General features: G+C 61.0%; 46 protein-coding genes (1 of these 46 running past the window's edge). 29 read left to right on the top strand and 17 right to left on the bottom strand.

Going from position 1 to position 57671, the window contains the following annotated elements; all coding sequences use genetic code 11:
• A protein-coding gene (locus ACILSE_RS18360) for a DUF1549 domain-containing protein (protein WP_395718884.1) crosses the window boundary here: on the bottom strand, nt 1-1078 show its 5' end (the start). The gene continues 1100 nt to the left of window position 1, outside the view; 1078 of the gene's 2178 nt are visible here — the first part of the coding sequence; its start codon is at nt 1076-1078; its stop codon lies off the left edge, out of view.
• A gap of 112 nt (nt 1079-1190) precedes the next feature.
• Here ACILSE_RS18360 and ACILSE_RS18355 point away from each other — a divergent pair, with 112 nt between their 5' ends.
• Both ACILSE_RS18355 and ACILSE_RS18350 read left to right on the top strand, forming a co-directional pair.
• A complete protein-coding gene (locus ACILSE_RS18355; RefSeq protein WP_395718883.1) occupies nt 1191-3926 on the top strand; it encodes a zinc-dependent metalloprotease in 2736 nt (911 codons plus the stop codon).
• Between the two features lie 74 nt (nt 3927-4000).
• On the top strand, nt 4001-4264 hold the full coding sequence (locus tag ACILSE_RS18350) for a hypothetical protein (RefSeq protein WP_395718882.1): 264 nt from the start codon (nt 4001-4003) through the stop codon (nt 4262-4264).
• A 676-nt stretch (nt 4265-4940) separates the two neighbouring features.
• Here the strand turns inward: ACILSE_RS18350 and ACILSE_RS18345 are convergent.
• Nucleotides 4941-5765, bottom strand: coding sequence for a serine/threonine-protein kinase (locus tag ACILSE_RS18345; RefSeq protein WP_395718881.1), 825 nt, complete (start codon nt 5763-5765; stop codon nt 4941-4943).
• 85 nt (nt 5766-5850) lie between these two features.
• Here ACILSE_RS18345 and ACILSE_RS18340 point away from each other — a divergent pair, with 85 nt between their 5' ends.
• Together ACILSE_RS18340 and ACILSE_RS18335 are read left to right on the top strand one after the other, a co-directional pair.
• Entirely contained in the window at nt 5851-6639 is a 789-nt protein-coding gene (locus tag ACILSE_RS18340) for an ABC transporter ATP-binding protein (RefSeq protein ID WP_395718880.1), read from the top strand.
• A 172-nt stretch (nt 6640-6811) separates the two neighbouring features.
• Nucleotides 6812-8014 carry an FtsW/RodA/SpoVE family cell cycle protein gene (locus ACILSE_RS18335; RefSeq protein WP_395718879.1) on the top strand — a complete coding sequence of 401 codons (1203 nt, stop codon included), beginning with the start codon at nt 6812-6814 and terminating at the stop codon, nt 8012-8014.
• A gap of 54 nt (nt 8015-8068) precedes the next feature.
• On the opposite strand, the gene ACILSE_RS18330 is transcribed toward ACILSE_RS18335, so the two are convergent.
• Complete coding sequence (locus ACILSE_RS18330) at nt 8069-9388, bottom strand: Gfo/Idh/MocA family protein (RefSeq protein WP_395718878.1); 1320 nt, start codon at nt 9386-9388, stop codon at nt 8069-8071.
• A 72-nt stretch (nt 9389-9460) separates the two neighbouring features.
• On the opposite strand from ACILSE_RS18330, the gene ACILSE_RS18325 reads away from it, so the two are divergent.
• Genes ACILSE_RS18325 through ACILSE_RS18315 form a run of 3 tightly spaced genes read left to right on the top strand, consistent with a single transcriptional unit; the run spans nt 9461 to nt 11356 of the window.
• A complete protein-coding gene (locus tag ACILSE_RS18325; RefSeq protein WP_395718877.1) occupies nt 9461-10162 on the top strand; it encodes a YggS family pyridoxal phosphate-dependent enzyme in 702 nt (233 codons plus the stop codon).
• Nucleotides 10163-10195: 33 nt separating this feature from the next.
• Nucleotides 10196-10939, top strand: a complete 744-nt coding sequence (locus ACILSE_RS18320) for a hypothetical protein (protein WP_395718876.1) — start codon at nt 10196-10198, stop codon at nt 10937-10939.
• A gap of 9 nt (nt 10940-10948) precedes the next feature.
• Nucleotides 10949-11356: an RNA-binding S4 domain-containing protein gene (locus tag ACILSE_RS18315; RefSeq protein ID WP_395718875.1), complete on the top strand. Its 408-nt coding sequence runs from the start codon at nt 10949-10951 to the stop codon at nt 11354-11356.
• 15 nt (nt 11357-11371) lie between these two features.
• On the opposite strand, the gene ACILSE_RS18310 is transcribed toward ACILSE_RS18315, so the two are convergent.
• The gene (locus tag ACILSE_RS18310) at nt 11372-13003 is read right to left on the bottom strand and encodes a sulfatase (RefSeq protein WP_395718874.1); all 1632 of its coding nucleotides are present in this window, start codon (nt 13001-13003) and stop codon (nt 11372-11374) included.
• Between the two features lie 96 nt (nt 13004-13099).
• Between ACILSE_RS18310 and ACILSE_RS18305 the strand changes: the two genes are divergently transcribed.
• The 7 genes from ACILSE_RS18305 (at nt 13100) to ACILSE_RS18275 (ending at nt 19299) form a co-directional block, all read left to right on the top strand.
• A complete protein-coding gene (locus ACILSE_RS18305; RefSeq protein ID WP_395718873.1) occupies nt 13100-13402 on the top strand; it encodes a hypothetical protein in 303 nt (100 codons plus the stop codon).
• Nucleotides 13403-13453: 51 nt separating this feature from the next.
• Nucleotides 13454-14194 carry a TetR/AcrR family transcriptional regulator gene (locus ACILSE_RS18300; RefSeq protein ID WP_395718872.1) on the top strand — a complete coding sequence of 247 codons (741 nt, stop codon included), beginning with the start codon at nt 13454-13456 and terminating at the stop codon, nt 14192-14194.
• A 280-nt stretch (nt 14195-14474) separates the two neighbouring features.
• Nucleotides 14475-15107, top strand: a complete 633-nt coding sequence (locus ACILSE_RS18295; RefSeq protein WP_395718871.1) for a hypothetical protein — start codon at nt 14475-14477, stop codon at nt 15105-15107.
• Nucleotides 15108-15120: 13 nt separating this feature from the next.
• Nucleotides 15121-16257, top strand: coding sequence for an FtsX-like permease family protein (locus ACILSE_RS18290; protein WP_395718870.1), 1137 nt, complete (start codon nt 15121-15123; stop codon nt 16255-16257).
• Nucleotides 16258-16259: 2 nt separating this feature from the next.
• Nucleotides 16260-16961 carry an ABC transporter ATP-binding protein gene (locus tag ACILSE_RS18285; RefSeq protein WP_395718869.1) on the top strand — a complete coding sequence of 234 codons (702 nt, stop codon included), beginning with the start codon at nt 16260-16262 and terminating at the stop codon, nt 16959-16961.
• The gene (locus ACILSE_RS18280) at nt 16958-17899 is read left to right on the top strand and encodes an efflux RND transporter periplasmic adaptor subunit (protein WP_395718868.1); all 942 of its coding nucleotides are present in this window, start codon (nt 16958-16960) and stop codon (nt 17897-17899) included. Before ACILSE_RS18285 ends, ACILSE_RS18280 begins: the two co-directional genes overlap by 4 nt.
• Nucleotides 17896-19299, top strand: coding sequence for an efflux transporter outer membrane subunit (locus ACILSE_RS18275; RefSeq protein WP_395718867.1), 1404 nt, complete (start codon nt 17896-17898; stop codon nt 19297-19299). Before ACILSE_RS18280 ends, ACILSE_RS18275 begins: the two co-directional genes overlap by 4 nt.
• An 81-nt stretch (nt 19300-19380) precedes the next feature.
• On the opposite strand, the gene ACILSE_RS18270 is transcribed toward ACILSE_RS18275, so the two are convergent.
• Entirely contained in the window at nt 19381-21969 is a 2589-nt protein-coding gene (locus ACILSE_RS18270; RefSeq protein ID WP_395718866.1) for a hypothetical protein, read from the bottom strand.
• Nucleotides 21970-22035: 66 nt separating this feature from the next.
• Here ACILSE_RS18270 and ACILSE_RS18265 point away from each other — a divergent pair, with 66 nt between their 5' ends.
• Nucleotides 22036-24117: an FAD-dependent oxidoreductase gene (locus tag ACILSE_RS18265; protein WP_395718865.1), complete on the top strand. Its 2082-nt coding sequence runs from the start codon at nt 22036-22038 to the stop codon at nt 24115-24117.
• Between the two features lie 97 nt (nt 24118-24214).
• Nucleotides 24215-26668: a PPC domain-containing protein gene (locus ACILSE_RS18260; protein WP_395718864.1), complete on the top strand. Its 2454-nt coding sequence runs from the start codon at nt 24215-24217 to the stop codon at nt 26666-26668.
• A gap of 57 nt (nt 26669-26725) precedes the next feature.
• Here ACILSE_RS18260 and ACILSE_RS18255 read toward each other — a convergent pair whose 3' ends face one another.
• From ACILSE_RS18255 to ACILSE_RS18245, 3 genes are all read right to left on the bottom strand, one after another.
• A complete protein-coding gene (locus ACILSE_RS18255; protein ID WP_395718863.1) occupies nt 26726-27580 on the bottom strand; it encodes a hypothetical protein in 855 nt (284 codons plus the stop codon).
• A 19-nt stretch (nt 27581-27599) separates the two neighbouring features.
• Nucleotides 27600-28391 (bottom strand): dienelactone hydrolase family protein, encoded by a 792-nt coding sequence (locus tag ACILSE_RS18250; RefSeq protein WP_395718862.1) that lies wholly within the window; start codon nt 28389-28391, stop codon nt 27600-27602.
• Nucleotides 28392-28460: 69 nt separating this feature from the next.
• A complete protein-coding gene (locus tag ACILSE_RS18245) occupies nt 28461-29138 on the bottom strand; it encodes a DUF1080 domain-containing protein (protein ID WP_395718861.1) in 678 nt (225 codons plus the stop codon).
• 143 nt (nt 29139-29281) lie between these two features.
• Between ACILSE_RS18245 and ACILSE_RS18240 the strand changes: the two genes are divergently transcribed.
• The 4 genes from ACILSE_RS18240 to ACILSE_RS18225 all read left to right on the top strand — a co-directional run bounded on the left by ACILSE_RS18240 (nt 29282) and on the right by ACILSE_RS18225 (nt 34365).
• Nucleotides 29282-30961, top strand: coding sequence for a ribulokinase (locus ACILSE_RS18240; RefSeq protein WP_395718860.1), 1680 nt, complete (start codon nt 29282-29284; stop codon nt 30959-30961).
• Between the two features lie 130 nt (nt 30962-31091).
• On the top strand, nt 31092-32390 hold the full coding sequence (locus ACILSE_RS18235; RefSeq protein ID WP_395718859.1) for a PQQ-binding-like beta-propeller repeat protein: 1299 nt from the start codon (nt 31092-31094) through the stop codon (nt 32388-32390).
• Between the two features lie 23 nt (nt 32391-32413).
• Nucleotides 32414-33397 (top strand): SMP-30/gluconolactonase/LRE family protein, encoded by a 984-nt coding sequence (locus ACILSE_RS18230; RefSeq protein WP_395718858.1) that lies wholly within the window; start codon nt 32414-32416, stop codon nt 33395-33397.
• Between the two features lie 62 nt (nt 33398-33459).
• Entirely contained in the window at nt 33460-34365 is a 906-nt protein-coding gene (locus ACILSE_RS18225) for a DUF4159 domain-containing protein (protein ID WP_395718857.1), read from the top strand.
• 49 nt (nt 34366-34414) lie between these two features.
• On the opposite strand, the gene typA is transcribed toward ACILSE_RS18225, so the two are convergent.
• The 3 genes from typA to ACILSE_RS18210 form a co-directional block, all read right to left on the bottom strand.
• Nucleotides 34415-36256 (bottom strand): translational GTPase TypA, encoded by a 1842-nt coding sequence (typA, locus tag ACILSE_RS18220; protein WP_395718856.1) that lies wholly within the window; start codon nt 36254-36256, stop codon nt 34415-34417.
• A gap of 94 nt (nt 36257-36350) precedes the next feature.
• Complete coding sequence (locus ACILSE_RS18215; protein WP_395718855.1) at nt 36351-37613, bottom strand: glutamate racemase; 1263 nt, start codon at nt 37611-37613, stop codon at nt 36351-36353.
• On the bottom strand, nt 37610-39037 hold the full coding sequence (locus tag ACILSE_RS18210) for a nucleoside recognition domain-containing protein (RefSeq protein WP_395718854.1): 1428 nt from the start codon (nt 39035-39037) through the stop codon (nt 37610-37612). The genes ACILSE_RS18215 and ACILSE_RS18210 overlap by 4 nt, the downstream gene beginning before the upstream one ends.
• Before the next feature lie 100 nt (nt 39038-39137).
• Between ACILSE_RS18210 and ACILSE_RS18205 the strand changes: the two genes are divergently transcribed.
• From ACILSE_RS18205 to ACILSE_RS18195, 3 genes are read left to right on the top strand one after another with little or no spacing between them, the layout of a single operon-like run.
• The gene (locus tag ACILSE_RS18205) at nt 39138-40049 is read left to right on the top strand and encodes a cobalamin-dependent protein (protein WP_395718853.1); all 912 of its coding nucleotides are present in this window, start codon (nt 39138-39140) and stop codon (nt 40047-40049) included.
• 41 nt (nt 40050-40090) lie between these two features.
• A complete protein-coding gene (locus ACILSE_RS18200; RefSeq protein ID WP_395718852.1) occupies nt 40091-40918 on the top strand; it encodes a fumarylacetoacetate hydrolase family protein in 828 nt (275 codons plus the stop codon).
• A gap of 23 nt (nt 40919-40941) precedes the next feature.
• Complete coding sequence (locus ACILSE_RS18195) at nt 40942-42525, top strand: aldehyde dehydrogenase (NADP(+)) (RefSeq protein WP_395718851.1); 1584 nt, start codon at nt 40942-40944, stop codon at nt 42523-42525.
• 64 nt (nt 42526-42589) lie between these two features.
• Here ACILSE_RS18195 and ACILSE_RS18190 read toward each other — a convergent pair whose 3' ends face one another.
• Nucleotides 42590-44026 carry an AAA family ATPase gene (locus ACILSE_RS18190; protein ID WP_395718850.1) on the bottom strand — a complete coding sequence of 479 codons (1437 nt, stop codon included), beginning with the start codon at nt 44024-44026 and terminating at the stop codon, nt 42590-42592.
• Between the two features lie 129 nt (nt 44027-44155).
• On the bottom strand, nt 44156-46408 hold the full coding sequence (locus ACILSE_RS18185) for a DEAD/DEAH box helicase (RefSeq protein WP_395718849.1): 2253 nt from the start codon (nt 46406-46408) through the stop codon (nt 44156-44158).
• Nucleotides 46409-46593: 185 nt separating this feature from the next.
• Here ACILSE_RS18185 and ACILSE_RS18180 point away from each other — a divergent pair, with 185 nt between their 5' ends.
• From ACILSE_RS18180 to ACILSE_RS18170, 3 genes are all read left to right on the top strand, one after another.
• Nucleotides 46594-48387 (top strand): 2-oxoacid:acceptor oxidoreductase subunit alpha, encoded by a 1794-nt coding sequence (locus tag ACILSE_RS18180; protein ID WP_395718848.1) that lies wholly within the window; start codon nt 46594-46596, stop codon nt 48385-48387.
• A gap of 54 nt (nt 48388-48441) precedes the next feature.
• Nucleotides 48442-49380: a thiamine pyrophosphate-dependent enzyme gene (locus ACILSE_RS18175; RefSeq protein WP_395718847.1), complete on the top strand. Its 939-nt coding sequence runs from the start codon at nt 48442-48444 to the stop codon at nt 49378-49380.
• Nucleotides 49381-49474: 94 nt separating this feature from the next.
• Nucleotides 49475-50362 carry an MBL fold metallo-hydrolase gene (locus tag ACILSE_RS18170; protein ID WP_395718846.1) on the top strand — a complete coding sequence of 296 codons (888 nt, stop codon included), beginning with the start codon at nt 49475-49477 and terminating at the stop codon, nt 50360-50362.
• On the opposite strand, the gene ACILSE_RS18165 is transcribed toward ACILSE_RS18170, so the two are convergent.
• Nucleotides 50310-51005, bottom strand: coding sequence for a hypothetical protein (locus ACILSE_RS18165; protein WP_395718845.1), 696 nt, complete (start codon nt 51003-51005; stop codon nt 50310-50312). The genes ACILSE_RS18170 and ACILSE_RS18165 overlap by 53 nt on opposite strands.
• Nucleotides 51002-51484, bottom strand: coding sequence for a hypothetical protein (locus ACILSE_RS18160; RefSeq protein ID WP_395718844.1), 483 nt, complete (start codon nt 51482-51484; stop codon nt 51002-51004). Before ACILSE_RS18160 ends, ACILSE_RS18165 begins: the two co-directional genes overlap by 4 nt.
• Before the next feature lie 162 nt (nt 51485-51646).
• On the opposite strand from ACILSE_RS18160, the gene ACILSE_RS18155 reads away from it, so the two are divergent.
• Together ACILSE_RS18155 and ACILSE_RS18150 are read left to right on the top strand one after the other, a co-directional pair.
• Entirely contained in the window at nt 51647-52966 is a 1320-nt protein-coding gene (locus tag ACILSE_RS18155) for a nucleotide sugar dehydrogenase (protein ID WP_395718843.1), read from the top strand.
• 60 nt (nt 52967-53026) lie between these two features.
• Complete coding sequence (locus ACILSE_RS18150; protein WP_395718842.1) at nt 53027-54151, top strand: Ldh family oxidoreductase; 1125 nt, start codon at nt 53027-53029, stop codon at nt 54149-54151.
• 146 nt (nt 54152-54297) lie between these two features.
• Here ACILSE_RS18150 and ACILSE_RS18145 read toward each other — a convergent pair whose 3' ends face one another.
• Nucleotides 54298-55545: a hypothetical protein gene (locus tag ACILSE_RS18145; RefSeq protein ID WP_395718841.1), complete on the bottom strand. Its 1248-nt coding sequence runs from the start codon at nt 55543-55545 to the stop codon at nt 54298-54300.
• A 6-nt stretch (nt 55546-55551) separates the two neighbouring features.
• A complete protein-coding gene (locus ACILSE_RS18140; RefSeq protein WP_395718840.1) occupies nt 55552-56535 on the bottom strand; it encodes a permease in 984 nt (327 codons plus the stop codon).
• Between the two features lie 187 nt (nt 56536-56722).
• Here ACILSE_RS18140 and ACILSE_RS18135 point away from each other — a divergent pair, with 187 nt between their 5' ends.
• Nucleotides 56723-57379, top strand: a complete 657-nt coding sequence (locus ACILSE_RS18135; RefSeq protein ID WP_395718839.1) for a hypothetical protein — start codon at nt 56723-56725, stop codon at nt 57377-57379.
• Nucleotides 57380-57671: the final 292 nt, after the last annotated feature.

Raw genomic sequence — 57671 nt, 5'->3', positions numbered from 1 at the left:
AGGCCTTTTTCCACATGCGGTTGGCGATCACCGTGGTGAAGCGCGGATTCTGCGAATCGGTCATCCAGTCGGCAAATGCCTGAATGGTGGTCTGGCCGGGCTTCAACTCAGCCTCATGGCCAAACATGACCTTGGCGGTGACCTTCTCGCCCGGCTTGCCGTCCTTATATTGATAGTCGTGCGGCAGTGTGGGCAGCTTGCCCTCCTCCCAGTTCGCGCTGGTGTAACGCAGCGGCTTCATCACGTCCTGCATGGCCTGTTTCACCTGCTTCATGTCCTCACGGCTCACCGCGGCTTCCTCAGTCTTCGCGGCGGACTTTTGCTCCGCCTGCATCTTCTTGATGTACTCGCGGCGTTGCTTCGGGTCCATGGTGGCGAGCAGTTTTTTGTCGAACTGCTGCTTCGCCTTCTCGGGCTTGGCCTCAAAGCCGCGGCTCTTCGTGTCCATGCCGCTGGTGAAGGCGGCCATGTGGTAGTAGTCCATCTGGGTCCATTTATCGAAGGGATGGTTGTGGCACTGCGCACAGACGATGCTGGTGCCGAGGAAGACCTGCACGGTGTAGGCCAGGTGGTCGAGCTTGTTCTCGTCCCGCTGCCAGAAGCCGATGCTGCCGCTGTCCCAGACGCCGCCGTCGGTGGTGAGGAGGTTGCGCACCAGTTGGTCGTAGGGCGTGTTGTTTTTGATCTGCTTTTTGAGCCACTCCTCGTAGGCCTCGGCGGTGAGACGGCCTTTGACGTTGTCGGACAGGCGCAGGATGTCGGCCCAGTAGTTGAACATGTGGCTGGTGTGGCCGTCGGAGGCCAGCAGCGTGTCGATGAGCTTCGCACGCTTCCCCGGATCGCTCGACTTCACATATGCCTGAACCTCCTCCAGCGTCGGGATGCGGCCCGCGATGTCGAGATAGAGGCGACGGACGAGCACCTCGTCGCTGGCGGGCGGATTCGGCTTCACACCGGCCTTTTCCCAGCCTTGGGCGAGGAGTTCGTCGATTTTGCGGCTTTCCGGCAACGGCGCGGCCTGAAGGGCGGCGAAACCGAGGGAGAAGACCAGCGCGGAGCTGAATCGGAGCGTGTTCATAGTCGAGAGGGCTTTCAGCCGCGGAAACGCAAGGGATGGTTAATTCTTACCATCAAATGCATGCACATGGCTCCGGTGCCGTTATGCTGATCGGCAACATCCTGCCGCCGCCATGCTTCCACGCCTTGTTCTGCTCAGCCTTTTCGCCATCTCCACCCTCCAGGCCGCCAACGAGCCGCCGAAGCCTGATCCGGCCAAACCCGAGCCCAAACCCAATCCCACCAAGCCCGAGCCGAAGCCTGAGCCCGCAAAACCGGAGCCAAAACCCGAGCCAAAACCGGAACCGAAGCCGAATCCCGGCCAGCCACAGCCCTCCCCGGCCCCGGCTCCGTCGAATCCTCCCGCACAGCCTGCCGCGCCAGCACCTCAAGTGTCCGTCCAGGCTCCCGCCGCGCAACAGAGCACCGCGAAGCCGGCCGAGGACAACAAGCCAAAGCGCAAATCGGTGGCCGACTTCACCAAAGGCTTCCAGCGCGTCGAAGGCCTGTTCCGCATGTATCTGGATGCGGAAAAAGGCGTGCCGTGGCTCTTCATCGCCAAAAATCAAATCGGCCCCGAGTTCATTTACTTCAATCACAGCGTGGACGGCCCGGTGGGCGCCGGACACAACCGTGGCCGCTACGGCGAAGAGACGATCTTCGCCCTGCGCAAGGTCTTCGACCGGGTCGAGTTCGTCGGAAAGAACACCTCGCTCCACTTTGATCCGCAAAATCCCCTCTCCAAGGCCCGCAACGCCAACATCAGCCAGGCCATCCTCGCCAGTGAAAGCATCGTGGCCGAGGACGCGGACGGCGTGCTCATCCCCGCCACGAATCTCTTCCTCCGCGAGACGCTGACGATGGTGAAGTTCGGCGGCGGCGAGCGCTCGCTGCTCGGCCGCCTCTCCGAGCCGAAGACCAAGATCATGCGCATCAACGGCTACCCGAAGAACACCGCCGTGATCGCCGAGTATGTCTTTGAAAATCCCACGCCCTCCGGCAGGCACGACAAAGACATCACCGACGCGCGCTACATCACCGTGCAGGTTCAGCACACGCTCATCGCCATGCCGGAGAACGATTTCAAGCCGCGCATGGACGACCCGCGCGTCGGTTACTTCACGCATCAGATCACCGACATGACCAGCCTCGACGCCGCGCCCTACCGCGATGTGATTCACCGCTGGAATCTCGTGAAGCAAAAGCCCGGCACACCGCTGAGCGAACCGGTGGAGCCCATCGTCTTCTGGATCGAAAACACCACGCCCATCGAGTTCCGCGACACCATCCGCGCCGCCGTCCTGAAATGGAACGAGGCGTTTGAAACCGCCGGCTTCAAGGACGCCGTCGTCGTCAAGCAGCAGCCCGATGACGCGAAGTGGGACGCGGGCGACATCGAGCACAACGTGCTGCGCTGGACCAGCAGCGTGAACCCGCCCTTCGGTGGCTACGGCCCCAGCTTTGCCAATCCGCGCACCGGCCAGATCCTCGGTGCTGACATCATGCTGGAATACAGCTACATCACGAAGCGCCTGCTCACGAAAAAGCTCTTCGACGACCTCGGCCTCGCCACGGAGCAAGCCGAGGGCGCCACCGCGTCGAACCCGCACGCCTGCATCGCCTGCAACTGCGCCCGCCAGGGCATCCAGTTCGGCCAGACGATGCTGCGCCTGCAAAAGAGCGACCGCATCGAGGTGGACCGCCTCGTCAAAGAATCGCTCTACTATCTCTGCCTCCACGAGGTCGGCCACACGCTCGGCCTGAACCACAATTTCCGCTCCAGTCACCTCCACAGCCCGGAAAACATCCACAACGCCGAGATCACGGAGAAAACCGGCCTCACCGGCTCTGTCATGGATTACCCGCCGGTGAACATCGCGCCCAAAGGCGTGAAGCAGGGCCAGTATTTCACCACGAAGCCCGGCCCCTACGACCACTGGGCCATCAACTACGGCTATAGCGAAGCTCTGGAAGATCCTATCGAGGAACAGAAGCGCCTCGAAGCCATAGCCGGCCAGTCGCACAAGCCCGAGCTCGCCTTCGCGAACGACGCCGACGACATGCGCGCCACCGGAAAGGCCATCGACCCGCGCGCCATGCTCTTCGACATGAGCAGTGATCCCATCGCCTACGGCGAGCAGCGCTGCGAGATGGTGAAGGCCGAGCTCAAGAACGTGCTCAAGGACGTCGCCGATCCCGGCAAGAGCTGGCAGGAGGTCGGGCAGGCCTACATGACGCTCACCAAGGACGCGGGCAACGCCCTCACTGCGATCTCGCGTTATGTCGGCGGCGTGTATGTCGAGCGCGCCGTGCAGGGCCAGGCGGCGGACACCCTGCCCTTCAAGCCCGTCGAGGCCGACAAGCAGCGCCGTGCCTTGCTCGCTCTGGCGAAATACGCCTTCGCGCCTGACACCCTCGCCGCTCCACCGGAGCTCTACGCCCACCTCCAGCAGCAGCGCCGCGGCTTCGACCATGGCGACGAGACCGAGGATCCAAAGCTCCACGACATGACCTTCCGCATGCAGACCTCGCTCCTCTCGCATGTCCTGCATCCGCTCACGCTCCAGCGCCTACAGGACAGCGCTCTCTACGGCAACGAAGTCTCCGTCGATGAAGTGCTCAGCACCCTGACCACCGCCATCTGCACCGGCGACGATCCCGCGAAGCCCGTCAGCACCATGCGGCAGAACTTGCAACTCGATTACATCACCCGCCTGCTGAACATCGCCCACACCGGCAGCTACTACCACGCCACGCAGAGCAGCGCGCTGCTGCAGATCGAGCGCATCCGCAACCTCACCTTTGCCAACACCCCCGCGCACCAGCTCGCCATCAAATACCGCATCCGCCGGGCCTTGGACGAGAAGTAATTCTTGCCACGGCCGGGGAGGAGCGCGGCTTAAAGGCCCCGCGTGAATCTGGCCTCGGTGCGGCGGATGCAGGCATGACAGCCCCAGGCTGCTGCGCTGAAAACGAGTGCCACGGGCAGCATGCCCGCCAGGAGCGCGGCCAGCGCCGCCAGAAAATTGCCAGCGCCCAGCACCCACAGCGGCGTGAGGCCCGGGAAACGGGGCGCAGTGAAGCCCCGGCCGAAGCGGCGGACCACGCGGTGATGCCAGGAGCGGCGGCGGTTGCCATTCACACCGCCCATCCCTCCTTCCCGACCTTCATGTCCCCCACGGGCTGGCCTGCGCGCACACCCCAGTGAATGCCAGCACGTCCCGGCCCTTTCAGCAGGCGTAAATGGAAATGTAATCGGTCAGAATTCGGCATTGATAGTCGGCACGGTTAGCAATGCTGTTCATTTAAACAGTTATTAAGGTTTTTCAAGCAACTTCCCTTTGGCTTTTTTGGCCGGGTGGTTTCGGAACGTTCGGGCTAGGTATTGATGCGACCCCGGCTGCTTGTGCATGTGACGGCTTGATGGCATGAATCGCGCGACATCATGAGGTGGGTCGCATGCCTAAAAGTTGTTTCCGAAACTCGCCCGGCACTCGCTTTGGTTGGTGACTCGGAAGAGTGATCAGGGAGAAGCGCAGTGGTGGTGGCCGTTCCGCTGGCACGTTCATTTCGAAGTAGGGTCGCTTTTTCCGTCAAATGCGTTGAGCGGGCATGAGTGAGGGGCCGCTATAAGTGTGAAAACGTTGGCTGCCAGATCGCATGCTGAAGCATCGCCAAGGTAGGTTCGGAACTGAGGAGCTATTCTGATTTTACCTTTTTCAAAATAGGCTGGCATGTCCCTCACTATTGGTTGGCGCGTGGTTTCATATCCTGTCACGCAAGGCTGTTTACATGCTCCGGTTCAGTTCGTTGAACATCGCCCCTTTCAACTTCAGTTCCTCCTCAGACCTTGTCAGGAATCATTCCATTTGCGAAAACAACGCCTAACTCAAAACACCGTTTTCATAGACCTTCAGCGCCTCTGCCACCGATGACGGACGTTCCGCCGGATGCCGGCTGGTCAGCCACTCGATCCAGCGGACGGTATGCGCGGGCAGATCGGGGCGTAGCTTGCCGAGAGGGTTCACACGATGATACAAATGCGCCACCATCACCTGCGGCTTCGTGTCACCATCAAAGGGATGAAGGTGGGTCAGCGCATAATAAAAGAGGCAGCCCAGCGCATAGATGTCAGTTCGCTCATCCACATCCGCTCGTTCAAACTGCTCCGGGGCCATGAAATGGATCGATCCATGCAAAGAGTTCCGCTTGATGTCCGCCTCGCCATCGGGCGGTGCAACGGGGCGGGCCAGGCCGAAATCGAGAATCTTCACATGGATGCCGCCACCAAGCCGCGGTGTGAGCATGATGTTTTCCGGCTTCAAATCGAGATGAATGATGCCTGCCGCGTGCGCGGCGCTCATGCCTGCAAGCACCTGCCGCACCAGTTGATCGAACTCATCGCCGCTCAAAGGAGCACGACCGAGCCGGTCCTCCAGCGTCTCGCCCTGGACCAGTTCCATGACAAGGTACCCTCCTTCTTCATCCACACCGGCTTCGAGCACCGCCACGATGTTCGGATGCTGGATCGCCGACTGCTGCCGCGCGTCGCGGATCAGCGCCTCCACCGCCGAGCCGACGTTCTGCGCCTTGTCCGCCCGGATGCGCTTCACGGCCACCTCACGGCCGAGTTGCCTGTCCCGCGCCCGGAAGACGGTGCCCAGCCCGCCCTCGGCGATCGGGGCCAGCAGTTCGTAGCGGTCGTTCATTGGGGGCGGATGCTGGCACTTTCAGGCTTTGCCGCAATGAAACTTTCGCTCGTGACGCCGGGTGTGCTAAATTCAACTCCTCCTCATGCCACTTCTCAGCGTTCAAGACCTCAAGATTCACTTTCCCGTGCGCGGGGGCTGGCTGGGCCGTGCCACCGATGTCATCAAGGCCGTGGACAAGGTCAGCTTTGAGGTCGAGGAGGGCAGCACCGTCGGTCTCGTCGGCGAAAGCGGCAGCGGGAAGTCCACCGTGGCCCGTGCCTTGCTGAAGCTCATTCCCGCGACCGAAGGAACCGTCACTTACGCGGGTCGTGACATTCTCGCGATGAGCGAGAAGGAGTTCCGTCCGCTGCGCAAAGAGATGCAGATGGTCTTCCAGGACCCCATCGGCTCGCTCAATCCGCGCATGACCGTCGAGTCCATCCTCGCCGAGCCGCAGGAGATTCACTTCAAGGAGAAAACGCGTGAGGAACGCCGCGACGTCTCCGTCGCGCTTCTGAAAAAAGTCGGCCTGCCGGAGGATGCGCTGCAACGCTACCCGCATGAGTTCAGCGGCGGTCAGCGCCAGCGCATCGGCATCGCCCGCGCCCTCGCCGTGCGGCCGAAATTTCTCATCTGTGACGAGCCCGTCAGCGCGCTCGACGTGAGCGTGCAGGCGCAGATCCTGAATCTGCTCAAGGACATCCAGCAGGAATTCAATCTCACGCTGCTCTTCATCGCGCATGATCTCGCTGTTGTCCGCCACATGAGCGACCGCATTGTTGTCATGCATCATGGCAAAATCGTCGAGCAGGGACCCGCTGACCAGGTCTGCGAGCATCCGCGCCACGACTACACTCAGAGGCTGCTCGATGCGGTGCCGGTGCTCATGTAGCGGCGCGAAGCGTGCTGCGGCACTGGCAAATGACGAATTTCAAAGAACGAATGACGAATCAAATCCCAAATCCGAACTCCAAATCCCGAATGCTCCTCATTCGTCATTCCGCATTCTGATTTCGTCATTCGGACGCTCTCATATACCGCTCTGACTCCCTTCCGCTGCCTCCATGACACCGCTTTTCAAAAAATTCCTCGGCATGAACTGGTTCATCGTGCTGAACATCGCCGGGCTCGTCGTCTTCGGCGTTTATGCCATCTTCAATGCCTCCGCGCACAAGGAGGAGGCCGAGTTCGCCCTCAAATGGCGCGACCAGATCCGCTGGGTCATGCTCGGCCTGCCGTTCTTCTTCGCCGCATCGCTCATCGACTACAAATGGGTGCGCTGGGCCTGCCTGCCCATGTATCTCGGCGGCATCGGCGGCCTGGTGGCCGTGCTGCTCATCGGCGTCGAGATTGGCGGGAACAAGGCATGGATTCGCGTCGGCGGCCAGATGGTTCAGCCTTCGCAGTTCGCCATCATGTCCGGCATCTTGATCCTCGCCGTCATCTTTGGCGAGCTGCCGCGTCTGCATCCCATGTTCCGCCGTCCGTGGCTTCGCATCATGCTCGCCGGCATGCTCGCCGGTGTGCCCGCCATCATGGTCATCAAGGAGGACTTGGGCTCCGGCCTCGTGTGGGGGCCGGTCTTCCTCTCCATGATGCTCGTCGGCAGCATTCCGTTCCGCTATTTGATCACGCTGTTGCTCGGCGTCATCAGCGTCGTGCCGCTGGTGTATGTCTTCGCCCTCAAGCCCTACCAGCAGGCCCGCATAAACTCCACTTGGTACATGGTCACCAACCAGATGGACAAGGTGGACCTGCAAAACGAGGGCTGGGTGGCCAAGCACCTCCAGATCGCCGTCTCCACCGGCGGATTGGAAGGGAAGGGGCCCGAATCGAAGAAGGTGCCCGACCAGGCGTCCATCCACCGCACCTTCTTCCCGCACGAGTCCATCAATGACTTCATCTTCGGCGTCATCGCCGAGGAGTTCGGCTTCCGCGGCTCCGTCCTCGTGCTCTCCGGCATGCTGCTGCTGCTCCTGCAGAGCGTCTTCGTCGCCTTCTGCGCGCGAGACCAGCTCGGGCGGCTCATCGTCGTCGGCGTCATCGCCATGTTCTTCGTCCACACCTTTCAGAATGCCGGCATGAACCTCGTCATGCTCCCCGTCATCGGCCTGCCCATGCCCTTTGTGAGTTACGGCGGCACCTTCGTCATCGTCACCCTCTTCCTCATGGGCATGGTCCAGAGCGTCTGGGTCCACCGCAACATCTCCGCCGTGAAGAAAAAGCGCCCGGTGAACTCCGTGCGGGATGACGACGATGACGAATAGAAAAGGAGCAGGCCGTCACGCCTGCTCCTTCGAGCTTGTTTGAAATCGTTTCCTTCAAACGATCTCCCAGCCCTTGCGGTAGTCGCGGCGCACGAATTTGTCGGCGGCGGCGCTGTTCGGGATCTTCAGCGCGGGGGCGTCCCACTGCAGCGTCTCGTTCGGGAAGGCGCTGGCCAGGCAGCCGAGCAGCACGGCCTCGGTGAGCGGGCCGGCGTAGTCGAAGTTCGCGCTGGGCTTTTTGTCGCCCTTGAGGCAGCAGTCGATGAAGTCGGCCCAGTGGTTGCGGGGTTCGAGCTTGGGATACTTGAAGCCGGTGAACTTGTCGCGCGGGTAAAGCATGGGCGTGGAGCCGTGCGGATGGAGCAGGACGCCTTCGGTGCCGAGGTAGATGGTGCCCTGGCCGGGGAATTTCTTCACGTCATCGCCGGTGAGCGCCATGACCTCGGCGGGCGGGCGTGCGTCGCCGTCGGTCCAGGTGACCTTGATGCTGTCGCCGTAGGTGAACTTGGTGCCGAGGAAGGTGTATTCGACGACGGCGTTGATGGCCCAGTTGTCCTTGTTCGGCGCGGGGCCGCGGGAGGTGACGGAGATGGGCGCGGCGAGGTCGAGCGAGCGGAACCAGCCGCTGAACATGTGGCAGCCCATGTCACCGAGCGTGCCGGTGCCGAAGTCGCGGCGTTTGCGCCAGTTTCCGGGATGATCGTAGCCCTGGATGTAGCTGCGCTCCTGCGCCACGCCGAGCCACTTGTCCCAGTCGAAGCCCTCGGGGATGGGGTCGCTCTTGGCCGGACGCGGCTCCATGTCGCCCCATTTCTTGTTCGAGAAGGTGTGGGCCTCCTTCACCTTGCCGATGGCGCCCATCTGGATGAGCTCGACGGCGAGGCGCTCGGAGAAGTCGGAGGAAACTTGGATGCCCATCTGCGTCATGACGCCGCGCTCACGGGCGCGCTCGACCATCTGGCGGCATTCCCACAGGTTGTGGGCGAGGGGCTTCTGGCCATAGACATGCTTGCCCTTCGCGATCGCCGCGATGCCGATGCTGCCGTGCATGTGGTCGGGCGTGGAGACGTTCACGCTGTCGATGTTGTCGGCCTCCTTCACCAGCAGCTCGCGCCAGTCCTGATAGACCTTGATGTCCGGCCAGCGCTCCTGCGCCTTTTTGAAATTGCGCGTGTCCACATCGCAGACGGCCACCAGCTCCCACATCGGATGATTGGACATGCTGCTCATGTCCGCCCAGCTCATGCCGCTGGCGCCGAAGGCCGCGTGGCGCAGCTTCCCGTTCGGAGAGGCGGCGCGCATGCCGGTGGTGACCCACGGGGCGGCGAACAGGGTGGCGGCGGACTGGCGGATGAAATGGCGGCGTGATTGCATGGGCGGAGGTGGGATGGAGCGCGAAAATACGTTGCGCATGCGGCGCATCTTCCGTTTCTCTGCATTCATCGCATGAACGACATCCACGACCGCCTGCAATCCATCCGCGAACGCATCGCCGCCGCAGCAGCACGCGGCGGGCGAGATCCGGCCTCGGTCGAGCTGCTCGCCGTGTCGAAGACCTTTCCTGTCGAGACGATCCGCGAGGCGGTGGAGGCCGGACAGCTTCTCTTTGGTGAAAACAAGGTGCAGGAGATCCTGGCCAAGGCGCCGCAACTGCCCGCGAAGCTGCAATGGCACCTCATCGGCCATCTCCAGTCGAACAAGGTCCGCAAAATCCTCCCGGCGGTGAAATGCATCCACAGCATCGACTCGCTCGATCTCGCGCGCGATGTGGACCGCATCGCTGGAGAGCTGGGGTTGTATCCCAAGGTTTATCTGGAGGTGAATCTCGCCGCCGAGGGCAGCAAGCACGGCTTCAGCACTGAAAAGCTGCGCTCCAGCCTCGAAGACCTCTACGCCCTGCGCCGGCTCGAAATCCAAGGCCTGATGTGCATCCCGCCTTTCGATCCGGACGCCGCGAAAAGCCGCCCGTATTTCGTGCAACTGCGCGAACTGCGGGATGAACTCGAAAAACAAGGCGGCAGCCCGCTTCCGCTCCTCAGCATGGGCATGAGCCACGACTTTGAAATCGCCATCGAGGAGGGCGCGACCATCGTGCGCGTCGGCAGCGCGATCTTCGGCGATCGAAAGCCCAAAGGCATCGCTGCTTGACCGATGAACCAGTCGTTGACACTCCTAACCACCATGAACTGCCGCCTGCTTCCGATCCTGCTCGCCACCACCGCCTCTTTCGCCGCTGACCTGCCGAAAGTTCCCTCGAAACCCATCGCGGTGAAGAAGGAGGAACTGTTTTCCGATGATTTTCAAGGTGCCGAGCCCGCCAAGGTCTGGCACAAGGTCGTCCCCACTTTTACGGTGGAGAATGGAGCGCTCAAGGGCACGCAGACACGCGATGTGACGATCCCTGCGGCTGACGGAAAGCCCGAGATTCGCGCGCACGCCGCGGTTCACGGGCTGGAAATCCCCACGAAAGACAGCGTCGTCGAATGCCGGATCAAATTCGAAGGTGCCTCGATGATCGATGTCGAGTTCGACGACCGCAAATACACCGGCTGCCATTACGGCCACATCTGCCGCGCCCAGGTCCGGCTCAACGGCGTGACCATCATCGACGAGAAGGACGGCAACATGCGCAATGACATCTATGCGATGAAGAAAGACCCGGCGAAAAAGGCCGAGGTCGCCAAACTGCTCGTCGGGCGCCAGGTGACCTATCCAATGAAACTGGAGGCAGGCAAATGGTACACCCTCGTCGTCGAAACCGTCGGTGATGAGATGCGCGTGACCATCGACGGCAAACCTGCGGCTTATCTGAAATCCTCCGGCATCGCTCATGCGACGAAGTCGAAGATTGAGCTCGGTGTCGCGGGCAAGGACGGCTACTTCGACGACCTCAAGCTCTGGAACGCCGAGGCTGCGAAGCGCTGATCGCTGATCATGCCCGATCCCGTCCTCACCCAGCGCGCCGACAAGTGGCTGCATCATGTGCGCGCCTTCAAAACGCGTTCCCTGGCCACGCAGGCCTGCGCGAAGGGCAATGTCATGCTAGGCGGCCAGGTGTTGAAGGCCTCGCGTGATTTGAAGGTGAACGACGTGCTGGAAATCACGCGTGGTGATCTGCGCCTCCGTTTGAAGGTCGTCGGTTTCCCGCCGCAGCGCCTCGGACCTCCCCGCGTGGCCGAATTCTGCGAGAACCTGACGCCGGAGGAGTGGTATCAAAAAGCGAGCGAGTTGCGCAAGGAGCGCGCGCTCATCACGCCGCATGCGCACGAGATGATCGCCAAGCCTGACAAGAAGCAGCTCCGCGAACTGCGGAAGTTCTGGGAAGAGCAGGACGATGCATGAGGTGATGCGGACGGCTTACTCCGCCTTCGCTTTGCCTTTGCCCTTCTTTTTGCCTTGCTGGCCGGTTTTGGTGTCCTGTGTGAAAGGCGGCAGCTCAAATGGCACCGGGTCCTGCGTCACGCGCGGATCGCCGGCGGCTTTGAGCTTCGCCATGAGCTCGGCGGCCATTTCGGCTTTCTTGGCGGCGAATGCGGGCTCGGCGGCGATGTTGATGGTGGCATCGGGGTCCTTGCTGAGGTCGTAGAGCTCCTCCTGCGGCCGTTTGGCAAACGCGTAGTCGAAGTACCACTTGTATTGCGAGTCGTTGCGATGCGCGATGAGCCAGGCTTTGGCCGGTGAGGCATCCATGTCCGGGAAGGCGACATAGGTTTCGTTCTCCATGTCTTTCATCGGCGGCGTGTTCGTGTCCGTGAGCAGTTTGTAGTCGCCCATCGGCATGCGCTCCGGCTTGAAGTTGTGAATGTAGAGCCAGCCGTCCTTGCGCAGCGCCCGCTGCGGATACGGCAGGTTTCCTTCACGGGCGATGCTCACATGACGCTCGCGCCCGGTGATGACGTAATCACGCTCCGGCTCCACCTTGCCGCTTTTGCCGCTCTTCATGAGCGAAACGATGCTTTTGCCGTTCACGCCAGGCGGAATGGCCGCGCCGCCGATTTCCATGAAGGTGGGCGCGAGGTCCATGAGGTTTACAAAGTCCTCGATGTAGCGACCGCCCGGCTGTCCGGGCCAGCGGATGGCGAGCGTCACATTCACGCCGAAGTCGTAGAGATTGCATTTGCCGCCGGGGAAGCCCGGAGCGCCGTGATCGCCGCTGATGACGATGATCGTGTTTTCCAGCTCGCCTTCTTCTTCGAGCCTTTTGACCAACACACCGACCTGCGCATCGAAAGCCTGGATCTCGCCGAGGTAACTTCCAAAATCTTCGCGGAACTCCGGCACGTCCGGCAGATGCTTTGGCAGCTTGCCCTTCAAGTCGTCCGGTTTGATGCCCCACAGCGCCTCGCCGCTGCCTTTGACCCATTTGCGATGCACATTCGTCGGTCCATGCCAGAAAAGGAACGGCGCACCCTTCGGCCGCGCTTTGAGGAAATCGTCAAAATTGCCCCGCACCTCGGCATAGAGCTCGTTTTTCGCCTCTTCGAGCGGTTTGCCCGCCGCGACCATCTTTGTCACCTCTTCGGAGAAGTTGTTGAAGCGTCCGCCTGCCTTCTGATACGCGTGTGCCTGACCACCGAACGGCGCATCGCCCGGTTCGCCGGGGCTCCACACTTTGAAGGCCTTGCCGATGTGAAAGCCCTTGTCTTTCAGCGTGAGCGCAAAACTCGGAATCGCCGGATCCCACACTGCGCCGTTCAAGATCGCGGCGCGACCGCAGTTGAAAAAATAGCGGCCGGAATTCAGCGCGCTGCGACACGGCGTGCATGATGGCGCATTCACATACGCCCGGCTGAAAAGCGCCCCCTCGCGGGCGATGCGGTCGATGTTCGGAGTTTTGACCACCTGATTCGGCGACGGGAACTTTTCATGCTTCGCATACTCGCTCGCATAACGTCCCCAATCGTCCGCGAAGCAGAAAAGGATGTTCAACGGCTTTTCCGCCGCAGTGGCGAGCGAAGCAAAAAAGAGGAGGCTGGTCAGGAATCGCATGGCCGCCCTTCAACGTCCGACTAGCGGCCAAACCTTCTCCAAAATCGGCACGAAGAATCATCTCGCCAGATACCAGGACGTCTTCATCATTCGCGGATGCTCCACGCCCTGCTCGATGCCACGCAAGTCCTCGGCACTGTCGAAATCGACGGTGTCACCCACGAAGTCTGCGCGGAAGCGGTCGCGAATCACGACCGTCGCACGAACCAGCTCACGGTGAACCTTCGTGCCTTCCTGCGCAGCGAGCAGCAGGAGCACATCGGCGAGCAAAGCCTGCCCGCATGGCTTCCCGCGCCAGAAACAACCACCGAGCATGTCGAGGCCGGCGAAGCCCATGTGGTGGCGAGCGATGTTTTCTCAAGCTGGAAACGGAAGGTAAGTGCGTTGATTCCAAGCTGAGTGTGGTGAAAGAATTTGACTAACGGTCAAAAAAAGAGATTTGATTCGGCCATGCCTTCCCCAAATCCTGCTCTCAGCCGCAAGGAGCGCGAGTTCATCGCGCGGGAGGAGCTCATTTTGAAGCATGCGCGGCGGTTGCTGCTGGAGAAGGGCTTTCAGGCCTGGAACATGGACCAGCTCGCGGAGGCCGTGGAGTATTCGAAGGGCACGCTGTATCAGCATTTCAGCTCGAAGGAGGATCTGGTGCTCGGTGTGGCCACGCAGTCGCTGCGGCAGCGGGCGGACCTTTTTGAGCAGGCGGCGACTTTTCAGGGCCGCACGCGGGAGCGCTGCCGGGCGATCGGCTTTGCCTGCTGCGAGTTCGCGATGGCGCATCCGGATTATTTCCACACGGACATGATGCTGAAGTCGTCGTCCTTCATCGAAAAAGCCAGCCAGGAGAGGCGGGAAGCTCACGCCTTCGAGGGGATGCGCTGCTGGCGAGCGGTCAGCACCATCATCATTGAGGCGATGGCCCTCGGCGACCTACCCAAGGACCGCGTGACGGCCGAGCAGGCCACCTTCGCGCTCGTTTCCGTGACCGTAGGTAGTCACATCATGGGCCAGGAGCCGAATCTGAAGGTCTTCGCCGGCATCAAGGACCAGATGCAGGCCGTGCGGCTAAACCAGGACCTGATCTGCGACGGCCTTGGCTGGAAGCCGCTGCTGCACGAGCACGACTACCGCGCCACCGACTTACGCATCCTGAAGGAAATCTTCCCCTCCGCCTCGAAGTGGCTCAAGGCCGCCTGATCCCTGTCTCTTTTTTTGCCCCTGCATTGACCATTAGTCAAACAACGACCTTCATTCATGAACTTCATCGCCCTCCGCATGCTCATGGCCGACAAGGCTAAGACGACCTGGTGTGCATCTTCACTTTCTCGAATTATTCCGAGCAATGCGAGCCCTTGAAACTCGGGCTTATGCTAGAGCCGAATACTCACAAAAAACGCATCATGAGTATTCTCAATTAAGCCGCAACCTACTTCAAAATTACCGGCCAGAGATCAAAACTTGCCCAATCAAAAACATCATGAACTCATCTCACAAACTTAATCTGCTACTCGTGCTAGCCAGTCTCTTTTTTACAGCCTGCACATCAACCAAGTCAACCAGAGCTACGTCACCGCCACCGGTTCCTTTGAGCGAAACCGCATCCAATCTGAAGTCACTTTTTAATCAGCACCCAGCTCCGCTACATATTCATCTCACCAAAGTGAGTAGCGATGGCAAAGCAAAGTCGAACAATGCCTTGACCGCATTCGGACTAGGCGGAGCGACGCTTCCACTCGTGATGAATCTGACCGACCTAGACATCCAATCCTCCACTGCAACTGAGTCTGGACTGGATCTTCGCTGCAAAGTGTATGCAAAGGTCAATGGCCTTCCTCCATGGTGCCCCCGAGTGACAGGTAAGGTAGATTGGACCAGCTCAAAAACACCCGTGGTGACCTTGCCCAACTTTTACTGCAATTGGGCGGTGATCGGTAATGTCTCGATGACGCTCGAACTCAGAGTCGATAAAGTCGATCTTAAATCCAAGACCTTCAAAGGCACTTATACTGCACGCTTCATCGGGACAGGGAATGCATTCGGCAAAGGTGGCTATCAGGCGACACTCTCATCCGCAAATGACGCAAAATCGCTAAAGGACGCAAAACCATAAAACAAAGACATTCATGAACTTCATCGCCCTCCGCATGCTCATGGCCGACAAGGCGAAGTACTTCGGCCTCGTGTTCGCCTTCGCGTTCTCGACCTTTCTGCTGCAAAACCAGGTCAGCATCTTCTGCGGCATCATGAAGCGCACCGGCAGCCAGGTGCGCGATGTGACTGATGCGGAGATCTGGGTGATGGATCCGCACACCGAGTATTTCGAGCAGACGAAGGCGCTGAAGGACACCGACCTCTTCCGCGTGCGCGGCGTGGAGGGGGTGGACTACGCGGTGCGGCTCTTCAAAGGCAATCCCACTGCGAAGACGGCCGCCGGGAAATTTGCCTCTAACTTCACGCTCGGCCTCGATGACGCCACGCTGGTCGGCGCACCGCGAAAGATGCTACTCGGGACCTGGGAAAGCCTGCGCGAGGCGAACAGCATCGTCATCGACCGTGCCGGCTATGACCTGCTTTATCCCGGCGAGCCGCTGGAGCTCGGTCGCGTGCTGGAGCTGAATGATCACAAAGCCCGCATCGTGGGCATCTCGGATGCCGCCGCGCCGTTTGTGAGTTTTCCGGTCATTCATGCGCGATACAGTGAGGCGGTGCTGTTTCAGGGTCGTGAGCGAAAGATGCTCAGCTACGTGCTGGTGAGGCCGCGGGCCGGTGTCGATGCCGTGGCGCTGGCCCGGCGCATCGAGAGAGAAACCGGGCTGAAAGCCCGCACGACGGCGGAATTCGCGTGGGACTGTGTGGTGTATTATTTAAAGAACACCGGCATCCCGGTGAATTTCGGCATCACCATCGCGGTGGCCTTGATCGTGGGCCTCGCGGTGAGTGGGCAGACGTTCTACATGTTCACCGTCGAGAACCTGCGGCAGTTCGGCGCCTTGAAGGCCATTGGAGTCACGAACCTGCGCTTGGTCGGCATGGTTTTGCTGCAAGCGCTCGTCGGCGGTGCCATCGGCTATGCGCTCGGCACCGGCATGGCGGCGGTGTTTTTCAATGCCACGCTCAACCAGCTCGCCACCCGCGGCATCGTGCTGATGTGGGAAGCCGTGGTCGGCGTGGCCGTGCTCATGGCCCTCGTGGCCGCAGCCGTGAGCCTGCTGAGCGTGCGCAAGGTGCTGGTGCTGGAACCCGCGAGTGTTTTTAGATGATCATGAAGACGAACGAACCCCATGCCGTCACCTGCCGCACCGTGCGCAAGCACTTCGGCGAAGGAGAAAACCGCACCGAAGTCCTGCGTGGTGTCGATTTCCATGCGCGCCTCGGCGAGATGACCTTCCTTGTCGGCCCGAGCGGCTGTGGCAAAACCACGCTCATCTCGGTTATCGCCGGCTTGCTGGAGCCGAGCGAAGGCGAGGTCGATGTGCTCGGTCGTGCGCATGGTTCGCTGCGTGGCAAAGACCGCGTCGAGTTTCGACGTCGCGAGCTCGGCTTCGTGTTTCAACAATACAACCTGCTGCCCTCGCTCACCGCTGCAGAGAATGCCGCGGTGCCGTTGATCGCCGATGGCATGAAGCGTGACGACGCGGTGAAACGAGCCACCGCCTTGCTCGACCGTCTTGGCATTGGCGCGAAGGCTTCATCCTATCCACGCTTCCTCTCCGGCGGCCAGCAGCAGCGTGTGGCACTGGCTCGTGCGCTCGTGCATGAGCCGCGGCTCGTCATCTGCGATGAACCCACCGCGGCACTCGACCACGAGACCGGCGAGTCGGTCATGCAACTGCTCTCCAGCGCCGCCGTGGCACCGCAGCGGGCCGTTCTCGTCGTCACGCATGACAACCGCGTCTTCCACCACGCCCACCGCATCGCCCACATGAATGACGGCATCGTCACCCAAATCACCTCACCCTCATGAAACTCCCCGTTCTACCTCTCATCGCGCTCTTTTCCCTCGGCTGGGCGGTGACCTCGGTCATCAGCAAGCTGCCGCAGGAAACCGTCACCGCCCCGCCCGCACCTCCACCACGCTCCGTCTATGCCGACACCGTGGCCGCGGTGGGCTTGATCGAGCCTTCGAGCGAACTCATCACGCTGGGCAGCCATCGCAGCGGCGTGGTCGAGCAGACGCATGTCAAAGCCGGCCAGCAGGTGAAAAAGGGCGATACGCTTGTGACGCTCGACACGCGACAGCTTCGCGCCGAGCTCGCCGTCGCGAAGGCGCACGTGAACGAAGCGCAGGCCGCGCTCGCCGTTTCACAGGCCGAGGAGGCGCAGGCGCGGCGGAATGTCGAATTCGCCCGCAGCCTCACCGATGCTCGTGCGATGTCCGATGAGGAACGCACGCAGCGCGAGCTCACGCTCGGCACAGCACAAGCGAAGGTGAAATCCAATGAAGCTACAATTCTGCGAGCACGGACACAGATCGAGGTCATCGAGACTGAACTCGCCCGCAGCGTCATCACCGCGCCACGCGATGCCACCGTGCTCCAGGTGAAGGTGCGCGAGGGTGAATACATCGCCGCCACGCCGACGGAGACACCTTGGCTCGTGCTGGGCGACATGAGCGTGCTGCACGTCCGCGCGGATGTGGACGAATACGAGGCCTGGAAGGTCCGGCCGACCTCGCAAGCCACCGCGCAGGTGCGTGGCAACCCCTCTTTGGCCGCGCAGCTCGAGTTCGTGCGCTTTGAACCGCTCGTCATCCCGAAAAAATCCCTCACTGGCGATGCCACCGAACGCGTGGACACACGCGTGCTTCAAGTGATCTATCGTTTGCAGAAACCCGTGCCCGCCGCTCTCTTCGCCGGCCAGCAGATGGATGTATTCATCGCCACCCAGGACGCCCAGCCATGACCTCAAAAACCCTTCTCTGCCTCCCTGCCCTGCTGCTCGCCTCCTGCTCGGTGGGACCGAACTTTGCCCTTCCAGACCTCGCGCTGCCCGCGAAGTGGAAAAATGGCAAAACAGCTAGCGTGAGCGATCTGCCGATGCCGGGTGAATGGTGGCGCTTGTATGGCTCGTCGGATCTCAACCGCCTCGTCGATCAGGCGATGAGCAGCAATCAGGACCTTCGCGGTGCTCTCGCCCGCGTGGAGACAGCGCGTGCTCTCATCGGCGTGCAGGCATCCGAATGGTTTCCGCAGCTCAGCTTCAAAGACGCGATGCAGTATGAGCGGCTCTCGCAGACCTCGTTTGGTGCCAACCTGCCCCCCGGCATCCCGCTCCCCTCGATTCAGCGCCGTCGCTTTCAGAGCCTTTTCGAGTTCGGTTGGGAGCTGGACCTTTGGGGTCGTGTGAGACGTGGTGTGGAAGGTGCCAAGGCCAGCGAGGCCGCCGCCGCGGAGACGCTCGCGGCACAGCGCCTCAGCCTCGCCTCAGAAGTGGCGCGTCTGTACTTTCTCGCGCACTCGATGGACAAGCAAATCGGCGTCGTGAACGAGACGCTCGAGTGGCGTCAGGAAGCCATGAAGCTCCAGGAATCCCGCTTTAAAGGCGGCCTAGCCAATGAGATGGATGTCTCGCGGGCCAAAACGGAACTTGAGCTCGCCCGCAACGATCTCGCGTCTCTCGAACGCCAGCGTGGCAATGCGGAAAACGCGCTCGCCGTGCTTTGCGGCCAGCTTCCGAGCACGTTCAAGCTTTCACACAATGCCGCGCTGCCCTCGCCACCGCGAGTGCCGGGCGGCCTGCCCTCCACGCTTCTGCAGCGTCGCCCCGACATCCGTGCCGCCGAGCAAAAGATGCGTGAGGCGAATGCGCAGATCGGCGTGGCGAAAGCGTCGTTCTTCCCTGCTTTCAAGATCGGCGGCACCGGCGGTCTCGAAAGCATCGGCACGGTGGACTTCTACGACGCGAAGAGCCGCACGCTCACCATCGGTCCCAGCATGACGCTGCCGATTTTCCAAGGCGGCCGGCTCAAAGCGAATCTCGCAGCAAGCAAAGCACGCTACGAGGAAAGCCTCGCCGCCTACCGCCAGAGCATCCTCACCGCCATCCGGGAGGTCGAGGACAGCATGCTGGACTCCCAAGGCTATGCACGGCAGTCCGCCGCACTGAACGACGCCATCAAGGCCGCGCAGGAAACGCAACGCCTCGCCGAGCTGCGCTATCAAAAAGGCCTCGCGAGCTACTTTGAGGTCGTGGATGCGAACCGGACGGTGTTGAATGCGAAGCTGCTGGCCGCGCAGGTCGAGGGGCAGCGCTTGATCGCGACGGTGGCGATGCTGAAGGCTCTCGGCGGCGGGTGGAAGTGAGGGGATGGGTTATGAGTTATGGGTTATGAGTGAAGATGTAGGGCTTAACGCATCACTTCTAACCCTTAACTTTTTCAGGACTCACTTCACCTGCACCCAAACCGGTGACGACCACGCCATGTTGCCATCGTTTTGCTCGACGCGGAGGTAGTAGCGGTTTTCGCCCTGAATCGGTGATTCGTCGGTGAAGGTCTGGGAAAAGGTCTTCGCGTTCGGTTCCCACTGCTGGTGGTTCTTCTCGTTGCGGACCAACGTGACGCGTTGGATCGGCGCGGTGCCGTCGATGGCGAATTTTAGCACGGGTTTGCCGCTGAGAGCGATCTCGGTGCCGAGGAGTTTGTCGTTGCAGGTGAACTCGACGAAAATCTTGTCGGTGGCGGCGATGGTGCGGCGGGCGTTGAGGCCTTCGATGATGCCTTCGCGGGTGAATTCCTTCACATAAACACCGCCGTAACTCGTGTGGGTGGAAATGTGGTCGCTATTCGCCCACACGCCGAGCTTGTGGCCGATCTCGAGCGCATGCTGATACACGCCGTTGTTCTTCACGGTGAAGCTCCTGATAGGTTCGCCCACGACGGGCACGCCGACGACATCGGAGGAGTGATTGTACTTCTCGCCTTCACGCAAGCCGACGGTCGGCTGCGGTGCGCCGGGGGCCTCGTAACTGACGCGGGCGCCTTGATAGATCTCGATGACGTTTTCGACGCGATGATCGATGGGCGGGATTTGATCCCAATCGGTGCCCATGCCCGTCGCGCCGGTGTGAGAGATGGCGGTGACAGGTTTGCCGTAGCGGGTGAGCACGCTCCAGAGTTCGGAGGGATGCAACTCGGCCTCGCCGTCTTCTTTGACGGGAAAAAGCTTCTGCCAGGGCGAGGCGAGGTAGTTTTTCCGTTGGATGTAAACGATGGGGCCGCCGCGCTGGGCGAAGACCATGTTGCGATGCCCATACGGCCACTTTTGCTCGCGCTCGTAGGCATACATGCTGGTGAAAAAACCGGGCGCGTAGAAGACATCGACGAGTTTCTGGTTCAGCCACCACTCGTAAGGCGTGTAGATCTTCGCGATGTCGGTGTGGTCGCTGGTGCCGAGGGTGTCGAGCTTGCCCATGTCGATGGCGTAGCGGAACTGCTCGACGATGCAGCCGTCGTTCGCGGTGATGCAATTCGAGACGTCGGTGTGGCGGTGGTAATCGCCCCAGTAGAGCTTGTAGGTCACGCCGTCGTGCGTCCAGGTGTGACGCTCGTTTTGCGCACGCTCGGGCGTGGTGGCTTTGATGTAGGCGGGGAAAGGATCGCGTGGTTTCGCTGCGGGCGCGGCAACGAGCGGCACATCGGCATCCGTGGCGACTTTGGCGAGGTGGATGCCGGTGTTGAGCTGGAGCTTTGAGCTGCGCAGATCGCTCGGCCACGCGATCCACAGGCTGCCATCGCTGCCGAGGGCGTGCGTGGTCTGATGATCCTGCGAATAGACGCTGCCGGGAATGGCAAAGGGCTTCGTCCATTGCTTCGTGACGGCGTCGTAGCGTGTCAAAGCGATGCGCCAGGCATAGTTCTTGAAATAGCGCACGGTGAGCCACGGACGGCCCGCCGCATCGAGCATGACGTGCGGCAGATTCAGCGCGGCGACTTCATTCGGAGCCGCACGCCCCTTTTCCTTGGCCTGCGCTGCCGCTTTTTTCTTCTGCTCCGCGGCCTTGGCCTTCGCCTTCGCGTTGTTGCCGCGCGGCGCTGCTGCCTGACCGGGTTGTGGACCGGGAAGATCGGCGAAGAGGGCATCGGGCGCGGGGAGTTCGGTCACCTGGCCGCTTTCGATGTCGAAGTAGGCGAAGACCGTGTCCTTGCGGCCATTGAGACCTTGCGCATGCCCATGCGCACGCATGTCGAGGCCCCACTGCTGATTGCCGCGCTCGCAGGTGATCCACAGGCCTTTGCCCTCTTTTGATCCGATGGCCGAAACGCGGCCTTCATAGCGATCGGTGGCGATGAGCTGCTTCGCCTCACCCGCTTGCAGATCGTCGCCGATGGGCGTGGCGTAGATATTGAATTCGTTGCCACGCGCCGAATCGAACACGACCCACGCCTTCCCACCCGCAAAGGCCACGCAGGGCTCCCAATCGCCTGCTGAGTCCTGGGTGACTTGGATCTCGCGGGACCACTTTTGGCTCTCCACATCGAAAAAACGGCAAAACACGTCCGCAGTGGTGCCGCGCATGCCTTGCCACACGCACCACACATCGCCGGAGGGACTCGTAGCAGCCTTGGCGAAGGCGTTACCGCCATTGGGCGATGAGGCGAGCGTACCGACCTCAGCTTTGCCATCGCGGATTTGCGTCCAGCGCAGTTCCATGAGGTCTTTTTCATTCACCTGACTCCAAATCACATGCAGCACGCCTTTGCGATCCGTCGCCAGGCTCGGCTGATGGATGATACCGGGCTCGCCGATGGTCAAAACCTCGCTCAAAGCTCCGTCGGTGAGCTTCGCGACCTTCAGCGTGTCTTTTTCGCCATCCCACTGCACAAAAGCCACATGCGGCATACCGCCGCCATCCGCCGCGAGAGCCGGGAAATCGCTCCATTTGCCCTCTGGCTGCAACACCGCGGGTTTAGGCAGCAAATCCTGCGCGTAGGCAGAAACGGCGAGGAGCGAGAGAAGGGCTGGTCGGAGCATGGCGCTCTAAACATTCTGTTTGCCGATTCCTTTCATGCTGCGAAGAAACGAACCACTCCTCCAACCATGAAAAGCCGCGCCTTTTTCGCCTCGTTTGCCCTCCTGGGTTCCATGCTTCCCGCTGCGGAGCACGACGTCGTTATCTACGGCGGCACCTGCGCCGCCGTCACCTCCGCCGTGCAGGTGAAGAAGATGGGCAAGAGCGTCATCATCGTTTCGCCGGAAAAGCACCTCGGCGGTTTGAGCAGCGGCGGTCTTGGATTCACCGACACGGGCAACAAGGCGGTCATCGGCGGCCTGGCGCGGGATTTTTACCATCGCATCTACCTGCACTACCAAAAGCCGGAGTCGTGGAAACAACAGAAGCAGTCCGAATACGGCAACAAGGGCCAGGGCACGCCCGCGATGGACGGCGAGAACCGCACGATGTGGATTTTTGAGCCGCACGCGGCCGAAGGCGTGTTTGAGGATTACATCAAGGAGTTCGGCATCGAGGTGGTGCGCGATGAATGGCTGGACCGTGCGAAGGGCGTCAAGAAAGACGGTGACCGCATTGTGAGCATCACCACGCTCAGCGGAAAAACCTACGCAGGAAAGATGTTCATCGACACGACTTATGAAGGCGACCTCATGGCCGCCGCAGGCTGCGATTACCATGTCGGCCGCGAGGCGAACAGCGTCTATGGCGAGGAGCACAACGGTGTGCAGGTCGGCGTGCTGCATCACGGCCACCACTTTGGCAAAGTGAAGCCTCCCGTCAGCCCCTACAAGATCCCGGGCGATCCGAAGAGCGGCGTGCTGCCCCGCGTGAGTACGGAAGATCCTGGCAAATTCGGCGAAGGAGACAAGAAGGTGCAGGCCTACTGCTTCCGCAGTTGCTACACGAACGTGCCGGACAACCGCATCCCGTTTCCGAAGCCTGAGGGTTACGACGCCAGCCAGTATGAAATCCTCCTCCGCGTGCTGAACACCGGCTGGGGCGAGTTTTTTGAGAAGTTCGACCCGATTCCGAACCACAAGACCGACACCAACAACCACGGCCCGTTCAGCTTCGACAACATCGGCTACAACTATGACTACCCCGAGGCGAGCTACGAGCGCCGCAAGGAGATCATTGCCGAGCACCGGACCTATCAGCAGGGCCTGCTCTGGTTTGTGGCAAACGATCCGCGAGTGCCCAAGAAGGTGCAGGAAGAACTCCGTCAGTGGGGGCTGCCGAAGGATGAATTCACCGACAACGGCCACTGGAGCCACCAGCTCTACATCCGCGAGGCGCGCCGCCTGATCGGCGACTATGTGATGACCGAGAACGAACTGCGCAAAAAGAAGCCCACGCCCGAGTCCGTCGGCATGGGCAGCTACACGATCGACAGCCACAACGTGCAGCGCTACATCACGCCAGAAGGTTTTGTTCAGAACGAGGGCGACATCGGCGTCAGCACGAACGGCCCTTATGAGATTGCTTATGGCTCGCTCGTGCCAAAAAAGGGGCAGGGGAGCAACCTGCTCGTCCCGGTGGCCATGTCCGCGAGTCACATCGCGTATGGCAGCATCCGCATGGAGCCGGTTTTCATGATCCTGGGCCAGTCCGCGGCCACGGCGGCCGTTTTTGCCATCGAGGACAACCTGCCCGTGCAGCGAGTGCCGTATGTGAAGCTCAAGGAGCGGCTCCTCAAAGACGGCCAGGTGTTGCAATACAGCGGCCCAAAGAGCTCGCGCGGCATTGAGGCGAAAAAGCTCAAGGGCATCGTCCTCGATGACACGCAGGCCAAAGCCACCGGCCACTGGCAGGAAAGCGGCGCGGCGAAAGGTTTCATCGGCGACGGCTACCAGCACGACGGCAACGCCAAGGATGGCCTGAGCAGCCTGCGTTTTGAGCCGAAACTCGAAAAACCCGGGAAATATCGCCTGCAGCTCGCCGTGCCGCCGAACAGCAATCGCGCGACGAACGCGCTGGTCGAGGTGCAGCACCTCGGCGGCGTGAAAAAGCTCCCAATCGACCTGAAGAGCGGCAAAGAGGCCGAAGGCGTTTTCTGGATCGACCTCGGCGAGTTCGACTGCGGTAACGACACTGCCATCAGCATCAGTAATGCCGGTGCCGACGGCTACGTGGTCGTGGACGGAGCCCGCTGGCTGCCCTTGGAGTGATTATGAGCCGTCCTCCCTCTTCGCGGCAACTTTCAGACCTGCGTAATTTCCTGTCCTGTGCGGACGTATGAAAACCAACCCCTCCAAATCCACCGTCATGTTCTCCATCCGTCATCTCGTCCTGAGTCTGTCGCTCGTTTGTGCCGCGAGCGCTTTTGCCGCTTATCCTGAGTTCAGCTCCACCAAGCCGAATGGCTGCCAGCGTGGCACGGACGTGAAGCTCACCGTCACGGGCAGCCGTCTGGCTGATTTCGAGAGCCTCATCTTCTTTTCCCCCGGCTTCACGCAGAAGAGCGTTGAAAAGGTGGAGGCAGGCAAGGTGGACCTGACCATCTCCATCGCCCCTGACGTGCCGGCGGGCAATCACTCCATGCGCATCCGCACGAAGAGCGGCATCTCGCATGCGCGGCAGTTCTTTGTCGGTATTTATCCGAACGTCGAGGAAAAGGAGCCGAACAGCGACTTCGAGACCCCGCAGGTGATCCAGTTCAACCAGACGGTCGAAGGCATCGTGCAGAACGAGGACGTGGACTACTACCGCGTCACGGCCAAGAAGGGCCAGCGCATATCGGTGGAGGTGGACGCCCTCCGCCTCGGCTACACGGTGTTTGATCCCTTCGTGGCGATCATCGACAAGGACCGCTTTGAGAAGGCGATCTCGGACGACACCATTCTGCACCGCCAGGACGGCTACTGCTCCTACGTGGCCGAGGAGGACGGCGACTACACCGTGATGATTCGCGAGTCTTCCTACCGCGGCGGCGGCAATTCGTTCTACCGTCTGCATGTCGGCGGATACCGCCGCCCTGACGTGGTTTATCCTGCCGGCGGCAAGATCGGCAGCACCACGAAAGTCCGCTTCATCGAGCGCGATGGCTCCTTTGAGGAGGACGCCCAGCTTCCGGCGGAAATTGACCCCGGCTTCATGATCTATTCGAAGACGCAGGAGCCTGCGCCCTCCGGCAATCCATTCCGTCTCGTGACATACGACAATGCGCTCGAGGCCGAGCCGAATGACGAGCAGGCGAAGGCCACCGCCGCTCCGTCCGGCGAGCCGATCGCGCTTAACGGCATCATCGAGAAGCCGGGCGACGTGGATTACTTCAAGGTGCCGCTGAAAAAAGGCATGACCGTCGAGGTGCAGGCTTTCGCGCAGAGCATCGGTTCACCGCTGGACAGCGTGGTGAACGTTTACAACGACAAGGGCGGCAGTCTGGGTGGCAATGATGATGGCGGCGGGAAACGCCGTCTCGACAGCAAGTTCAAGGTCGGCATTCCCGCGGATGGCGACTATTTCGTGCGCGTGGCCGACCACCTCGAACGCGGCGGTCCGAACTATGTTTACCGACTTGAGCTCGTGGCCGCCGAGCCGGAGCTCTTCTTCGCCTCGCCGCAATACACGGTGAATGACAACAACTACCGCCAGTTCATCCCGGTGCCGAAAGGCGGACGCTACGCGACGCTGGTCAACATCAGCCGCAACAACGTCAGCGGAGATTTCAAGTTTGAGGCAAAGAACCTCCCGCCCGGCGTGAAACTGCTCACCGAACTGGCGCCGAAGGACCTCGGCAATGTGCCGTTGCTCTTTGAGGCGACGGCAGATGCCGCACTGGGTCATCAGGTCGTTCCGATGTATCTGACTTCCGTCGATCCTGCGGTAAAAACCCGCGGCAAGCTGCGTCAGGAGTTCGACATCGTGCGCAATGGCAACGTGGTCTATTACACTGACATTGAAGATCGCCTGCCGGTGGCCGTTGTCGAGGAGGCTCCCTATTCGCTGGAGATCGTCAAGCCAGCCGTGCCGCTGGTGAACAATGGCATCCTGGAACTGAAGGTCGTGGCGAAGCGCAAAGAAGGCTTCAAGGCACCGATTCGTGTGTTCATGATCTGGAAGCCCAGCGGCGTTAGCTCCTTGGGTGAGCAAACCATTGCCGAAGGCCAGAACGAGTGCGTCTTCCAGCTCGACGCCAACGGAGCCGCTCCTGCCGGCACTTGGAACTTCACCGTCATGGGCGAGGCTGATGCGGGAAATGGACGCATCTACAATGCCTCCCCGTTCCAGCAGGTCGTCACTGCTCCAGCCTACCTCACCGCCCCGGCCATCCCGCTCGTCGCGGTGGAGCAGGGCAAGGAGACCGTCATGATCGCCAAGCTGGAGCACTTGCTGCCTTTTGAAGGCGAGGCCAATGCCCAGGTGCTCGGCGTGCCTGACACCATCCCGATCGAGGCCGCCAAGATCACGAAGGACACCAAGGAAGTCTCCTTCAAGGTCAAGACGGACGCCAAGTCACCCATCGGCAAGCAGGCCAACTTGTTTGTGCGTGTCGATGTACCGGTCAAAGGCACGAACGCCACGACCATTCATCGCATCGCACTGGGTTCCATCCTGCGCATCGACGCGCCGCGCAAGGTGGTGGCCCCGCCGCCTGCGGCTCCAGTCGTCGCGGCGAACAAGCCGAAAGAAGAGCCCAAACCCGCCGCACCTGCGGCTCCCAAGCCGCTCTCCCGTCTTGAGCAACTCCGCCAGGAGGCGGCTGGCGGCAAGAAGTAAGGCTGCGAGGCAAAAAGAACTGATTTCATGGAGGACCGGGCTGTGAGGCCCGGTCCTTTATTTTTCGTGCGGCAGATCCCAGGCTGTCAGCCATTCGGTCTTGGTGCGTTTAAAGCCCTTCTTCAAAAGCCGCTCTTCCATGTCCGCGAGATGCGCGGCACCGTAAAAGATCGCCAGGTGCTTCTTTCCTGCGTTGATTTGCTTGTCCATCACTTCCAGCGCCACCCGGTTGCGCTCGCCCACGAGCACGGTGCCATCTCCCGACTCCATGCCGTCCATGATGCCCTCCACGCTGTCGAATTCGCGGGCGATCATGCGCTTCAACCCGGTGCTGCTGTCCTTCATGGTCAGGATTTTCAGCAGCATGACCATGCCGGCGGCGTCGGAGCTGACACCGCGTTTCTCATTCGCCTCCTTCTGCGCCTGCATGGCCTTCAGGTAGAGCGTGAGGAAGCTCTCCTGCTTCTGGTCCTGTGTTTGGGTGAACTGCGTCATGTTCATGTCGGCATGCACGAAGTTTTTCGCCTTGTAGTCGATGCCTTCGAGCTGCCCGTGCAGTTTGAGGGCGTCCTTCATCATGGCTTGAAGCTGGCCGACCCATTGCAGCTTTTGGGAATCCTTCGGCGGTGCCGATTTGCCGCGTTCCTCCATGGGCGGTCCGACAAGCTCATACAGCACTGCGTCGTATGTTTTGAACCGGGCGTTCAAGCCGTCGAAGTAGGCTTTGTCAGCGATATGGATGGCTCCCACAAGGTCCACGCGGGCTTTTTGCGGCGATTCGTAGCTGACGACAGCGGTCTGCAGGCTGTCGCTCTTTTCCTCCTCGATGAAGCGGATGAAGTCCGCCGGTTCATCGGCGGCATGAAGCCAGGCAAATGCCAGGCTGGCTTGGAGCAGCATCAATCGCTTCATGGAAGGCAGGCTTGGAAGTTCAGCCCTCGGTCTTGAAGATGCGCTCAAAGAACGCCTTCATCTCCTCCCATGAGGCCTTGTCGGCAGCCTCGTTGTAAGCGGCTCCTTTGCTGTTGTCGTTGCCGGCCGCCTTCTGCGTGAAGGCATGCACCGCGCCCGGATAGCTCACCAGCTTGTAGTCCACCTTCGCGTCCTGCATTTCCTTCTCGAACGCGGCGATGTCCTTCGCTGGCACGAAGGGATCATCCGCGCCATGCAGGGCCAGCACCCGGCCTTTGATGTTCTTGCCGTCGGCAGGGGAGGGGGAGTCCAGTCCCCCGTGGAAGCTGACCACGCCCTTCACCACCGCCCCGCTGCGGGCCAGCTCAATGACGCCTGTGCCGCCAAAGCAGTAGCCGATGGCCGCGACTTTCGAAGGGTCGGTCTGTGGGCTTTTGTTCAGCACTTCCAGCGCCGAGAGCATGCGCTCGCGGTAGAGTTTGCGGTCGGTTTTGTATTTCCCGGACTCCTGTCCTGCGGCTGGCGGCTGCGGACGGACGCCTTTGCCGTAAATGTCCGCCGCGAAGACGTTGTAGCCGAGCTCCGCCAGCATGCGGGCGCGCATCTTCTCGTTCTCGCTCAAGCCGGTCCATTGATGGATGATCAGCACCGAGGGGAGCTTGCCAGCCTTCGCGGAATCAACGACATGCAGCCCCTCGCAAGTCACACCTCCCGATTGGTATTCGACGACGGTTTCCTTGATCTCCGCCCGCAGAAGGCTGGCGGAGCAAAGCAGAGAGGTGATGAAAAGCAGAGCGCGGTTGGTTTTCATGGCGGCGGATGATAAGCGGCGTGGGACGAGTTTTCCAACTCGTTTACCGGACGAACTGGAAAGTTCGTTCTATTTCAGCTCCTGGATGCGGATGTTCCGCCACATCACTTCCTTTCCCACGGCGTCGGTCTTTTTGCCGATGCCGTGCACTTGGAGGGCGATGACGCCTTCCTTGGTCATCTCATCCGTGAAATCCGCCGCCAGCACGCCATTGATGAAAGTCTTGATGCTGCTTCCGCGGCACTCGATGCGGGCGCTGTTCCACTCGCCCTGCTTGAAGGCCTTCCGCGCCGCCTCGTTGTTCTTGAGGTCAAACAACCATCCGCGGCGGCCCTCGTCATACACGCCGCCGGTGTAGGCGCGGTCGCTGGGGTCGATCTCATACTGATAGCCGTGCACGCGGTCGGCGGGGAATTTCTTCTTCTTGCCGGCGATCTCCACCTCCGTCTCCTTCTCGTAGTAGTTGCTGCGGAACTGGATGCCGGAATTCATGCCGGGAGCCACCTTGAACTCTATCTCCAGGATGAAATCGCCGTACTTCTTCGCGGTGCAAAGGAAGGAGTTCCCCGTATTCGGCACCGTCTTGCCCACGATCGTCTCGTTCTCCATACGATACTCCGCCGTGCCGCTGTGCTGCTCCCAGCCGGTGAGCGTTTTGCCGTCGAACAAAGGCACGAAACCCTCCTCGGCATGAGCGGCTGAGGCAAACGAAAGAACGGCGGCGATGGAGAGCAGGCGGTTGGTCATAGAGCGGTGGTAAACGCCTCCTGCCTCCGGCTCTTTCCTCGCTGCGTCAAAGATCGCCAAGCCAAGATCACAAAGCGCGTCCGGTTTTGGCTCGCCATGCGGTTTGTTTCCGCTAAAACACCCGCACGCATCCCAGCCATCGCATGAAACGCTACGCCCTCGGCATCGACTACGGCACGAACTCCTGCCGCTCCCTCCTCATCGACCTCGACAACGGCGCGGAGGCCGGATCGACCGTCTTCAACTACCCTAGTGGCGAAATGGGCATCCTGCTCGATCCAAAGGACCCGCATGTGGCGCGACAGAATCCGCAGGATTACCTCGACGGCCTCGAAAGTGTCACGCGCGGCGCTTTGGAGCAGGCGAAGGCCAAAATCGCGGGCTTTGATGCTGCGCAGGTCGTCGGCATCGGCATCGACACGACGGGCTCCACGCCGATCCCGGTGAATCAAGAAGGCATGCCGCTCGGTTTGCTGCCGGAGTTTAAAAACAACCTCAATGCCATGGTGTGGCTCTGGAAAGATCACACCGGGCATGCTGAGGCAGCGGAGATCACGAAGCTCGGCCACGAAATGCGGCCGAACATCATCGCCAAATGCGGCGGCATTTACTCCAGCGAGTGGTTTTGGAGCAAAATCCTCCGTTTGCGCCGTGTGGACGAAAAGGTCTTCGAAGCCGCTTTCAGCTTCGTGGAGCACTGCGACTGGATTCCGGCTGTTTTGACCGGAAACACGAATCCGCTCGCCTTGAAGCGCAGCGTGTGCGCCGCGGGTCACAAGGCCATGTTCAGCAGCGATTGGGGTGGTTTGCCAGACAAGGAGTTTTTGGCGAAGCTCGATCCCAAGCTCGCTGAACTTCGTGATCGTCTGTATTCCGAAGCGCATACCACGGACACGAAAGCGGGCGATTTGTGCGCCGAGTGGGCCAAACGGCTCGGATTGGTCGAAGGCACCGCGGTGTGTGTCGGCGCTTTTGATGCGCACACCGGCGCGGTCGGCGCGGGCATCAAAGAGGGCACCTTGGTAAAAATTCTCGGCACCAGCACCTGCGATCTGATGATTTCACCCACGAGCAAACCGCTCGCGGACATCCCCGGCGTGTGCGGCATTGTGAATGGCAGTGTCTTGCCCGGCTACTACGGCATCGAGGCCGGTCAGAGCGCCGTGGGCGATCTTTTCCTCTGGCTGGTGAATCACCTCGTGCCCGACAGCTACGGCAAGACCACCGGCGAGAAATTCGTGAACATGGAAAAGGCCATGGAAGGCCAGAAACCCGGTGCCACAGGCCTGCTCGCGCTCGATTGGAACAACGGCAACCGCACCATCCTCGTCGATGTGCGCCTCACCGGCCTGCTGCTCGGCCAGACGCTTCACACCGAGGCGCATGAGATTTACGGCGCCTACATCGAGGCCACCGCGTTCGGTGCTTTGACCATCATCAAACGTGTCGAGGAATACGGCGTGAAGATCGAGGAGGTCATCAACACGGGTGGTCTCTCCATCAAGAATGCCACGCTCATGCAGATCTACGCCGACATCATCGGCAAACCGATGAAAGTCAGCCAGAGCGAGCAGACCTGCGCCCTCGGCGCGGCCATCTTCGGAGCCGCCGCCGCCGGAGCCGGCACCTGGCGGGACCTCCAATCCAAAGTCACCGCCATTCGCGAGAAGGTTTACCACCCGATCCCCGGAAACGTGGCCGTCTATCGCGAGCTCTACGCGCTCTACCGCACCCTGCACGATGCTTTCGGCACCGCCGAGTGGAGCGGGAAGCTCAACCACGTCATGAAAGACCTGCTGGCGATTCGGGCGCGGCAGAGCTGACCAGTGATGCGGGCATTCGCTTCGCGGCTTCGCAGCCTGCCCGCAATTGGGCGCTTTGTTTGCAGGCAGGAGTGCCTGCATCACTTCTGACCGCAAGCTCCACTGGCCTCCGGGCGTTCTGCATAACTCCATGATCTCGCGCACGCTTTCTCTCCTCCTCGCTCTCAGCACGCCGCTCTTTGCCGAAAACTGGCCGCAGTGGCGTGGTCCGCGTTTGGATGGCACCTCGCAGGATACGGGCTTCCCGATTTCGGCTGAAGGCAATGTGACGTGGAAGGCGGAACTTCCCGGGAGCGGGCATGCATCGCCCATTGTGTGGCAGGATCGCTTATTCACCGTGGCGGCCCTGCCGGAATCCGAAGAGCGCGTTCTGCTTTGCCTGGATCGCGCGTCAGGAAAGCTGCTGTGGCAGTCGAGCGTGCTCAAGGCTCCTGCGGAGGGCATTCACAAGCTGAACTCGCTGGCCTCCAGCACGCCGGCGACCGATGGCGAACGCATTTTCACTGCTTTCCTGGACAACACGCCCACCGAGGCCACGCGGAAAGCGAATGAAGGCCGCGAGATTCCGAAAGGCGAGGTGCCGAAGGGCACGGTGGTCATCTCCGCGCATGATTTCAGCGGAAGGCCGCTCTGGCAGGTGCGCCCCGGCTTGTTCTCCAGCAAGCACGGCTTCTGCTCCAGCCCGATCCTGTTTGAGGACAAGGTGATCGTGAACTGCGACCACGATGGCAACGGCTATATCGTGGCCCTGTCCAAGACCGACGGCAAAGAGCTGTGGCGCATCGACCGGCCGAACAAGACGCGCAGCTACTGCGTGCCGCTCATTCGCGAGATCGGCGGACGCACGCAGATGGTGCTCTCCGGCACGATGTGCGTCGCCAGTTACGATCCACACAGCGGAAAGCTGCTGTGGATCATCGACGGTCCGACGGAGCAGTTTGTCGCCTCGCTCGTTTTCAGCGAGCAAACCGGCCTTCTCTACATGACCGGCGGCTTTCCCGAGCATCACCTGCTCGCCATCAAGCCCGATGGCAGCGGCAATGTGACCGACACACATGTCGTCTGGCGCACCAACAAAGGCGTGGCTTATGTTCCGTCGCCGATCATCGAGGGTGGTCACTTTCTCATCGTTTCGGATTCGGGCGTGGCACACTGTTTTGACGCGAAATCCGGCGAGATCGAGTGGGAGGAGCGCTTGCGCGAGCATCACGCCTCGCTCACCAGCGCGGAAGGACGCGTGTATTTCGTCAACGACTTCGGCATCCTGCGCGCGGTGCAACCTGACAAGACCTACAAGCTGCTCGCCGAGAGCGAGCTGAAGGAAAAAGTCTTCGCGTCGCCTGCGATGAGCGAGGGGCAGATCTTCATCCGCACGGACAAATCGCTGGTTTGCCTCGGCAAGCGCAACTCGAAGACCGCGGCGAGGTAAATTCATCATCCACCCATCTGCTTATGATCCATCGCATCTTCGTTTTCATTCTTGTGTCGTCCTTTTCTTTGCCGGCGGCGGATCCCGTGCCGGAGTTTCACGGCACCATTGAGCGGCTCCACCCGGCGCTGGACAAATTGATCGCCCCGGATGCGAAAATCGAAGTGCTGGCCTCCGGCTTCAACTGGTCGGAAGGACCGGTGTGGCGCGAGAACGGCATTGTCTTCTCGGATGTGCCTGAGAACACGGTGTTTGGTTGGAAGGAGGGCGACAAAGCGGCGAAGGTGGTCCTCAGGCCGAGCGGCAGTTTGAGCTATCCGGCCGGGCAGGGATCCAACGGCCTTGCACTGGATGCGGCGGGGAATCTGGTGCTCTGCCAGCATGGCGAGCGGCGTGTGGCGCGGCTGGAAAAAGACGGCTCCTTTACGTCGCTGGCGGACAAATACGACGGCAAGCGGTTCAACAGCCCGAACGACCTCGTGATCGCGAAAGAAGGCACGATCTACTTCACCGATCCGCCTTACGGTCTGAAAAAAGGCGGCGCGGCGGCCGAACTGGCCTTTCACGGCGTTTACTCGGTCACACCCGCCGGCAAGGTTTCACTTCTCATCAGTGACATAGCCTTCCCGAACGGCATCGCGCTGAGTCCGGACCAAAAGACGCTTTACATCGCCATTTCCGATCCGCAGCACACGCGGGTATGCGCCTATGACATCCAGGCTGATGGCAGTGCGAAAAACGGCCGCGTCTTTTTCGACGCGCAGAAGCTCAAGAGCAGGGAACGCAAGGGCGGCTGCGATGGAATGAAGGTGGACACGGAGGGCAATATCTGGGCGACCGGCCCCGGCGGAGTGCTGGTCATCAGCAAGGAGGGGAAACACCTCGGAACGATCCTCACCGGCCAGGCGACGGCGAATTGCGCCTTTGGCGGCGAGGATCGCGGCACGCTTTACATCACAGCGGACATGTTTCTGCTGCGAGTCAGGACGCTGGTGAAAGGGCTTTGAGCAGGATCGTTTTCCGAGACAAGTTTGTGCAGCATTTTCATCCGAACGACGTTTCTTCCGCCATGAAGCCGCCCCAAAACGCCCTGAAGTTTGGTTTGGCTGTTGTTCTGGCGGCATGCCTCGTCTGGGCGGCGGAAAAAGAGGATGCCGGCGGGAAGCCGACAAACTTCGGCGTCAAAGACGGTAGCATGCCCGAGGATCCCCGCGATTACCGTCGCGGCTACGGCAACGAATATCCCACCTGGCCCGTCAGCAAGGAGCTGCCCAATGACACCTTCACTTTCGCCCGGGTCCGTTACAACTCATCCATTGGCGGGCGCGGCGGCTGGGGGCGCGGGGGAAACCGCAAGTGGTCCACGGACTACCCCGACTCCGACATGAACATGTCCTACCGGCTTCAGCAGCTCACGTCGTTGCAGGTGAATCCGAATGGTGCCGTGGTGGACATCGACCCCGAGCAGATTCGCCATTATCCCTTTCTCTACATGATCGAGGTCGGCGACATCAGCATCACCGACGAGGAGGCCAAGACAATGCGCGACTACATGCTCAACGGCGGCTTCGTCATGGTCGATGACTTCTGGGGCACGCGGGAGTGGGATAACTTCGAGGTCGCCCTGAAGCAAATCTGGCCCGACCGGAAGATTGAGGAGATTCCGATCGAGCATGAAGTCTTCCACATGGTGTTTCCGCTCAAGGTGAAGCCGCAGATTCCGCACATTCGCTACGCCGAGTACGTCATCAACCAGGGCATCACCTATGAGTTCGACAAGCCGGGCTCTGAACACGTCCATTATCGCGGCGTGTTCGATGACAAGCGCCGGCTCATGATGATCATCTGCTGGAACACAGACACCGGCGAGGGCTGGGAGCAGGAAGGCACCGATCCATGGTATTTCCGCGAGTTCTCGGAGAAGTACGCCTACCCGCTTGGCATCAACATCATCTTTTATGCGCTGACACATTGAAGAGCGACGGGATCTTTTGCCCGTCGCTCCAAAACCGTGCGAAAGAGGATTACTCCGCGCCTTCGAGCTGAGCCTCGGTCTTCTTTTTCTCCCGCAGACGGGTGTTGTGGTCGAGAATGCGTTTGCGCAGGCGGATGCTCTTCGGCGTGCATTCCGCGAGTTCATCGGGGGCGATGTACTCGATCGCGCGCTCCAGGCTGAAGCGCACCGGCGGGGTGAGCTGGATGCCCTTGTCGGAGCCGGCGGCGCGGAAGTTCGTGAGCTGCTTGCTGCGCGTCGGGTTCACAGGCAGGTCGTCCGCGCGCGGATTTTCGCCAATGATCATGCCGTCATACACCTGCTCGCCAGCACCGATGAACAGCTTGCCGCGCACCTGGATGGTGTCCAGCGCGTAGCTCGTGGCCTCACCAGCCTCGGTGCTCACCAGAGTGCCGGTGGAGCGCGTCTGCATCGGCCCTGCGTGCGGAGCGTATTCGCGGAAGAGATGGCTGTGGATGCCATGGCCGCTCGTCAGGTTCATGAGGTCAAACTCGAAGCCAATCAGGCCGCGTGTCGGGACATAAGCCTGCAGGCTCGTGCGCCCTCCATGCGCGCTCATGTCCTCGATCTTGCCTTTGCGCTCGGAGATCGACTTCATCACTCCGCCGAGATAATCATCCGGCACATCGACGTAAAGTGTCTCAAACGGCTCGCACAGCTCATCGTTGATGCGCTTCATGATCACCATCGGGCGTGACACGAGCACTTCAAAGCCTTCGCGGCGCATCTGCTCCACGAGCACAGCGATCTGCATCGCGCCACGGGCGCTGACATCGAAAATGCCGGCGGTGTCCGTGTCCTTAACGCTGATCGTCACGTTCATCTTCTGCTCGCGGTCCAGGCGGTCACGGATCTTGCGGGAGGTCACATGCTCGCCTTCGCGTCCGGCCAGCGGGCCGTCATTCACGGCGAACTGCATCACAATCGTCGGCGGATCGATTGCCACGAAGGGCAGGGCGGGGGCGTCCGCGGCACCGGCGACGGTCTGGCCGATGTCCACGTCTTCAAAGCCGCTGATGCCCACGATGTCGCCGGCCGTGCCTTCCACGGACTCGCCGGTGGTCAGCGTGGTGTATTGGAAGACCTTCGTCACCTTCACAGGCTTCGCCTTTTCATCCGGGGTCTTGCCCAGCAGGAAGACGCGGTCTCCAAGCTTCACGCTGCCACGCGTCACTTTGCCGATGGCCACGCGGCCGACGAAATTGTCCCAGTCGATGTTCGAGACGAGCATTTCAAAGCAGCCCTCGGGCTCCGCCTTAGGCGCCGGGATGTGCTCCACGATCTTGCCCAGCAGGAAGGTCATGTCGTGCTGCTCGCCATCAGGCTTGTCGCTGACCCAGCCGGCGCGTGCGCTGCCATAGACGAACGCCGCGTTGAACTGGTCCTCTGTGGCATCCAGCTCCAGGAAAAGCTCCAGCACCTTGTCATGCACCTTCTGTGGCTCGATGTGCGGGCGGTCCATCTTGTTGATGAGCACGATGGGCTTCAGGCCCTGCTCCAGCGCCTTCTTCAAAACGAAGCGCGTCTGCGCCTGCGGTCCTTCGTAGGCGTCCACCACGAGCATCACGCCATCGACCATTTTCATCACACGCTCCACCTCGCCGCCGAAGTCGGCATGGCCGGGGGTGTCCACGATGTTGATGATGTGGTCGTTCCAGTGAACGGAGGTGTTCTTTGCCTTGATGGTGATGCCCTTTTCTTTTTCCAGGTCCATCGAGTCCATCGCGCGTTCGGCGATGGCCTGGTTCTCACGGAAGTTGCCGCTGGCGCGCAGCAGGCCGTCAACGAGCGTCGTTTTGCCGTGATCGACGTGCGCGATGATGGCGATGTTGCGGATTTTATCTGGGGTCATGGGCAGGTTTTTTGGGGGAAGGGGGCGCGAGGGTAGCCGCGATTACCCATGTGGCAACCACTTCGCTGCACAGCTTTCGCCACGGATGAAAGACTCACCGGCTGAGGCTCTGCCACACCGCCGGCAGACGTTCGCGCACGAGTTTGGCGCTGTTGGCTGGAATCAGGGCTGGGGTGAGCGGGATGTTCTTGGTGTCCTCGAATTCGAACCGGCCGGGAGAGCGCGAGTACTTGTAATCCTTGTCCAAAGTGCCGTCGGCGGCCAGTTGGATGCCGGCTTGCTCGATTCTGGGCACAGAGAGGTAGAACTGGCCGTGTTCGATGCTGCAGCGCTCGTCCGGCTTCAAACGCAGCTTTGCTTTGGCAAGTTCGCGAAACAGCTCCTTGGCCGTCGCTTCAGCGGGATTCACGAAAATGCGCTTTTCGGCGATCAGATCGCGAAACGCGGGCTCATGGCGCAGCGAAGCGAAGGCGGTGTCGATTTCATCCTTCGCCAACGGGTAATGTGTGCAGCCGAGAACGATGGTTTGCAGCGGTTGGGTCGGTTTGGAGTCGCGATAGGCCTCGGCGAGAGCGCGAGCCTCCTTTATAGCGTATGCGGCAACGGATTCAGGAAACGCCGCGTCACCTTCGATGGCTCCGGCGAGTGTGGCGCTGCCCTGCTGCGCGATGACGGGCACGCTTTGGCCTGCGAGTCCGAGCGTTTGCGTGATCTTGCGCGGATACACGCCGCTCGCGCAGGTGCCCACCGTGGCCAGCACACCGATGCCACCGGTGGTCTTCGATTCGAGAACGCCACGCGCACCGGCTTCGACGACACCGACCACGATCACCGGTATTTTCCATGCTGCGACGGACCTGCGGATGTCTTCAAGTCCGTAAGCCGTCGCGGTGTTGCAGGCAATGACGATGGCTTTGACCGGCGGCTTGGTGAATTGCGGTCCCGTGCCTGCCGCTGGCCAAAATCGACGACCCAGGAGAAAGATCGCGTCCTTCACGATCAATTCACGCAGGTAGTCGGTGCGATTGGCGGCGGAGTAGTTGCCATAGGGCATGTTGGCTTGGTCGCCGAAGTAGATGAAGCGTTCCTGCGCGAAATCCGGCGTGCCATCGGCGCCGGGTTGCAACGTTTCGTTGTGAAACGCGTCGAGTGTCAGCAGCGCCTCCAGCACCGTGAGACCGCCGATGCCCGAATCAAACACACCGATGGGTAGATGCCGTGTGGCTTCGTCGTCGCCCCAGGCGCTCGCATCGAAGCTGAACGCCGCTTTGCCGTCGGGATGCGCTCTCGCGTGCTCAACGAGATCAGCGGCGTGGGCTGTAACGGCTAGCAGCAGGATGGAGGCGAGCGCTTTCATGAGAAGGCGAAGAGCAGCCGGCCAAAGAAAACCGCGGCCACCATGCCGACAAAGTCGGCGGTGAGGCCGGCGAGGAGGGCATGACGGAATTTGCGCACGCCGACGCTGCCGAAGTAGAGCGTGAGCACGTAGAAGGTCGTCTCCGTGCTGCCGTAGAGAATGGCGGCGGTGAACTTCACCTGCTCGGCTAGGTCAGGATTGGTCAGGATCTCGTTCAGGATGCCCTGAGCGCCGCTGCCGCTGAGCGGACGCATCAGCGCGAGCGTCAGCAACTCGACAGGGAAGCCGAGCATGGCAAGGAGGGGCGCCAGGACGTGCTCCAGCAGCAGAAACACACCCGAAGCTCGCAAAATGCCCAGCACCGCGAGCATGGCGACGAGGTAGGGCATGATGCGCGTGGCGACGGCGAAGCCCTCTTTGGCTCCTTCGACAAACTCCTCATACACACGCACGCCGCGCGCCCAGGCAAAGGCCACTGCGGCGAGAAGGATCAAAGGCACGGCGAGGCCGGAGGCACTGTCCATCACGCGACGCCACACGGGCGGCTCTGCCGGACCTTCAGCAGCGGTTTTGGCTGCCGACTCGGCTTGTTGGGTGGCGAGGGCCTTTTTCGCGTTCGCTTTGCGTTCCTCGGCTTTTTTTACCACGGCGCTCATGCCGGTCGTTTCGAGCAAACCGGCCCGCCATGAGCGCGGACCGAGCTCCAGCACGGCTCCACCGGCGAAAAGCACGGCCAGCACGACGAGCCAGATTTTGGCGCGCTTGCTCATGCCGTTGCTTGCGGCTGCCTGCGCTGTTGCCGGGGCATTTTCAGGCTCGTCCGGCTGCGGGGCGAAGGCGGGGACGCGCTGGAAGCTCTTCGCGGCGAGCACGGCGGCCACGGAGGCGCAGGCGGTGGCGAGAATGGTGGGAACGATGACGCGGAAGCTGTTGCTCACGCCGGCCGCGTTGAGGAAATTCATCGCCGTGATCGGGATGAGCGTGAAAGCACCGGTGTTCAGAGCCAGGAATGTGATCATTGCGTTGCTGGCGCTCTGCTTGTGCGGATTGATCTCCTGGAGGTGGCCCATGGCCTTCAGTCCCATCGGCGTGGCGGAGTTTGAGAGGCCCAGCATGTTGGCGGAGAGGTTCATGACCATCGCTCCGAGCGCGGGATGGTCACGAGGCACGTCGGGGAACAGGCGGCGGAGCAACGGGGAAAGGAAACGCACCACCGCCTCCAGCACGCCCGCTTTTTCCATGAGCCGCAGCACGCCGAGCCAGAACATCATCATGCCGGCCAGGGGCAGTGCGATGTCCATGACCGCGCTCTTGGCCTTCTCCGCCGCGGCGTCGGTGATGCTTTCCGCTCCGGAGAAGCGTCCCATGAGTCCGGCGACGAGGATGCCCGCGAAAAGAAGAACGGCCCAGATTTTGTTCAGCATAAGGTGGGGAGATTAATGACAATTCTGCAGCCAGAAACGGCTGGAATGCGTAACCGTTCCCGCGCCGCCCTCAAGCGGCTTCTCTAGTCCGTCAGATTTCATGTCCGTTTCCATCCAGCGTGCCAGCCAGGCCAGTGGCGTTAGTTCCCATGTGATTCGCATCTGGGAGCGTCGCTACAACGCCTTGAACCCGAGCCGCACCCTCACCAACCGCCGGATGTATTGCGACGAGGCGGTGCTGCGTCTGAAACTGCTGCGGGCGCTCACCGAAAACGGCCAACGCATCGGGCGGGTGGCCGGGCTTCCGACGCCTGAGCTCGAGGAGTTGGTGAAAAAACTGCCTGCAGGAGCCTTGGCCGCGCCGGCGGGCGATTTGGAGTCGCCGGAACAATTTGTGGACGCCGCCATGGCGGCATCGAAGAAATATGACTCCGACGCCCTGCGTGGGGTGCTTGTGCATGCGCGCCGCCAGCTCGGCCAGCGCGGCATGCTGCATCAGGTGATCTGCCCGCTGATCATGCGGATCGGCGACCACTGGCAGCAAGGCAAACTCCGCCCGAGTCACGAACACGTCGCCACGGCGGTGATCCGCGAGATGCTGCTCACCCCGGTGCCGGGCAGCCAGCTCGCCGAGCATGCGCCTGAACTCATCGTGGGAACGCCTGCGGGGGAAATGCATGAACTGGGCGCTTTGATCGTGGCGGCTTCAGCGCGGGATCTCGGCTGGCATGTGACGTATCTGGGGCCCAACCTGCCGGTGGAGGAGATCGCCGCCTGCGCTATCGCTCGCAACGCCAGAGCAGTGGCCCTCAGCGTCGTGTACCCGGAAAAGTGCCCGGTTATTGAAGATAAGCTCCGCCGCCTGCGCGAACTGCTGCCGGCTGTGACGGGACTGATCGTCGGAGGCCGGGCGGCGGAGGGTTACCGGCAGTGTTTTCCTGCGGAGACGAGAATCTTGTGGGCGAGCTGCCTGCATGGGCTCGACGAGGCTCTGGTCAAAGTTCAGCGGTGACTGGTTGCGTGCGGCGCGAGTCCCTCTAGTCTGCGCTCCCCATGCTTCTCTACCGCACAACCCAAGGCATTTTCATCCAAACCGCGACCGCCTGGCACGCCGTGGCCGGACAGGATTGGGACACACTGTTCAATCTCCCGAATCTCGCCGCGAATCTCGCCCAGATCGCCGCGTCTTCGCCTGCGGCGAGTGCTCCTGCGGCTGAGTCGATCCTCGCGCCCGTCTTGTCGCAGGAAGTGTGGGCCGCTGGTGTCACCTATTTCCGCAGCCGCACCGCACGCATGGAGGAGTCGAAGGATGCGGGCGGCGGCAGCTTCTATGACCGCGTGTATGCGGCGGACCGTCCGGAGATTTTCTTCAAGGCCACGCCGCAGCGTGTCGCGCATCCGAACCAAGCGATGCACCTGCGTGGCGACTCGAAGTGGATGGTGCCGGAGCCGGAGCTGACGCTCGCCATCAATTCGCGTGGAGAAATCATCGGCTGCACCGTTGGCAACGACCTCTCCTGCCGCGACATCGAGGGCGAAAATCCGCTCTATCTGCCGCAGGCGAAGTGCTTCAAGCTCTGCGCCGCACTTGGGCCCGCGATCCTGATTCAAAGCGAGCCGCTCGCGCCCGCGACGCGCATCCACCTGCAAATCGACCGCGCTGGTACCGCCGCATTCGAAGGCGAAACGACCTTGGCGCAGTTGAAGCGCACGCCGCAGGAACTCGCAGGCTTCCTCTTCCGCGACAACACCTTTCCCACCGGCACTTTCCTCATGACCGGAACCGGAATCGTTCCGGGTGATGATTTCACGCTCAAGAGCGGCGACATCGTCAAGATCACCATCGACGGCATCGGCACCTTGGTGAATCCGATGGCGTGATCCCTCAACCTTTCTCCCCAAACATGACACTCACCGGACATCACTTCATCGCAGGCCGCGAAGCGGCACCCCACGGGCATCACTTCCATGCTTTCAACCCCGCCACGAGCGCGCAGCTTGAGCCGGCCTACGGCGATGCCACCCACGCGCAGGCCGATGAGGCACTGCAGGCGGCGGAGGCGGCTTTTGATGCGTTGCGTCTTGCTACGCCGGAGACACGTGCCGCGCTGCTCGATGCGATCGCGGACGAAATCATGGCGCTGGGGGACGCTTTGCTGGAGCGTGCCCACGCGGAGTGTGCATTGCCCATGGCGCGCCTCACGGGCGAGCGCGGACGGGCGATCGGCCAGTGCAAGCTGTTCGCCTCCTTGATTCGCGAAGGTTCCTGGGCGGATGCGCGTGTGGATCATGCGATTCCAGACCGCCAGCCGCTGCCAAAGCCGGATGTGCGCCGGGTGATGATGCCGGTCGGCCCGGTGGTCGTGTTTGGCGCCAGCAATTTCCCATTCGCCATCGGGGTGATCGGCACTGACACGGTCTGCGCGCTCGCCGCAGGCTGTCCGGTCGTGGTGAAGGGCCACCCGGCGCATCCTGGCACCTGTGAGATGCTGGGGCGCGCGGTGCTGAAAGCCCTGCACAAGGTCGGGCTGCCCGCTGGCTGTTTTTCACTGCTGCATGGTAAAGGCAATGACATCGGCACGACACTGGTGAAGCATCCGCTCACCCAGGCGGTTGGTTTTACCGGATCGCTGCGCGGCGGACGCGCGCTCATGGATGTGGCCGCGGCGCGACCGCATCCGATTCCGGTGTATGCGGAGATGGGATCGGTGAATCCGGTGTTTGTCCTGCCCGGAGCGCTCAAGGAGCGTGCGTCGAAGATTGCGGAGGCCTACATCGGCTCCGTCACGATGGGCGTGGGCCAGTTCTGCACGAATCCGGCCATCGTGCTCGGATTGAAGAGCGACGGCCTGCAGCAGTTCATCAGCAATGCCGCCGCCATGGCGACGAAGGTCGCTCCGCAAACGATGCTGCACCGCGGGATCTGCGAGGCCTACGACGCAGGGACAGCCGTGTGGCAGACGATTGATGGCCTCGAACTGGCCGGTCAGTCTGAAACGCCTCCGAGCGACACGGCAAGCCAGGCCGCCTGCCGCATTTTCACCACGACCATCGACGTGCTGGAGGACAATTCCGAGCTGCACCGCGAGGTGTTCGGTCCGTGCTCGATCATCACGCAATGTTCGACGCTCGAAGACATGCTGCGCTATGCGAACAACCTCGAAGGACAGTTGACCGCGACGATTCACGGCACGGTGGACGATCTCCGCGAGTTCGCGCCGCTGGTGCGCGCTTTGGAGAAAAAAGTCGGCCGTATCATCTTCAATGGTTTCCCCACCGGCATCGAAGTCTGCCCGTCCATGCATCATGGCGGCCCCTATCCGGCCGCGAGCCACAGCTTCTTCACCAGCATCGGCACCGCGAGCATCTATCGCTTTGTGCGTCCGGTCTGCTATCAGGGTTTCCCCGAAGAAGCGCTGCCAGAATTGCTCAAAGACTCGAATCCGCGTGGCGCGATGCGGATCGTTGATGGTGAGCTGAAGCGGTGAACGTGGCGCGGACTTTCCAGTACGCGTGGAGATGCCGGGGCACGGACTGAAAAGTCCGTGCTGTTTAACGTTCCTTCTTCGAGTTCGACGGCGCGTTGAGGAACTTGCGCATGTCGTTGAAGATGCTGTCCGGGCCTTCCTGCTGCTGGGCGTGCGTGTGCATGCCTTCAAACCATGTCTGGGTGGTCGGCGTGTGCGCCTTGGCGACCGCGAGGAGCAGTTCGAGCGTGATCGGCACTGGATGGCCGGAATGGATCGCGGCGGAAAGGGCGAGCTCGGCGGCACGGTCGAAGACCCACTTCAAATCAGCACCGGAAAAGCCGTTCGTGGCCTCGATGAGCGCGGCGGCGTCGAAATCGGCGATGGGCTTGTCCTTGGCGAGCAGTTCGATGATCTGGGCACGCGCCGGCGCATCCGGCGGCGGCACGAAGATGGCCTGGTCGAAGCGGCCGGGGCGGCGGAACGCCGGGTCGAGCGCCCAGGGCTGGTTCGTGGCACCGATGACAAGAATGCGCTGATTGTCGCTGCGGATGCCATCCATCTCGTGGAGGAACTGGTTCACGAGGTTGCGCATCTGGCTTTCACGGATCTGGCGGCGATCTTGAGCGAGGCTGTCGAGATCATCGAAAACGAGCACGCAGGGCGCGTTGGCACGGGCGGTTTCGAAGATCTGGTGCAAGTTGCGCTCGGTGCTGCCGAAGTAGGGGTCGAAAATCTCGTGCAGGCCGACGGCGAGGTAGTTGCAAGGCACCTCACCGGCCACGGCGCGGAGGATGAGTGTCTTCCCACAGCCAGGGGGGCCGTAAATCAAAATGCCGCCGCCGGTTTTGCGACCGTAGGCCTTGTAAAGATCGGGGAATTGCAGAGGGTAGGTGATCTTGAGGCGTATCTCCTCCTTCAACTCCTCCATGCCGCCGACATCGGCGAAAGTCACACGACCGCGCTCAGGGTCGCCGGGGGCGTAGAAGGTTTCGGGACGCCAGTCGTAGGGCGGATCATCGAAGGGATCATCGAAGAACTCGTCCTGATCGCCGTTGCCGGATGGCGGCGCTTCCTGATTAGCAGGTTCAGGGGCGGGAGCGGGAGCGGTTTTGCGCGCGTCACGCGCGGTGCGGCCGAGTTCGCGCTCGAGAGCAGGATCACTCATCGTGCCGTCGATCTGTGCGGCCCGGTCGAAGTGTTCGATGGCCTTGGCGCGGTCGCCTTCGCTCAAATAAACGCGGCTGAGCAGCAGATGGGCCGGGGCGTTGTTGGGTTCGAGGAAAATCACACGTTCCGCACGCACGGCGGCGCCGGAAGTGTTTCCTTCCATGAACAATACCTTGGCGATGCCAAGCTGGGCGTCGGTTTGATCCGGATCGATCTCCAGCGCACGGGTGAAAACCTCCCTCGCCTCGTCCAAATGCAGCTCTTCGAGGCATGCGCGGCCATAGAGCAGCAGCAGCGAAAGGTTGTTCGGCGACTGGTTGAGCGCGTCGCGGAGAGCGGAGGAATTTGGCATGGCTAAGGGGATGAGACAGCCCGGAAGGCTGCCGCGCTGAGATTTAAGAGCGCATGAAGCATGCCGCCAATGATTTCTTGGCGTGGATGGCCGGACCGCTGATGAGGCAGGAACGTGTGGGAAGACGAATCACCACTTCTTTTTGAAACCGCCGCCACCGCCGAAGCGTTTGCCGCCGCCGAAGCCGCCGGGTTTGTTGCCGAAACCGGGCTTCTTGAAGCCGCCACCATAGCCCCCACCCGCGTCCTCACGGCGTGGACCACCGTCGTAATCACCACCGCCGCTTCCACCACCGTAGCCGGGGCTGGGGCCTTCACCTTCGCGATTAAGCCAGGGCTTGGGTTTGCTGCCGAAGCCGCTTTTTTTGAAGCCTCCGCCGCCATAACCACCGCCGCCGAAACCGCCAGGCTTCTTGAAGCCGCCGCCTCCTCCGTAACCGCCGCCGTCAAAGCCGCCCTTTTTGAAGCCGCCTCCGCCGCCGAAGTGTTTCTTGCCGATGCCTTGGCCCGCGTCGCCCGGACGATCCGCGTAGTCCATGCGGACTTCGCGGCCGCGAATGACGGCACCGCTTTGGCGGACGCCTTCGAGCACGGCCTCGACGTTGTCCTCCGGCACTTCAACAAAACTGCATTTCTCCACAACGTCGATGGTGCCGATGCTGCCTGGACGAAGGTCCTGAATGGTGTTGTAGAGCATGCCGGCGATGTCGGCAGGGCGGACCATGTCCATGCCGCCGACGTTGATGAAGAGACGCACCATGCCCGAACGCGGTCCACGCTGGGCGAAGCTGCGTTGTTTCTTCGGCAGAGACGATTCTTCGTCGCCGGCGTCTTCGAATTCGCTTTCAAATTTGGCTGGAACTGACTTGGGAGCAGCCTGGTGATTCGTCGGGCCAGCTTCCTCGTGCTCCTGGCCCGTGGGTTGAGCAGGGGGCTCAGAAAGTGGCGCGCTGTTTTCAGCAACTTCGGGCGCTGGTGCAGGAACTGCCGCTGTGGCTTCGACGGCCGGTTGCGGGCGCGGCTTGAACTCGCGCTGCGGCAGTTCTTTTTTCTTGCCGGCGCGATCTTCGACAATCTGCTCGGCCTCGCGGCCCTGATCCTTCATCAGTAGGTCCATGAGGGCGCTGGCGATCTCCGTGGCGGTGTGGCCCAAATCGAGCAGGCGCTGGATGCTGTGCTCGTGGGAGGTGTACTCACCGCTTTCGAGCACGGCTTTGACCTTTTCGAAAGCCTGATCGACACGCGTCGCCTCCACTTCCTCCTGCGAGGGCACCTTGGCGCGTTCGACACGGATGTTGATGAAGCGCTGGATGCGCTGCATGAGGTAAATCTCGCGTCCGGCGACGAGGCTGACGGCCTTGCCCTTGCGTCCGGCACGACCAGTGCGGCCAATGCGGTGGACGTAGTCTTCCGCGTCGTAAGGCAGCTCCAAATTGACGATGAGGTCGATGTCGTTCACGTCGAGGCCGCGGGCGGCGACGTCGGTGGCGACGAGAACTTCGACATTGCCGCTGCGGAAGTTCCGCATCACGCGTTCGCGCATCGTTTGATTGATGTCGCCATGCAGGCGGTCGGCGGCGTAACCGCGGGCCACGAGGGCGTCGGTGGCGTCATCGACCGCACGCTTGGTGTTCGCGAAGACGATGGTGAGGCGCGGCGTCTCGATGTCGAGCACGCGGCAGAGCACTTCGAGTTTTGAGCGGCCATGCACCTCGTAGTAGCGCTGCTCGATCGTCGGCACGGTGAGCGCCTTCTGTTCGATTGTGATCGTGGCGGCATTGCGCGTGTAGTTTTCGACGAGACGACGGATGCGCGGTTCGAAGGTGGCGCTGAAGAAGATTGTCTGGCGGTCCTCAGGCACGGCGGCCATCAGGCGGTCGATATCCTCCGCGAAGCCCATGTCGAGCATTTCGTCAGCCTCGTCAAAAACAAGGGTCTTGAGGCCGTCGAGCTTGATCAAGCCGCGCTCCATGAAGTCCAGGATGCGTCCCGGCGTGCCGACGACGATCTGCGAGCCGCTTTGCAAGGCGCGAATCTGGCGGTCATAGGAAGCGCCGCCGTAAACCGGCGTGGCACGCACACCTTCCTTGAAGCTGGCCAGCTTGTGAATCTCCGCGCAGACCTGCATGGCGAGTTCGCGTGTCGGACAGAGGATCAACGCCTGCACATGACGCTTTGAGCCTTCCACACCCTGAACCACTGGAATGCCAAAGGCCATCGTCTTGCCGCTGCCGGTGTGGCTCTGGCCGACGACATCGCGCCCGCTGATGGCGACAGGGATGGCCTGGGCCTGGATGGGGGAGGGTTGCTCGAATCCGAGGGATTTGACGGCTTCAAGAAGCTCCGGGGCGATTCCCAATTCAGGGAAAGTGTGTTGACTCATAATGCGATCCCCCTGGGTTTTGAGGGCGGTCATACTCCCACCGATGGGGAAGATAGCAAGGGCTTTGATCGAAGGCCCGAATGCCCAAAAAACCCTTTCGCAGGCGTGGACGACTGCAAAAGCCCTCATAGAATGACTTTTGTCTTACCCACCAACCAGCGGGTCAAACATGCCCGCATTCCACCATGTCCACAGCCACCGCTCCCGTATCGTCGTCTGATTCCAAGAAGACTCTCCGCAACGCCGTCATCCGCTTCGCCGGAAATTCGCAGGACGGCATTCAGTCCATCGGCGGCTTCCTCGCTCGTCTGGCGGGTCGCACGGCGCAGGAAGTGATGACTTACATGACCATCCCGTCCACGATCAGCGGCGGTCCTTCGATCTTCCAGGTGCATCTCGGCTCCGGTGAGGTGCTCACGGCAGGCGACGAGGCGGATGTGCTCGTGGCCTTTTACCAGCACAGCTACGACAGCCATTTCAATGCGCTGCGCCAGGGCGGCATCTGCCTCTACGACAGCGGCGAGGTGAAGGAGATCAAGCATGAGAAGGGCGTCTTCCACATCGGCATTCCCTTCACCGCAGCGACCGTCGAGGCCATCGGCGGCTCCGCGAAGGATCGCGGCAAGAACATGTTCGTGCTCGGCCTGATCGTGGCCGTGTTCAATTTGGACAAGGAGAAGCTCGTCGGCATCATCAGTCGCCAGTTCGGCAAAAAAGACGAGTCCGTGCTGCGCAATGCGCTGCTGGCCTTTGATGCCGGTTACGCGTATCAGATCGGCGACATCGAAAAGTTCGCGCTGGCTCCCGGCGAGGCCGATTCCGGCCACCGCATCTCCACGGATGGCAATCAGATGCTCTCGCTCGGCCTTCTCGCCGCCGGTGTGCGCTACGGTGCCGCGTATCCGATCACGCCGTGGTCCTCCATCATGGAAACGCTGCGCAGCGAGCTGCCGCGCTACGGCGGCATCTTTGTGCAGGCGGAAGATGAACTCGCCGCCGTCAGCATGGCCATCGGCGCCGCCTTCGCGGGTCATCTCAGCATGACCGGCAGCAGCGGCCCAGGTTTGTCGCTGAAGATGGAAGCGCTCGGCTACGCCAGCATGGCCGAGCTGCCGCTCATCGTCGTCAATGTGCAGCGCGGTGGTCCCTCCACCGGTCTGCCGACGAGCGTGGAGCAAAGCGATCTCATGCAGGCCATCTACGGCAGCCATGGCGACACGCCGCGCTTCGTTTTGGCCCCGAAAGATGTCGAAGACTGCTTCTACATCGCCCTCGAAGCCGCACGCATCGCCAAGAAATACTCCAGCCCCGTCATCATCCTCAGCGACCAAGCGCTCAGCAGCCGCATCGAGGCCTTTGAAGAGCCGGATCTCGACAAGCACTGGGTCGAGCCCACGCTCGATCAAACACCGCGCGATGCCGACTGGAAGCCCTATCCTTTGGACAAAACCACGCAGCATGCCCCTCCCGGAACGAAGATGCTCGGCGGCAAATACCCGCACATCTCCGGCCTCGAGCACGACGAATTCGGCCACCCCTCCGGCAATGCCAAGATGCACCAGCAGATGACCAACAAGCGTCGTCAAAAGCTGCTCGATGCCGCCGCCGAATTCCCCGCGCCCGAAGTGCACGGCGACGCCAGCGGTGATGCCCTCATCATCGCCTGGGGCAGTGCCTGGGGACCCGCGAAAGAAGCCTGCGACCGCCTCCGCAGCGAAGGCCACAAGGTCAGCGCCGCGAACATCCGCCACCTGCACCCGATGCCCGACAAGCTCGAAGGCGTCTTCGCGAACTTCAAACAAGTCATCTGCGTCGAGATGAACGACTACGGCGCTTACGGTTACGGCCAGCTCGCCATGCTGCTCCGCGCCCGCTACGCCGATCCGAAGATCAAGAGCGTGTGCAAAACCGACGGCCTCGCCTTCCGCGTGCGTGAGCTCGTCACCGGCGTGGAAAAGCACCTCGCCGACGCGAAATAAGCCTGATCGTTTTCATCTTCGTCCCTCAACCAACCTTTTTCCCAACCCGTCGTCATGTCCACCGCCGTCGCCACTCCTGAAGCCCCAGCCGCTCTCACCATCGCGCCTGACGCTCCCGTCGTCGAAAAACTCACCAAAAAAGCCCTCACCGCCGATCACCCCACGTGGTGCCCCGGCTGCGGTGACTTTGCCGTGCTCGCCATCTTTTACCGCGTGCTCGAAAAGCTGAACATCCCGCAGGAGAAGATCGTCGTCGTCGCCGGCATCGGCTGCTCCTCGCGCTTTCCTTACTTCATGAACACTCACAGCCTGCACTTCATCCACGGCCGTGCGTTGCCCCTCGCCACGGGCGTCAGCCTCAGCCGTCCGGATGTGCATGTCTTCGTCTTCGGCGGTGACGGCGATGGCTTCTCCATCGGCGGCAATCATCTCAACCACGCCGCCCGCAAGAACATCAAGCTCACCTACATCATCATGGACAACTTCGTCTATGGCCTGACGAAGAACCAGACGAGCCCCACCACGCCCATCGGCCGCAAATCGAAGACCGATCCCACCGGTGCCATCGACCGTCCGATCAATCCCATGAAGCAGCTCCTCGCCAGCGGAGCCACCTTCATCGCCCGCACGCACGCTGCGCAGGTGAAGCACATGGAGGAAGTCTTCACCCGCGCCATCCAGCACGACGGCTTCAGCGTCGTCGAGTGCCTCAGCGAGTGCGTCATGTTCTACCCCGGAGCCTTTGACGATAGCTGGCCGAAAAAAGGCGGCGTCTGGGAAACCATCGACGAAACCCAGCACGACGTGACCGACGACGTCGCCGCATTCAAACTCGCCGACAACCTCGCCCCCGGCAAATTCGGTGTCTATTACCAGGTCAACCGCCCCACCAAGAACGCCCTCGAGCAAAAGTGGATCGACGACACCCAATCCAAACTCGGCGGCACATCGCAAAAAGACCTCCTCAAAAAGCGCTTCGAGGCGATGCGATAATTTGGCGTCAAGCCTTCAAGGCGTGGTCAAGGTGGTCATCAGGCCGCTTCGGGCCACGCCTTGACTTTTGGCCTCACAGCCATCACTCCAAAGCATGCGCATCCACACGCTCGATCTCCGCTTCATCGGCCTTCCGGGCCTCATCGCCTCCTATCTCGTCGAAAGCGGCGGAGAGTTCGCCCTGATCGAAACCGGGCCCGGATCGACATTGAAAACGTTGCGTGAGGCGATCCGTGCGGCCGGCGTTGACGAATCGGCCATCAAAAAGGTCTTCGTCACCCACATCCATCTCGACCACGCCGGCGCGGCGGGTTGGTTCGCTCAAAACGGAGCCACGATCTACTGCCATCCAAACGCGGCGCGTCACCTGATTGATCCGTCGAAGCTCATGGAAAGCGCCCGCATGGTCTATGGCGACCAGATGGACTCGCTGTGGGGAGAGATGCTGCCCGCACCTGCTGGGCATGTGATGAGTCTTCAGGACAACGAACGCGTGAAACTCGGCGAGGTCGAGGTCGTCGCCTGGGACACGCCCGGCCACGCCCGGCATCACCACGCCTTCCTCATCGGCGATGCTTGCTTCACCGGCGATGTGGCGGGCATGCGGCTTGAAAATAGTCGCTACCTTTCCGTAACGGCCGCGCCGCCTCAGTTCGATCCGGTCGCCTACGCCCAATCTCTCGACCGTCTTCTCGCCGCCAACTTCAAGACGCTCTACCTCACCCATTTCGGCCGCGTGGACGATGTCGAATGGCACCTGCGCACCTATCGCGACCGTGTGAATGAGGTTTACCAGCGCGTCGCCGCTGATTTCCGTACCGGGGTCAGCGCCGAGGAAAACCGCCGCCGCTACGCCCTCGCCGAGCACGAGATCGCGATGCAAGCCGGTGTGAGCGAAGAACTCTGGCGCAAAGGCGAGGACGCCAACGTCACCTCGATGTGCGCCGACGGTGTGCGATTGTTCTGCGAAAAAGGAAGATGAGCACCGCGAAGGCCGGAATCAGCAGCCATGCGGACCATTTCACCGTCTTTGGTGGCACCGTTACCTTTTTTTCGGCTTCCTGCACGAACGGATCCGCCGCGTAGCCCGTGTCATAGGTGTATTCCGGTTCCTGAAAGCTGAACGGAACCTCCAGCACCTGTCCATCCTGCTCAAACAGTCCGCGAATGGTCTGCATCGGTCCCGTCTGCTCGAAAATATCGAACTCGATCCAGAAATCTTCCAGCAGCTCCTTTTGCGGCAATATGAAGGTCACATCGACATTCCGCGCCGCATATTCCATCTCCGGCATCGGCGGTGTTTTCTCGAAGTTGGGCCACAGATACTTGAACTCGGCCTTCTCGCCCCACGGCGCTTTTTTCTGATTCACCTCCAGCCGGATGTGCTCGTTCAGATAACGAGTAAAAAGCGGTTCCGCCGCCTTCAACTCGCCTACGCTGAGCTTGCCATCGCTATCCGCATCAATGCGCAGGCAACGCGTCAGCGTGAGCAGATTAAAGGTGAACCGTGCCTCAAGCGCATGCGGCGTGGGTCTGAACAGCACCTCGCTCTGGTCCGCGGGATGCGCGGAGCTGACTTGAGCAATCAGAAATGTCGAGGCGATGACCCAGAACGGCCGATTCATCCGTGCATCCTCCTCCATGCATGAAAGAGGCCGCCGAAAGCTCCCAGACTGCCCGCCAGTGTCATCGACGCAAAGCTGCCTGTTGAAAATGATCCGGCGCTGACTGCGCCGATCATGTGGTGCTGCTCAAAGACAGGCAGGAAGGCACCCCATAGAACCGTGAGCGCGGCAATGACCGTCCAGCGAAACAGCCTGCTGGTGATGGACTCCCGCGAGGTCAGCACAAGCGAACCGAAGCCTGTCCCGGTGCCCAGGCTAAAAATCAGCATCCCCGGCCCGCTTTCCACAACCAAGCTGCGGATGAGCTTTGTCAGCTCGGGCATTTTTCCGAACGCAACTGGAGTGCCTGCGAAAGCTTCCGGGTGGTTGAGCATGAACCCCGCGAACATCAGGCAAAGCATCAGGAACCACGCCATTAACAAGGCCTCCCAGGCGGCCAGCAGCCAGCGTCGTCGTTTACGAGTAGAGAAGGGCCTCATAAAACGTCAGATGGATGATTCGGTGCTGCTGGTTTGCCGTGGGCTTTCACAAGATCAGAGGCTATCATCTTCTCATTCTGTCCGTCAATGCGTCTCCTGTTGGCGGCCTTCCTTGATAGAAAGATGTTTGTTTGGGGCTATCACGCATGCTTGAGTGCATACATGACAGTCACGAAGCATCACCACGTCAGCATTTTCGGCCTCGGCTATGTCGGTGCTGTCACGGCAGGCTGTCTCGCGGAGCTCGGTCATCACATCATCGGCGCGGATGTGCAGCAGGCGAAGGTGGATACCTTCAAGGCCGGCAGATCACCGATCGTCGAGCCTGAACTCGAATCCCTTCTGCAAAACGCGAAGCGCGATGGCCTCCTCGACGCTACCACGGATGCTGCGGAGGCCGTCAACGCCTCGCAGATCAGCATCGTATGCGTTGGCACGCCCTCGCAGGCCGCAGGCCGCCTGAACCTCGATTTCGTGCGCAAAGTTTGCGCGCAGATCGCTGCGGCGATCCGAGAGAAGAAAGAGCAGCACAAGCTGCTGCTGCGCAGCACGATGCTTCCCGGTAGCACGCGCAAGCTGGTGGACGAGAATTTCTCCGACCTCGTCACTTCGGGCCTGCTGAGCGTTTATTACTGCCCAGAATTCCTGCGTGAAGGCACTGCCGTGCGGGATTTTCGCGAACCCTCGCTCGCCGCAGTCGGCACACACGATGGGAAAGCCCCCGCGACGAACGAGGCGCTCGATCTGCTCGGCCCAAACGCGCAGATTCTCGAATGGGAGGGCGCGGAGCTGCTGAAATACTCCTGCAATTACTTCCACGCGCTGAAGGTTGGCTTTGCGAATGAGATTGGCCGCATGGCGAAGCATCTTGGCATTGATGGAGCACGCGTGATGGACGTCGTCTGCCGTGACGAGCGGCTGAACATCTCACGCTACTACCTGCGCCCCGGCAATCCGTTTGGCGGCTCGTGTTTGCCGAAGGATGTGAATGCGCTCAGCGGGCTCGCCCGCATCGAGGGGGTGAATCTGCCGCTGCTTGATCATGTGATTGCTTCAAACCAGGCGCACCTGGATGCGTTGTTGGAGCAGATCACCAGCAAAGACGTGCGCCGCGTCGGATTGCTCGGCCTCGCGTTCAAGGCGGACACCGACGACATGCGCGGCAGCGCGATAGTCTCCATCGCCGAGATACTGCTGGGGCGCGGCTACCAGCTTCGGATTTTTGATCCTTCCATCAATCTCACTCGGCTCATCGGTGCCAACGAGGCCGAAATCCAGCGCCGCATGCCGCATCTGGCCCAGTTACTTTGCTCCAGCGCCGAGGAGGTCGTGCGCGAGAGCGAAGTGATCGTCGCCTCGCAGAAATGTGTCGATGTCGAGTCATTGCGCACGGTGGCCTGGGCGGGGAAGCGCGTGATCGATGTCAATGGCTGGCCGGAGCTAAAAACTCTGCCGTGGGGCTACGAGGGCATCTGCTGGTGAGCGGAGGCGCAATCAGCGCCTTGCGTGCGGCGGGTGTCTCGACATCATCCGCCGATCACCATGCCGACCACCTATCACATCGTCCCCACCGAAGCCCACAATGAACTTGTCCGCGCCGCCTATCAGCATCGCGGCTATACCAAGGCGGAGGCCGAGGATGGAGCGCGGTTTTGCGAGATGGCGAGCGCTCATGGCATCCGCACGCACAATGCGATCAAGGCGCTGCATCTCGACCACCTGTTTGGCAGCGCCACAGGCGGCTGCAAACCCGGCGCGGAAGTCGAGGTGATCAAAAAGCCCTTTGCTGCGAGCGAAGCTTGGGATGGAAAGCTCAAACTGGGGCAAAGCGTGGCCTTCCGCGCGATGGAACGCTGCATGGAGCTAGCGGACAAATACGGCATCGGTCAGGTCAGCGTCGATAACGCCTTCCACTACCTCTGGGGCGGCGGTTATGTCATGGACGCGGCGAAGAAAGGCTACATCGCCTACACGAACTGCACCTCCACCCTCGGCGAAGTGGTGCCCTTTGGCGGTAAATTCCCCGTGCTCGGCACGAATCCGCATTCGTGGGGCCTGCCGACGCAGGATGCGTGTGGATTCCCCATCGTGATCGACTGGGCCACATCCACGGTGGCCATGGGCCGTGTGCAGCAGCTCAAGCGCGAAGGCAAACCGCTGCCTCCCGGCGCTGCGGTCGATAAGGACGGAAAACCGACCACCGACGCGAATGAAGCGGCGTGGCTGCTGCCCTTCGGCGCGCACAAAGGCTACGGCCTCTCGCTCCTCATCGAAGTCATGGGGGGCATGATCGGTGGTGGTCTGCCCACTTTGCGCGGCGGTGGGGCGCATCCTGACATCAAGTCGAAGCCGTTTCCGGCAGGCGAAAAGCGTACCAGCAGCTTCTATTTCCAGGTCATCCATCCTGATGCCATCAGCACGGGGCTGTTCTCCAATGGCCGGAGCTTTTCACTGAACGTGAAGGCGGTGATCGACGACATTCTCGGTCACGGTAACGAAAACTGCATGCTCCCCGGCCAGCCCGAGGCTCAAAACGCCGCGCACACCGCCAAAGCAGGTGGATTGCTCTTCAGCACGGCCGAAGTCGAGGCGCTCAACGAGATCGCCGATGAAGTCGGCGCGAAGCGTTTCGATGTAGCGGCGCTGGGAACTTACGACGTGCCGTGAAGAAGCCCTCTCGCTCGGCGAGAGGAGCACATTGGCCACATTGGCTGACAACTTCTTCGAATTTCGGAGACGTTGATGCTGTGTGAAGGCGGTCAGCTCATCTTGCGGAGCAAGATGGCTACTTTGCTGATGCCCTCACGCTCGCCTCAATAAATCATCGCGTTATCTGGCGCGGTCGTTTCCTCGACCTTGGTGGCTTCGATGATGGGGACGGTTTGTTCGCCTTCCTTTTTGTAGTTCATCTTGCCCACCACTTTGACCCAGCTCATCTCCTTGAACTCAGGTGCTTTCTTGCCGAAGTCCACGGGCACGGAATAGGGGCGGGCGTCGGCTGCGCAGCATTGGACGAGCATGCGGAAGATGCGCAGGCGGTGGCCTTCGGCGTTGTTGACCTTTTCCGGCAGTACTTGGGCGATGGTTTCGACCATCTGGCCGGTGAGCACCTTCTGCACCTCGAGATCGCCTCCGGTGTAGTAGAGCTCCGGTACTTCGAGGATGAAATTGCCGTCCTTGCTCTGCGGCACCTGGGCTTTGAGGTCTTCCAGCGTGAAACTGCCGTAGCTTTTGGATTCCTGGGCAGCTTTGGGAATGTCCTTCTCGTTCACCTTTTTGCTTCCATCGGCCACTGCGGCGCTCGCGGCGGCGACTCCGGGTGGCGGCATGGAGGCTGGCCCCGTGGCGGCTTTTGCAGCACCGGTGTCGGGCTTGGCGGGCGTCTTGGCGGCTTTGTTTTGCAGCGAGAACTGCTCGGCGCGCGAGGTGTCGGCGTAGTTCGGGTCGTAGAGCCCCTTGTTCACGACGGCGTTCGGGCTGTAGCGGTCCGGCGTGTAAAGAGCGGCCCAGGACAGCGGCGTGGCAAGGATGAGCAGCACGGCAATTCGGCCCGGCCAGGAGCTTTCCTCCAAAATGCCGTGCGCGTGGCCTTCGTGGGTATGGGCGTGGCCGTGATCATGGCCGCAGCAGCCCTCTTTTTTGCCGTGGTCATGTCCACAATCTTTGTGGTTGTGGTGCTCATGCCCGCAGCCCTCGTGATGATGGTGATCGTGGCCGCAAGTGCTGTGCTCGTGTTTGTGCTCATGTCCGTGGTCATGGCCACAGCAGCCCTCCTTATGAGCATGACCGTGATCGTGCCCGCAGTCCTTGTGGTCGTGGTCATGGTCATGCGCGTGGTCGTGACCTTCGCACCCGGCGTCCTCGGCGGTCATGGTTAGCAGGTTGAAGAGCCCCAGAACGACCAGTCCGATGCCGGAGACGAGCACCATGGGACGGAAGATGCCATCCGGCGGCAGATAGTTTACCAAACGGCCGGTGATGTGGAAGTAGAGCAGGACGCCGCCCCACAACAGGAGCATGGCGACGCTGAGCAGGTGAACGAGGGTGCGAGTGGCGCTCATGGCAGTTTACGGTTTGATGTAAAGGCTTTGGATCAGGCTCATCCACGGCGTGGCCAGCACGCCGACGAGCACAAACAGTCCGATCAGAAGGTAAACGACCACCTTCCGCTGGAAGACGCTGGAGTACATGAACAGCAGCTTGATGTCCATCATCGGGCCGAAGACCAGGAAGGCCAGCTTCGCCGCCATCGAGAAGGCGGCCATCGGCGCGGCGATGAAGGCGTCTGACGTGCTGCACAGGGAAAGCACCATCGCCAGGCCCATGATCGAGGGCAGCGCCAGCCATTCCTTGCCAGCCACAGTGTTCAGGATCGCCTGATTGACCTGCGTGTTGAAGGCGGAGGTGATGATCACGCCGATGGCGAAGTACATCGCCGTGTCGAGGAAGTCGCGCATCGAGCTGCGCATGGCGTGGACGAGCTTGCCGTTGAAATTCGCGCCATGGGCGTGCTCGTGGCCATCTTCCGCGTTCGCGGCCGCGATCTTGTTCGCGATGCTTGCCCGCAGCACCTGGCCCGGTTTGAAACGCAGCACCACAAGGCCGATGATCACGGCCACGAGGTAGCCGAGGGAGAGACGTGCGATGGTCATCGTCGCATTTCCCGCCGTGGCCCAGGTCAGGCCTTGGAACTCCTTGAACGCCGTCAGTGTGCTGATCGCCACGATGGGGTTCATGATCGGCGCGGAGAGCATGTAGGTCACCGCGCAGGACAAAGGCAGGCCCTTCTGCACCAGACGGCGGATCACCGGCACCACCGCGCACTCGCACACCGGAAACACCAGCCCGAGGAACCCTGCGATCAGCGTGGAGAGCACCTTGCTCTTCGGCAGCACGCGATCCAGCAGCTTCGCCGGCAGGAACGCGTCGATGACGCCCGAAAAAATCGTCCCGATGAGAATGTAGGGAGCACCTTCAAAGATGATGCTCAGGAAGGCCATGAGGAAGTCCCCCAGGCGGCTGGGTTCGGGAAGGTCGGCGAGGAAAATCATGCGTGTTGGTGTATCAGTTCTAAACGCTTCAGAATGGCTGGTTCAAGCGGGAAACATCGGCAGCGGCGGCGGAAAGTCGAGCCGAACGAAGTGAGACAGACGACCGTAGGGAGCCCGAAGGGTGAGCGAAGCGAATCAATGCGAGAATGAGATTGCACTGGAGCGGCGGTTTTGATGGAATGACCGCATGAATGAGCTTCTGAGAAGGCGCTGGGGCTGCTTGCAATGGGGGATTGTGTTCGGGGTCGCTCTTTTGCTCATTTTACTGCTCATCCCCACATTGAATGTGACCGCAAAAATAGGCGAACAATCGAAGGCAATAATGAACTGCAAGACGATCATTTTATCCTTGAAACAATATGGCAAGGACCGGCAGGGGATTTACCCAGACTCGGTGCCCGCCTACTTTGAAGGGCAACGACCAACGGCAAATGCCTCCTTTCGGGGGCTCTTTATTGAAGGAATCATTACTGATGAACAAATTTTTGCCTGCCCCAAGAGTGTTTATGCACCTGATGGGGTGATTGGTGCCCCACCCGATTTTTTGGACGCCTTGAAGGCAGGTGAGAATCACTGGATGATGTTAAAGGGGCAAACGGATTACACTGCCGGAAACATCCCCATTGTTTTTGAAAACACTATTAAACCTGAGTGGCCGCTTAGATGGAATACAATTCAGGCCGGCAGATCGGTTCGCGGCATAGTCTGGGCTAACGGCAGCATTATCGTCGGTCTCAATGAGGGTTCGATCAAACTGGAGAAAGTCCGGCCTGATGGCATGGTCGAAGTGAAGTTGCCCCAAGGCTTTGGCGCGTCCGAAGTCCTCGATATAGAGGAGAAATAAGACTGCCTGCTCAGGATTACTCTGCCGCTACTCCGCTCGCGCAACCTCCTTGCCGCTGGCGTCGAGGATCTTGACGGAGTGCCTTCACCTAACTGTTCACGGAACTGTTGCACCAGGGTTTTGGCGTTCTTCGGCGTTAGGCGGTTCTTTTTCTTGCCTGTGCTGACTAGGGCGTGTTTTAAAATTGGTTTCTGAGGGATAAAGTGCAGATGGCAAGAAGGACAAAAGCCATGAATGAAACATCGGTTTTGTCATACCGGGTGGCCACGCGTCGCATGCGTTTGATCTTTTC

Source organism: Prosthecobacter sp. (genome assembly GCF_044236155.1).
Lineage (GTDB): Bacteria > Verrucomicrobiota > Verrucomicrobiia > Verrucomicrobiales > Verrucomicrobiaceae > Prosthecobacter.
The sequence above is the reverse complement of the archived record's forward strand: the minus strand, read 5'-3'. Positions and strand labels throughout refer to the sequence as shown.

Coding starts and splice junctions, on each gene's coding strand:
- ACILSE_RS18355 (WP_395718883.1), top strand. CDS start 1,191: ATGCTTCCACGCCTTGTTCTGCTCAGCCTTTTCGCCATCTCCACCCTC.
- ACILSE_RS18350 (WP_395718882.1), top strand. CDS start 4,001: ATGACAGCCCCAGGCTGCTGCGCTGAAAACGAGTGCCACGGGCAGCAT.
- ACILSE_RS18345 (WP_395718881.1), bottom strand. CDS start 5,765: ATGAACGACCGCTACGAACTGCTGGCCCCGATCGCCGAGGGCGGGCTG.
- ACILSE_RS18340 (WP_395718880.1), top strand. CDS start 5,851: ATGCCACTTCTCAGCGTTCAAGACCTCAAGATTCACTTTCCCGTGCGC.
- ACILSE_RS18335 (WP_395718879.1), top strand. CDS start 6,812: ATGACACCGCTTTTCAAAAAATTCCTCGGCATGAACTGGTTCATCGTG.
- ACILSE_RS18330 (WP_395718878.1), bottom strand. CDS start 9,388: ATGCAATCACGCCGCCATTTCATCCGCCAGTCCGCCGCCACCCTGTTC.
- ACILSE_RS18325 (WP_395718877.1), top strand. CDS start 9,461: ATGAACGACATCCACGACCGCCTGCAATCCATCCGCGAACGCATCGCC.
- ACILSE_RS18320 (WP_395718876.1), top strand. CDS start 10,196: ATGAACTGCCGCCTGCTTCCGATCCTGCTCGCCACCACCGCCTCTTTC.
- ACILSE_RS18315 (WP_395718875.1), top strand. CDS start 10,949: ATGCCCGATCCCGTCCTCACCCAGCGCGCCGACAAGTGGCTGCATCAT.
- ACILSE_RS18310 (WP_395718874.1), bottom strand. CDS start 13,003: ATGCGATTCCTGACCAGCCTCCTCTTTTTTGCTTCGCTCGCCACTGCG.
- ACILSE_RS18305 (WP_395718873.1), top strand. CDS start 13,100: ATGCTCCACGCCCTGCTCGATGCCACGCAAGTCCTCGGCACTGTCGAA.
- ACILSE_RS18300 (WP_395718872.1), top strand. CDS start 13,454: ATGCCTTCCCCAAATCCTGCTCTCAGCCGCAAGGAGCGCGAGTTCATC.
- ACILSE_RS18295 (WP_395718871.1), top strand. CDS start 14,475: ATGAACTCATCTCACAAACTTAATCTGCTACTCGTGCTAGCCAGTCTC.
- ACILSE_RS18290 (WP_395718870.1), top strand. CDS start 15,121: ATGAACTTCATCGCCCTCCGCATGCTCATGGCCGACAAGGCGAAGTAC.
- ACILSE_RS18285 (WP_395718869.1), top strand. CDS start 16,260: ATGAAGACGAACGAACCCCATGCCGTCACCTGCCGCACCGTGCGCAAG.
- ACILSE_RS18280 (WP_395718868.1), top strand. CDS start 16,958: ATGAAACTCCCCGTTCTACCTCTCATCGCGCTCTTTTCCCTCGGCTGG.
- ACILSE_RS18275 (WP_395718867.1), top strand. CDS start 17,896: ATGACCTCAAAAACCCTTCTCTGCCTCCCTGCCCTGCTGCTCGCCTCC.
- ACILSE_RS18270 (WP_395718866.1), bottom strand. CDS start 21,969: ATGCTCCGACCAGCCCTTCTCTCGCTCCTCGCCGTTTCTGCCTACGCG.
- ACILSE_RS18265 (WP_395718865.1), top strand. CDS start 22,036: ATGAAAAGCCGCGCCTTTTTCGCCTCGTTTGCCCTCCTGGGTTCCATG.
- ACILSE_RS18260 (WP_395718864.1), top strand. CDS start 24,215: ATGTTCTCCATCCGTCATCTCGTCCTGAGTCTGTCGCTCGTTTGTGCC.
- ACILSE_RS18255 (WP_395718863.1), bottom strand. CDS start 27,580: ATGAAGCGATTGATGCTGCTCCAAGCCAGCCTGGCATTTGCCTGGCTT.
- ACILSE_RS18250 (WP_395718862.1), bottom strand. CDS start 28,391: ATGAAAACCAACCGCGCTCTGCTTTTCATCACCTCTCTGCTTTGCTCC.
- ACILSE_RS18245 (WP_395718861.1), bottom strand. CDS start 29,138: ATGACCAACCGCCTGCTCTCCATCGCCGCCGTTCTTTCGTTTGCCTCA.
- ACILSE_RS18240 (WP_395718860.1), top strand. CDS start 29,282: ATGAAACGCTACGCCCTCGGCATCGACTACGGCACGAACTCCTGCCGC.
- ACILSE_RS18235 (WP_395718859.1), top strand. CDS start 31,092: ATGATCTCGCGCACGCTTTCTCTCCTCCTCGCTCTCAGCACGCCGCTC.
- ACILSE_RS18230 (WP_395718858.1), top strand. CDS start 32,414: ATGATCCATCGCATCTTCGTTTTCATTCTTGTGTCGTCCTTTTCTTTG.
- ACILSE_RS18225 (WP_395718857.1), top strand. CDS start 33,460: ATGAAGCCGCCCCAAAACGCCCTGAAGTTTGGTTTGGCTGTTGTTCTG.
- typA (WP_395718856.1), bottom strand. CDS start 36,256: ATGACCCCAGATAAAATCCGCAACATCGCCATCATCGCGCACGTCGAT.
- ACILSE_RS18215 (WP_395718855.1), bottom strand. CDS start 37,613: ATGAAAGCGCTCGCCTCCATCCTGCTGCTAGCCGTTACAGCCCACGCC.
- ACILSE_RS18210 (WP_395718854.1), bottom strand. CDS start 39,037: ATGCTGAACAAAATCTGGGCCGTTCTTCTTTTCGCGGGCATCCTCGTC.
- ACILSE_RS18205 (WP_395718853.1), top strand. CDS start 39,138: ATGTCCGTTTCCATCCAGCGTGCCAGCCAGGCCAGTGGCGTTAGTTCC.
- ACILSE_RS18200 (WP_395718852.1), top strand. CDS start 40,091: ATGCTTCTCTACCGCACAACCCAAGGCATTTTCATCCAAACCGCGACC.
- ACILSE_RS18195 (WP_395718851.1), top strand. CDS start 40,942: ATGACACTCACCGGACATCACTTCATCGCAGGCCGCGAAGCGGCACCC.
- ACILSE_RS18190 (WP_395718850.1), bottom strand. CDS start 44,026: ATGCCAAATTCCTCCGCTCTCCGCGACGCGCTCAACCAGTCGCCGAAC.
- ACILSE_RS18185 (WP_395718849.1), bottom strand. CDS start 46,408: ATGAGTCAACACACTTTCCCTGAATTGGGAATCGCCCCGGAGCTTCTT.
- ACILSE_RS18180 (WP_395718848.1), top strand. CDS start 46,594: ATGTCCACAGCCACCGCTCCCGTATCGTCGTCTGATTCCAAGAAGACT.
- ACILSE_RS18175 (WP_395718847.1), top strand. CDS start 48,442: ATGTCCACCGCCGTCGCCACTCCTGAAGCCCCAGCCGCTCTCACCATC.
- ACILSE_RS18170 (WP_395718846.1), top strand. CDS start 49,475: ATGCGCATCCACACGCTCGATCTCCGCTTCATCGGCCTTCCGGGCCTC.
- ACILSE_RS18165 (WP_395718845.1), bottom strand. CDS start 51,005: ATGAATCGGCCGTTCTGGGTCATCGCCTCGACATTTCTGATTGCTCAA.
- ACILSE_RS18160 (WP_395718844.1), bottom strand. CDS start 51,484: ATGAGGCCCTTCTCTACTCGTAAACGACGACGCTGGCTGCTGGCCGCC.
- ACILSE_RS18155 (WP_395718843.1), top strand. CDS start 51,647: ATGACAGTCACGAAGCATCACCACGTCAGCATTTTCGGCCTCGGCTAT.
- ACILSE_RS18150 (WP_395718842.1), top strand. CDS start 53,027: ATGCCGACCACCTATCACATCGTCCCCACCGAAGCCCACAATGAACTT.
- ACILSE_RS18145 (WP_395718841.1), bottom strand. CDS start 55,545: ATGAGCGCCACTCGCACCCTCGTTCACCTGCTCAGCGTCGCCATGCTC.
- ACILSE_RS18140 (WP_395718840.1), bottom strand. CDS start 56,535: ATGATTTTCCTCGCCGACCTTCCCGAACCCAGCCGCCTGGGGGACTTC.
- ACILSE_RS18135 (WP_395718839.1), top strand. CDS start 56,723: ATGAATGAGCTTCTGAGAAGGCGCTGGGGCTGCTTGCAATGGGGGATT.